This is a genomic window from Subtercola boreus (assembly GCF_006716115.1).
Classification (GTDB): domain Bacteria; phylum Actinomycetota; class Actinomycetes; order Actinomycetales; family Microbacteriaceae; genus Subtercola; species Subtercola boreus.
Window position 1 is genome coordinate 2456640 of record NZ_VFOO01000001.1, and the last position, 57671, is coordinate 2514310.

47 protein-coding genes, 1 tRNA gene, 1 other RNA gene and 2 pseudogenes (2 of these 51 cut by a window edge) are annotated in these 57671 nt (G+C 66.9%); 22 read left to right on the forward strand and 29 right to left on the reverse strand.

Annotated features, from left to right (window positions below; genetic code table 11):
* Together FB464_RS11415 and FB464_RS11420 are read right to left on the reverse strand one after the other, a co-directional pair.
* A protein-coding gene (locus FB464_RS11415) for a malate:quinone oxidoreductase (RefSeq protein WP_116413754.1) crosses the window boundary here: on the reverse strand, positions 1 to 793 show its 5' portion. It extends 686 nt beyond the left edge of the window; 793 of the gene's 1479 nt are visible here — the first part of the coding sequence; it begins with the start codon at positions 791 to 793; its stop codon lies beyond the left edge, outside the window.
* Between the two features lie 67 nt (positions 794 to 860).
* Positions 861 to 2174 carry a UDP-glucose dehydrogenase family protein gene (locus FB464_RS11420; RefSeq protein WP_116413753.1) on the reverse strand — a complete coding sequence of 438 codons (1314 nt, stop codon included), beginning with the start codon at positions 2172 to 2174 and terminating at the stop codon, positions 861 to 863.
* 98 nt (positions 2175 to 2272) lie between these two features.
* On the opposite strand from FB464_RS11420, the gene FB464_RS11425 reads away from it, so the two are divergent.
* Positions 2273 to 2752 (forward strand): membrane lipoprotein lipid attachment site-containing protein, encoded by a 480-nt coding sequence (locus FB464_RS11425; RefSeq protein ID WP_116413752.1) that lies wholly within the window; start codon positions 2273 to 2275, stop codon positions 2750 to 2752.
* 18 nt (positions 2753 to 2770) lie between these two features.
* Here FB464_RS11425 and FB464_RS11430 read toward each other — a convergent pair whose 3' ends face one another.
* On the reverse strand, positions 2771 to 4219 hold the full coding sequence (locus tag FB464_RS11430; protein WP_170151853.1) for a lipopolysaccharide biosynthesis protein: 1449 nt from the start codon (positions 4217 to 4219) through the stop codon (positions 2771 to 2773).
* Positions 4216 to 5019 (reverse strand): polysaccharide pyruvyl transferase family protein, encoded by an 804-nt coding sequence (locus FB464_RS11435; protein ID WP_116413750.1) that lies wholly within the window; start codon positions 5017 to 5019, stop codon positions 4216 to 4218. The genes FB464_RS11430 and FB464_RS11435 overlap by 4 nt, the downstream gene beginning before the upstream one ends.
* 135 nt (positions 5020 to 5154) lie before the next feature.
* Here FB464_RS11435 and FB464_RS11440 point away from each other — a divergent pair, with 135 nt between their 5' ends.
* Positions 5155 to 6603: a phytoene desaturase family protein gene (locus FB464_RS11440; protein ID WP_116413749.1), complete on the forward strand. Its 1449-nt coding sequence runs from the start codon at positions 5155 to 5157 to the stop codon at positions 6601 to 6603.
* 16 nt (positions 6604 to 6619) lie between these two features.
* On the opposite strand, the gene FB464_RS11445 is transcribed toward FB464_RS11440, so the two are convergent.
* Positions 6620 to 7837, reverse strand: coding sequence for a glycoside hydrolase family 5 protein (locus tag FB464_RS11445; RefSeq protein WP_170151852.1), 1218 nt, complete (start codon positions 7835 to 7837; stop codon positions 6620 to 6622).
* A gap of 263 nt (positions 7838 to 8100) precedes the next feature.
* On the opposite strand from FB464_RS11445, the gene FB464_RS11450 reads away from it, so the two are divergent.
* From FB464_RS11450 to FB464_RS11475, 6 genes are all read left to right on the forward strand, one after another.
* Positions 8101 to 10341: a hypothetical protein gene (locus FB464_RS11450; RefSeq protein ID WP_142206677.1), complete on the forward strand. Its 2241-nt coding sequence runs from the start codon at positions 8101 to 8103 to the stop codon at positions 10339 to 10341.
* Positions 10342 to 10493: 152 nt separating this feature from the next.
* Entirely contained in the window at positions 10494 to 11462 is a 969-nt protein-coding gene (locus FB464_RS11455) for a glycosyltransferase (RefSeq protein WP_116413745.1), read from the forward strand.
* The gene (locus FB464_RS11460) at positions 11459 to 12532 is read left to right on the forward strand and encodes a glycosyltransferase (protein ID WP_116413744.1); all 1074 of its coding nucleotides are present in this window, start codon (positions 11459 to 11461) and stop codon (positions 12530 to 12532) included. The genes FB464_RS11455 and FB464_RS11460 overlap by 4 nt, the downstream gene beginning before the upstream one ends.
* Positions 12529 to 13554 carry a glycosyltransferase family 2 protein gene (locus FB464_RS11465; protein WP_116413743.1) on the forward strand — a complete coding sequence of 342 codons (1026 nt, stop codon included), beginning with the start codon at positions 12529 to 12531 and terminating at the stop codon, positions 13552 to 13554. The genes FB464_RS11460 and FB464_RS11465 overlap by 4 nt, the downstream gene beginning before the upstream one ends.
* Positions 13551 to 14621, forward strand: coding sequence for a polysaccharide pyruvyl transferase family protein (locus tag FB464_RS11470; protein WP_116413742.1), 1071 nt, complete (start codon positions 13551 to 13553; stop codon positions 14619 to 14621). The genes FB464_RS11465 and FB464_RS11470 overlap by 4 nt, the downstream gene beginning before the upstream one ends.
* Positions 14618 to 15691 (forward strand): glycosyltransferase, encoded by a 1074-nt coding sequence (locus FB464_RS11475; RefSeq protein ID WP_116413741.1) that lies wholly within the window; start codon positions 14618 to 14620, stop codon positions 15689 to 15691. Before FB464_RS11470 ends, FB464_RS11475 begins: the two co-directional genes overlap by 4 nt.
* On the opposite strand, the gene FB464_RS11480 is transcribed toward FB464_RS11475, so the two are convergent.
* The 8 genes from FB464_RS11480 to FB464_RS11515 form a co-directional block, all read right to left on the reverse strand.
* The gene (locus FB464_RS11480) at positions 15624 to 16736 is read right to left on the reverse strand and encodes an HTTM domain-containing protein (RefSeq protein ID WP_170151851.1); all 1113 of its coding nucleotides are present in this window, start codon (positions 16734 to 16736) and stop codon (positions 15624 to 15626) included. The genes FB464_RS11475 and FB464_RS11480 overlap by 68 nt on opposite strands.
* Complete coding sequence (locus FB464_RS11485) at positions 16733 to 17200, reverse strand: hypothetical protein (RefSeq protein ID WP_142206678.1); 468 nt, start codon at positions 17198 to 17200, stop codon at positions 16733 to 16735. The genes FB464_RS11480 and FB464_RS11485 overlap by 4 nt, the downstream gene beginning before the upstream one ends.
* A complete protein-coding gene (locus FB464_RS11490; protein ID WP_116413738.1) occupies positions 17197 to 18621 on the reverse strand; it encodes an O-antigen ligase family protein in 1425 nt (474 codons plus the stop codon). The genes FB464_RS11485 and FB464_RS11490 overlap by 4 nt, the downstream gene beginning before the upstream one ends.
* A gap of 19 nt (positions 18622 to 18640) precedes the next feature.
* Positions 18641 to 20092 carry a sugar transferase gene (locus tag FB464_RS11495; protein ID WP_246093032.1) on the reverse strand — a complete coding sequence of 484 codons (1452 nt, stop codon included), beginning with the start codon at positions 20090 to 20092 and terminating at the stop codon, positions 18641 to 18643.
* A 119-nt stretch (positions 20093 to 20211) separates the two neighbouring features.
* Complete coding sequence (locus FB464_RS11500; protein ID WP_116413736.1) at positions 20212 to 21690, reverse strand: tyrosine-protein kinase domain-containing protein; 1479 nt, start codon at positions 21688 to 21690, stop codon at positions 20212 to 20214.
* Between the two features lie 108 nt (positions 21691 to 21798).
* Positions 21799 to 22374, reverse strand: a complete 576-nt coding sequence (locus tag FB464_RS11505; protein WP_116413735.1) for an arsenate reductase/protein-tyrosine-phosphatase family protein — start codon at positions 22372 to 22374, stop codon at positions 21799 to 21801.
* Between the two features lie 63 nt (positions 22375 to 22437).
* On the reverse strand, positions 22438 to 23559 hold the full coding sequence (locus FB464_RS11510; RefSeq protein WP_116413734.1) for a hypothetical protein: 1122 nt from the start codon (positions 23557 to 23559) through the stop codon (positions 22438 to 22440).
* A 2-nt stretch (positions 23560 to 23561) separates the two neighbouring features.
* Complete coding sequence (locus FB464_RS11515) at positions 23562 to 24764, reverse strand: sensor histidine kinase (protein ID WP_116413733.1); 1203 nt, start codon at positions 24762 to 24764, stop codon at positions 23562 to 23564.
* A 104-nt stretch (positions 24765 to 24868) separates the two neighbouring features.
* On the opposite strand from FB464_RS11515, the gene FB464_RS20245 reads away from it, so the two are divergent.
* Complete coding sequence (locus FB464_RS20245; protein ID WP_116413732.1) at positions 24869 to 25441, forward strand: phosphatase PAP2 family protein; 573 nt, start codon at positions 24869 to 24871, stop codon at positions 25439 to 25441.
* Positions 25442 to 26125: 684 nt separating this feature from the next.
* On the opposite strand, the pseudogene FB464_RS20250 reads toward FB464_RS20245, so the two are convergent.
* Both FB464_RS20250 and FB464_RS11535 read right to left on the reverse strand, forming a co-directional pair.
* A pseudogene (locus FB464_RS20250) lies at positions 26126 to 26461 on the reverse strand (arsenate reductase/protein-tyrosine-phosphatase family protein); the annotation flags it as partial.
* A complete protein-coding gene (locus FB464_RS11535) occupies positions 26458 to 27639 on the reverse strand; it encodes a glycosyltransferase (protein WP_116413731.1) in 1182 nt (393 codons plus the stop codon). The pseudogene FB464_RS20250 and the gene FB464_RS11535, both read right to left, overlap by 4 nt.
* A 207-nt stretch (positions 27640 to 27846) precedes the next feature.
* Between FB464_RS11535 and FB464_RS11540 the strand changes: the two genes are divergently transcribed.
* Genes FB464_RS11540 through FB464_RS20255 form a run of 3 tightly spaced genes read left to right on the forward strand, consistent with a single transcriptional unit; the run spans position 27847 to position 31005 of the window.
* The gene (locus tag FB464_RS11540) at positions 27847 to 29346 is read left to right on the forward strand and encodes a tyrosine-protein kinase domain-containing protein (protein ID WP_116413730.1); all 1500 of its coding nucleotides are present in this window, start codon (positions 27847 to 27849) and stop codon (positions 29344 to 29346) included.
* The gene (locus FB464_RS11545; protein WP_211327290.1) at positions 29343 to 29879 is read left to right on the forward strand and encodes an acyltransferase; all 537 of its coding nucleotides are present in this window, start codon (positions 29343 to 29345) and stop codon (positions 29877 to 29879) included. The genes FB464_RS11540 and FB464_RS11545 overlap by 4 nt, the downstream gene beginning before the upstream one ends.
* Before the next feature lie 31 nt (positions 29880 to 29910).
* The gene (locus tag FB464_RS20255) at positions 29911 to 31005 is read left to right on the forward strand and encodes a glycosyltransferase (RefSeq protein WP_246093033.1); all 1095 of its coding nucleotides are present in this window, start codon (positions 29911 to 29913) and stop codon (positions 31003 to 31005) included.
* A gap of 76 nt (positions 31006 to 31081) precedes the next feature.
* Here FB464_RS20255 and FB464_RS11555 read toward each other — a convergent pair.
* Positions 31082 to 32302 (reverse strand): annotated as a pseudogene (locus FB464_RS11555) (acyltransferase family protein); the annotation flags it as partial.
* A 54-nt stretch (positions 32303 to 32356) separates the two neighbouring features.
* On the opposite strand from FB464_RS11555, the gene FB464_RS11560 reads away from it, so the two are divergent.
* The 4 genes from FB464_RS11560 to FB464_RS11575 are packed head-to-tail and all read left to right on the forward strand — an operon-like array spanning position 32357 to position 37414.
* A complete protein-coding gene (locus FB464_RS11560) occupies positions 32357 to 33634 on the forward strand; it encodes a lipopolysaccharide biosynthesis protein (RefSeq protein WP_142206680.1) in 1278 nt (425 codons plus the stop codon).
* Positions 33631 to 34719, forward strand: a complete 1089-nt coding sequence (locus FB464_RS11565; protein ID WP_246093034.1) for a glycosyltransferase — start codon at positions 33631 to 33633, stop codon at positions 34717 to 34719. The genes FB464_RS11560 and FB464_RS11565 overlap by 4 nt, the downstream gene beginning before the upstream one ends.
* Positions 34719 to 36149, forward strand: a complete 1431-nt coding sequence (locus tag FB464_RS11570; RefSeq protein ID WP_116413726.1) for an O-antigen ligase family protein — start codon at positions 34719 to 34721, stop codon at positions 36147 to 36149. Before FB464_RS11565 ends, FB464_RS11570 begins: the two co-directional genes overlap by 1 nt.
* Entirely contained in the window at positions 36146 to 37414 is a 1269-nt protein-coding gene (locus FB464_RS11575; RefSeq protein WP_116413725.1) for an acyltransferase family protein, read from the forward strand. The genes FB464_RS11570 and FB464_RS11575 overlap by 4 nt, the downstream gene beginning before the upstream one ends.
* Here FB464_RS11575 and FB464_RS11580 read toward each other — a convergent pair.
* The 4 genes from FB464_RS11580 to FB464_RS11595 all read right to left on the reverse strand — a co-directional run bounded on the left by FB464_RS11580 (position 37395) and on the right by FB464_RS11595 (position 41748).
* Positions 37395 to 38945 (reverse strand): cellulase family glycosylhydrolase, encoded by a 1551-nt coding sequence (locus tag FB464_RS11580; protein ID WP_116413724.1) that lies wholly within the window; start codon positions 38943 to 38945, stop codon positions 37395 to 37397. The genes FB464_RS11575 and FB464_RS11580 overlap by 20 nt on opposite strands.
* 43 nt (positions 38946 to 38988) lie before the next feature.
* The gene (locus tag FB464_RS11585; protein ID WP_116413723.1) at positions 38989 to 39228 is read right to left on the reverse strand and encodes a hypothetical protein; all 240 of its coding nucleotides are present in this window, start codon (positions 39226 to 39228) and stop codon (positions 38989 to 38991) included.
* A gap of 26 nt (positions 39229 to 39254) precedes the next feature.
* Positions 39255 to 40331: an aspartate-semialdehyde dehydrogenase gene (locus FB464_RS11590; protein ID WP_116413722.1), complete on the reverse strand. Its 1077-nt coding sequence runs from the start codon at positions 40329 to 40331 to the stop codon at positions 39255 to 39257.
* Positions 40332 to 40440: 109 nt separating this feature from the next.
* Positions 40441 to 41748 carry an aspartate kinase gene (locus FB464_RS11595; protein ID WP_116413721.1) on the reverse strand — a complete coding sequence of 436 codons (1308 nt, stop codon included), beginning with the start codon at positions 41746 to 41748 and terminating at the stop codon, positions 40441 to 40443.
* Positions 41749 to 41824: 76 nt separating this feature from the next.
* Between FB464_RS11595 and FB464_RS11600 the strand changes: the two genes are divergently transcribed.
* A complete protein-coding gene (locus tag FB464_RS11600; protein WP_116413720.1) occupies positions 41825 to 42259 on the forward strand; it encodes a cupin domain-containing protein in 435 nt (144 codons plus the stop codon).
* Between the two features lie 78 nt (positions 42260 to 42337).
* The gene (locus FB464_RS11605) at positions 42338 to 43990 is read left to right on the forward strand and encodes a putative Ig domain-containing protein (protein ID WP_116413719.1); all 1653 of its coding nucleotides are present in this window, start codon (positions 42338 to 42340) and stop codon (positions 43988 to 43990) included.
* 8 nt (positions 43991 to 43998) lie between these two features.
* Here the strand turns inward: FB464_RS11605 and FB464_RS11610 are convergent, their stop codons facing one another.
* The 3 genes from FB464_RS11610 to FB464_RS20260 form a co-directional block, all read right to left on the reverse strand.
* Positions 43999 to 45714 (reverse strand): AtzH-like domain-containing protein, encoded by a 1716-nt coding sequence (locus FB464_RS11610; protein WP_116413718.1) that lies wholly within the window; start codon positions 45712 to 45714, stop codon positions 43999 to 44001.
* Positions 45715 to 45817: 103 nt separating this feature from the next.
* A complete protein-coding gene (recR, locus tag FB464_RS11615) occupies positions 45818 to 46417 on the reverse strand; it encodes a recombination mediator RecR (RefSeq protein WP_116281876.1) in 600 nt (199 codons plus the stop codon).
* A 3-nt stretch (positions 46418 to 46420) separates the two neighbouring features.
* A complete protein-coding gene (locus FB464_RS20260; protein ID WP_246093035.1) occupies positions 46421 to 49162 on the reverse strand; it encodes a DNA polymerase III subunit gamma and tau in 2742 nt (913 codons plus the stop codon).
* Positions 49163 to 49280: 118 nt separating this feature from the next.
* Here FB464_RS20260 and FB464_RS11625 point away from each other — a divergent pair, with 118 nt between their 5' ends.
* Complete coding sequence (locus tag FB464_RS11625; protein WP_116413717.1) at positions 49281 to 49718, forward strand: GNAT family acetyltransferase; 438 nt, start codon at positions 49281 to 49283, stop codon at positions 49716 to 49718.
* A 63-nt stretch (positions 49719 to 49781) separates the two neighbouring features.
* Here FB464_RS11625 and FB464_RS11630 read toward each other — a convergent pair whose 3' ends face one another.
* The 3 genes from FB464_RS11630 to ffs form a co-directional block, all read right to left on the reverse strand.
* Positions 49782 to 51011: an acetate kinase gene (locus tag FB464_RS11630; protein WP_116413716.1), complete on the reverse strand. Its 1230-nt coding sequence runs from the start codon at positions 51009 to 51011 to the stop codon at positions 49782 to 49784.
* Entirely contained in the window at positions 51008 to 53200 is a 2193-nt protein-coding gene (pta, locus tag FB464_RS11635; protein WP_116413715.1) for a phosphate acetyltransferase, read from the reverse strand. The genes FB464_RS11630 and pta overlap by 4 nt, the downstream gene beginning before the upstream one ends.
* A 139-nt stretch (positions 53201 to 53339) precedes the next feature.
* Positions 53340 to 53436: signal recognition particle sRNA small type (gene ffs, locus FB464_RS11640), an RNA gene on the reverse strand.
* A gap of 118 nt (positions 53437 to 53554) precedes the next feature.
* Here ffs and FB464_RS11645 point away from each other — a divergent pair.
* From FB464_RS11645 to FB464_RS11655, 3 genes are all read left to right on the forward strand, one after another.
* Complete coding sequence (locus FB464_RS11645; RefSeq protein ID WP_116413714.1) at positions 53555 to 54208, forward strand: SDR family oxidoreductase; 654 nt, start codon at positions 53555 to 53557, stop codon at positions 54206 to 54208.
* A 69-nt stretch (positions 54209 to 54277) separates the two neighbouring features.
* A tRNA-Ser gene (locus tag FB464_RS11650) sits at positions 54278 to 54365 on the forward strand.
* A gap of 130 nt (positions 54366 to 54495) precedes the next feature.
* A complete protein-coding gene (locus FB464_RS11655; RefSeq protein ID WP_116413713.1) occupies positions 54496 to 54849 on the forward strand; it encodes a hypothetical protein in 354 nt (117 codons plus the stop codon).
* 9 nt (positions 54850 to 54858) lie between these two features.
* Here the strand turns inward: FB464_RS11655 and FB464_RS11660 are convergent, their stop codons facing one another.
* The 3 genes from FB464_RS11660 to FB464_RS11670 form a co-directional block, all read right to left on the reverse strand.
* A complete protein-coding gene (locus FB464_RS11660; RefSeq protein ID WP_116413712.1) occupies positions 54859 to 55068 on the reverse strand; it encodes a hypothetical protein in 210 nt (69 codons plus the stop codon).
* Positions 55069 to 55130: 62 nt separating this feature from the next.
* The gene (locus FB464_RS11665) at positions 55131 to 56231 is read right to left on the reverse strand and encodes a hypothetical protein (RefSeq protein WP_116413711.1); all 1101 of its coding nucleotides are present in this window, start codon (positions 56229 to 56231) and stop codon (positions 55131 to 55133) included.
* 397 nt (positions 56232 to 56628) lie between these two features.
* Positions 56629 to 57671, reverse strand: the 3' portion of a protein-coding gene (locus tag FB464_RS11670) for a hypothetical protein (RefSeq protein WP_116413710.1). 94 nt of this gene lie beyond the right edge of the window; only the last 1043 of its 1137 coding nucleotides appear in the window; its start codon lies off the right edge, out of view — the gene reads right to left on this strand; its stop codon occupies positions 56629 to 56631.

Here is a 57671-nt window from a genome sequence, read left to right on the forward strand (position 1 = left end):
ATCCGCCGAAACCCCGGATCTCCGGGATACGGGCCTTCTGGAGCAGATGCAGGGCACCGCCGCCTGCACCGACGAAGACGAACCGCGCGTTGACCTTCATCGGAGTGTTGCCGACACTGTGTTTGAGCGACACCTCCCAGGTGCCGTCCCTGGTCTTCTTGAGGTTGGTCACCGTGCAGTTGGTCTCCGTCGAGACGCCCTCCGCTTTGAGGTAGTCGAACAACTGGGCCGTGAGCGAACCGAAGTCGACGTCGGTGCCCGACACGACACGGGTTGCTGCGATCTTCTCATTCTTCGACCGGTCGCGAAGGAGCAGGGGCGACCAGCCGTAGATGACGCTCGGGTCGTCCGAGTACTCGATCCCTTCGAAGAGGGGCTCGGAGAGGAGTGCCTCATAGCGCTTGCGGAGATAGGCGACATTCGCCTCGCCCTTGACGAACGTCATGTGCGGGGTGGGATTGATGAACGAGTCCGGGCTCTTCAGGACGCCCTGCTCGACCAGGTACGACCAGAGCTGGCGGCTCACCTGGAACTGCTCGTTGATCGCTACGGCCTTGGATGTCTCCACGGAACCGTCAGGTGCCTCTGGCATGTAGTTGAGCTCGCACAGTGCCGCATGCCCGGTTCCCGCGTTGTTCCACGGATTCGAACTCTCGAGCGCCACGGAGCCCAGCTTCTCGAAGATCCGGATGGACCAGTCCGGCTGAAGGATCTTGATGAGGGCGCCAAGCGTGGCGCTCATGATTCCGCCGCCGATCAGAACGACGTCGGTTGGTTCGGAGGGATTAGACACTCCTCCAGTTTACGACTCACCGGCGAGGAGAGAGACCTCCGACCGGGAATCGGCGACGGTGGATCGGTCAGGGACGACCGAGACCCTGGTAGGTCCAGCCGGCGGCACGGTATGCCTTCGCGTCGAGGCAGTTGCGGCCGTCGACGACGAACGCCCGGTTGACAAGCGGGAGGATCTCCGCGGGGTCGAGCTCGCGGAACTGCTTCCACTCCGTCACGACGACCACTGCGTCCGCTCCCGTCAGGGCTTCGCGGGTGTCGGCGACGTAGGTGATCTGCGGGTGCAGGCGCGCGGCGTTCGCGATGGCTTCCGGATCCGTCGCGACGACTTCTGCGCCGAGACCCTTCAACGCTGCGGCGACATTCAGAGCGGGCGAATCGCGCACATCGTCGGAGTCGGGCTTGAAAGCGAGGCCCAGAACGGCCACCCTCTTGCCGAAGATGTTTCCGTCGAACGAGTCGACGACGAGATCGATGACGCGCTGGCGGCGCCGCAGGTTGATCGAGTCGACCTCTTTCAGAAAAGCGACGGACTCGCCCTTGCCGAGCTCTTCGGCCCGGGCCGCGAAGGCCCGGATGTCCTTCGGAAGGCAACCACCGCCGAAACCGACGCCAGCGTTCAGGAACCGGCGGCCGATGCGGGCATCGAAACCGATGGCATCCGCCAGCTGCGTGACGTCGGCGCCGGTGACTTCGGCGATCTCGGCCATGGCGTTGATGAACGAGATCTTCGTGGCGAGGAAAGCGTTGGCCGACACCTTCACGAGCTCAGCGGTGGCGTAGTCGGTGACGACGAGGGGTGTCTCACGCGAGAGGGCGACGGCGTACACCTCATCCAGGAGCGCCTTGGCGGCCACTCCCTCATCACCGTCGGGGATTCCGTAGACGAGCCGGTCGGGGCTGATCGTGTCTTCGACGGCGAAACCCTCCCGGAGGAACTCAGGGTTCCAGGCGAGAAGCGCGCCGGAGCCCGCCTCCTTCACCTTTGCCGCGAGACGTGCCGCGGTGCCCACGGGAACAGTGGACTTGCCCGCCACCAGGCTGCCCTGGGAGAGATAGGGGATCAGCGAGTCGACGGCGCCGTCGACATACGTGAGGTCGGCTGCGTGCTCGCCCTTTCGCTGGGGGGTGCCGACAGCGATGAAGTGGATCTGGGCACCCTGGACGGCCGCCATGTCGCTCGAGAAGGTCAGTCGCCCGGAGGCGATGCCCGCAGCGAGGATCTCCGGCAGCCCCGGCTCGAAGAACGGCGCGGTCCCCGCGGAGAGCGCACGGATCTTGTTCTCGTCGACGTCGATCCCCACGACCTCATGGCCGAGTTCGGCCATGGCCGCCGCGTGCACAGCTCCGAGATACCCACAACCGATGACAGAGATCTTCATACGCTTTTCCCACCTTGATGTATTTTGCGGCAGCGTCCCTGCGCTCGACGTACTATTCATACCAGTTGCTCGGTATGGATGCACATTCGGGGGGATGGATGAAGAAGGCACTCGTCGCGCTGGTGCTCGTGTTCGCACTGGCCGGCTGCACCGAGGCGGGTGTCGCCGTCCCATCGACGTCGGATGGGCCCGCCGCCACGCAGACCACAGACGTACCGACGACAGAGGGAGCGGCGCCGCCTGTCGCGTCGCCCTCTTCCGAAGCGGCCGTGCCGCCCGCCAGTACCGGGGATGCGCCCGCAGAGGTCGTACCCGGGCCGGCCGAACCGGGAGCCGGCGGATGGACACCCGAACTCGTGTTCTCGGCCTGCACCGGCGCTCTCGACAAGGCCTACGACCCCGGCAGCCTGAAGAGCAGGGCAGACCTCGACCAGAGCGACGTCACGGAAGTGACGGAGGGCATCTGGTCGGTCGTCATCCCTGTGGTGCGCTCGGACACCGGCGACGGACAGCAGGGATGCACGGTACAGGGCACCGTCGATGCACCGATGATCAACGTCACCGACTACGACGGCTGAATCAGGCGGACACCTCGATCAGCGCTTGCGGATGCGCTTGGCTGCGTCGACGATGAGCAGCAGGTCGGCGCGCACAGGCTTCACGACGAGCACGATGATCCCCCAGTAGAGAAGGATCGCGCCGACCAGCACGATCAGCTGGAGCCAGGCCGGGTCGTCTGCAAGAACGAAGATCGAGAGGGGCAGAAGTCCGCCCACCATGATCCCGTAGGTCACCACCGGCCGCACGGCCGTCAGCACCAGGGCCCGTACGTTCACGCCCGTCTTCGGGATGGCGAAGATCGTGAGCACGACCCAGTTCAGAATGAGGCCGGCCGTTCCGCCGATGGCGACGCCGATCGGACCCCAGAACACGCCGACGATCATGAAGACGACCATCAGTGAGCGGGAGATGATGGCGTACTTCAGCTGGATGCCGGTCATCGCCTTCGCGAGGAACACCCAGTAGTAGACATAGCCCAGGGCCTGGAACACCCCGCCGATGGCAAGGATGCGGAAGATGGCCTTCGACTCGTTCCACCCCGGTCCGAGAACGATCTCGATGAGCGGCTCGGCCAGCGCCGCCGCAACGAAGAACACTCCACCCATCACGTAGCTCAGGATCAGCTGCGCCCGCTGGATGTACTTGTCGAAGGCAGGGTCGTTCTGCAGCCGGGACAGGATCGGGAAGGCCACCCTGCTCATCGGTGCCGCGATCTGCATCAGCGGCAGCCGGAAGATCTGGTAGGCACGATCGTAGAAACCGAGCGCCGACGCCCCCCACACACGACCGATCAGGATGTTGTCCACATTCGCGCTGAGATAGTTGACGAGCTGCACGCCCATCGTGTTCGCGCCGAACCCGAGCAGCGAACGCATCGGAACTCTGCGGGTCGGCAGCCCGGGCAACCATTTGGCGGCGATCACCAGCACGACCAGGGTGATGAACGCAACAGTGATCTGTTGCACGACGAGTGCCCAGTAGCCTGCCCCCAGAACGGCGAGCGCGATCGCCAGCACCATCGCGATGGCCTGGGCCGCGACATCCGCCGTCGCGAGCCACTTGAAGCGGAGCTTGCGGGAGGTCTCCGCCCGGAACTGGGCCGCGAGGGCATTGAAGAGGAACACCAGCGACAGAGAGCGTGCAACGTCGACGAGTTCGGGGCGGCCGTAGAAGGCCGCAATGGGTACGGCGGCGAAGAAGATCAGCAGCCCCAGCACCACCCCGAGCGCCGTGTTGATCCAGAACAGGTTGCTGCGCTGGCCGTCTTCGAGGTTCTGGGACTGGATGGAGGCCATCGAGAGCCCGAAGTCGCCGAGCAGGGTCGCCACACCGACGATCGCCGTGACCATCGAGATGATGCCGTAGTCGCCCGGCACCAGGAGCCGCGCGAGAACGGCGAGCGAGACGATCTGGATGACGAACCGGATCCACTGGCCGCCGAGCGTGGTCGCTGCCCCGCGCGCTGCGCTGCCCGCCAGGCTCACGCGGTGGCCGCCCAGAGGTCACGGGGGAACGCCCGGAGCAAGGCGCCGACATCCCATTCGATGCCCGGTTCCCCCCCGAGGGCGACAGCCTCGTCGACACCTGACGCGGGCGTGAACGCCGTCCGGCCGGATCCGGCGTAGTAGTCGGAGTATTTGAAGAGGGGCTCCGCGCCGGAGACGATCAGCCGGGCGGGGATGCCGAGGGCCTCCGCCACGACGATGGCGTGCAGTGACGAGCCCGTCACGAAGTCACTGGCCGCAATGATGCCGAGGATCTCCGCTAAGGGAGTGCGCGGGTCCACGACCCGGGTGTCGGAGAGATCGTAGTGGGCCAGGTCGTTGAGGTTCGGGATGATCGTGACGCCCCTGTCTGCGGTCCGGCCGGCGAGCTCCGAACGACTCCAGAGTGAGCCGACGAGGAGCCCGGGGTCGCCGAAGACCTCGGGGACGGGGATTCCGAGCCCGAGCAGCAGATCCCTGGTGCGCGGGCCCCGCACCGCCCGCACGTCCAATGACGTGAAATCGAACGGATCGTCGAGGCTCTTGCCATTCGCCCCGATGCCCCAGAGCGTGTCACCGGTGTGCGCCAGGCGCAGGATGGAACCGACAGCCAGCAGGCGGTGCGGTTCTCCGCCCGGCTTCTCGATGAGACCTTCGCGGCGCACGATCTCCGAGACGATCATCGGCCCGATGAGGTCGCCGAAGTTGTTGACTGGCCGACGCACGGGGATGATGCGCCCCAGTCTGCCGGGAACCACCGGTCGACGGGGGTTCCAGTTCACAGTCTCTATGCTCGCCATGGCGTCAGGCGCTCCTCGGTCGGGAATGAACAGCACTCCGGGCGCCAGCGACCAGAGACAACGAAGTCGATTCTACGGGCAGCGGGGCCGGACGCTTCGGTGGGGTACCTTTCTAACCATGAGGGAGTCATCGGCGTGAGCCAACCGGATGCAGTCGTCGTCGGAGCCGGGCCCAACGGGCTGGCGGCGGCCGTCACCCTCGCCCGCGCCGGACTGAGCGTCGAGGTGTTCGAACGCAGTGCCACCATTGGGGGTGGCGCCCGCACGGAGGCGCTCACGGAGACAGGGTTCCTGCACGATGTCGGGTCGGCCGTGCATCCGATGGCGCTCGCTTCGGAGTTCTTCCGTCGTTTCGAGCTGGACAAGCGGGTCGACTTCGTCATTCCCGAAGCCTCGTACGGGCATCCGCTCGACGGCGGGGGTGCCGGAATCGCCTACCGGGACCTCGCACGAACGGCCGACGGGCTCGGCGTCGACGGCCGCGCCTGGCACACGCTGTTCGCGCCCCTCGTCGACAACATCGACGAGGTCATGGAGTTCATCAGCGGGAGTCTGATACGCATCCCCCGGCACCTCGTGGCACCCGTGCGGTTCGGTCTCCGTGTTCTCGAACAGGGAACACCCGCCGCACGACTGCGGTTCCGGAACCTGGTCGCCCCGGCCATGATGGCGGGCCTCAGCGCCCACTCGGTCGGGCGCATCCCCTCCCTCTCCACGGCCGGCGCGGGCCTGGTGCTCGGAGCGCACGCCCACGCTCGCGGCTGGCCGATCCCGGTCGGCGGCAGCGCCTCCATCGTCGCCGCCCTTGCGGCCGACCTGGTCGCGCACGGCGGCATCATCCACACCGATGCGGAGATCACCTCCCTCTCGGAGCTGCCCCGTGCCCGAGCCGTGCTTCTGGACGTTTCTGCACGTGCAGCCCTCGGCCTGGCCGAGGGGCGCCTCACCGGCCGCTACGCCAGAGCGCTCCGTCGGTTCAGCTACGGCAACGGTGTGTTCAAACTCGATCTGGCCACCAGTGCACCGATTCCGTGGACGAACTCCGAACTCGCTACCGTGCCCACGCTCCACCTCGGGGGCACGCGGTCGGCGATTGCCTCCGGCGAGCGGGATGTCGCGCTCGGGCGTGAAGCGCGGAAACCCTATGTGCTCCTGTCGCAGCCGTCGATCGTCGACAGCACCCGCGCCCCGGCCGGGAAACACGTCGTCTGGGCCTATACCCACGTGCCACGATTCTCGACCGTGGACCACACCGAGACGGTCGTCGGGCTCATCGAGCGCTACGCACCCGGCTTTCGCGACACCATCATTGCCTCAGCGTCGAAGAACACGTCAGATCTCTTCTCGTTCGACCCGAATCTGATCGGCGGCGACATCTCGAGCGGAGCGATCACGCTCCGCCAACTCATCGCCCGCCCGACCGTGAGCCCCGCGCCTTGGCGCACCCCCCTGAAAGGCCTCTACCTCTGCTCCTCGTCCACCCCGCCCGGCACAGGCGTGCACGGTTCGGCGGGTTGGAACGCTGCGAAGCTCGCCCTGCGCGACCGGTTCGGCATCACCCGGCCTCCGGACCTGGCGCTCTGATTCCGGCCCGGGGGCTCTACTTCGTCAGGTGCCGTTCGATGACGCTGCTCTGGGAGCGCGCGGTGTCGATGGCGGTTCCGTCACTGCTGGTGTAGGCGTTCAACCACCCTGGCTTGGTGCCACCCGTGGAGGCGAAGTACGTGACATCCATCTTGTAGGTGTCGGCGAGCTTGTAGAAGCCCTCCCCCACCGTGGACCAGTTGTCCCCGTTGTCGGAGGTGAGTTTCTGGGACTCCATGCTGGGCCAGCCCACCTCACCGACAGAGCAGTGCACGTCGTACTTCTGGCACCACCCCCCGAAGTCCTTCATCTGCTGGGTGAAGCTCACGTAGTCGGAATCCGCCCGGAAGGCGGCGTTGGTCGACCCGGTGCCCCCCGGGTAGAAATGCTGCGAGTAGACGATCTTGTCGAGAGGGTCACTGATCCACGGACCCTTCGGGGCGATCTGGACCAGTCGGCCCTCCGTCATCTCCTTCATGCCCTCGACCCAGAGAGTGTGCTGGTCGCCGTTTGCCCTGATCGCCTTGACAACGGCCACCGTGTACTTCTTGTAGACGTCCGCGGTCATCATGCTGAGGGAAGGCTCGTTGAAGATGTCGTAGGCCGCAATCGCGGTCTGGTTCTTGAACACCTGGGAGAGCATGCCCCAGATGTGCTGCGCCTGCTTGACACTGATCCCGTCGCCGAACGCGACCGTGTCAGGCACCCTGACCCCCGGCCCCGAGGGATACGTGCCTCCGTTGTGCAGGTCGAGGATCACACGCATTCCCGCCGCAGCAATCCTGTCGACCTCCGTCTGCACGACTTCGAGATACGCCTTGTCGAGGCCGGCATTCATCCCCTCCTGGTAGTCGCCACTGTCCGGCACCGGCTGCAGGCGCTCCCAGGGGACAGCAAGACGGACGATCGTGACCCCCCGGCTGGCGAGGTAGGTGTAACTCGCTTCGGGCTGGTTGAGGGCGCACGTCGTGTCGATGCGCCGGAGCGCTTCGAGGTCGTACATGTTGACCCCGCGAAGGTAGCTCGAATCGCCGAGGTACGGGATCGCCGCTCCCTTCTCACCGTCGGGCATCGGTGTCACCTGCGTCTCCTTCGGCAACGGCTGGTCCTCCTCCGTGGACGCATCACACACTTTGAGCGGATCCTGGGTGATGGTCTGTGCGAACCAGGCCGGCCCCATATTGGCGATGGCGATCGGCACGAGAGCTAGCACCAGGGCGATCGCGAGACCCATCGCCACCGAGGCCGAGATCAGGAGTCCAGCGCCCCATCTGCTCCGTCGCTGGGCTCGAACAGAATCGCTTTTGTTGATCGGGGCGATGAGAAAATCCTCTTCGTCGGAAAAAGTGGTCGGAACAGCAATATTGCACAGGGAGCCTGCGAAGAAGCAGCACGCCAGATGTTGCACACACATTTAACGAGCCCGACATCTATCGGCGATAGAGTAACCCCCGTACGGGGCACACTCGTCGAGCGAAGAGCGTCAGGGGAACAGAGATGACCGACGTCACAGAACGCGCCGCCTCAACGAGGCGTGGGTTCCTTACCGCCGGCGCGGCCGTCGCCGCAGCACTCGTCGCCGGGGAAGCCATCCAGCCTCCGGCTTCGGCCGAAGCGGCGACGACCGTCACCTCGGTGAACGGCAAGACCGGTGTAGTGGTCCTGGCCGCTGCGGATGTCGGCGCACCGCCCCAGGCCCAGGCCGACGGCACCGCCGTGGTGGCTCTGCCCGCTCGCTTCAGCGGGATAGACCCGACCGGCGCCAGAGACAGTGCTGCCGGCCTGCAGGCTGCGATCAATGCCACGTTGGAGGGCGGCACCCTCATCGTTCCACCGGGTCGCTACCTGTTGAACAGCTCGCTTTCCGTCGGGGGCGAGAAGTCGATCTCGATCTCGGCCTTCGGCGCCCGCTTCGTCCAGAACCAGGCAGGAGCAGGATTCTCGGTCGGGGGGGCGTATTCAGACCCTGTGGCCGTGACCTCCATCTCGACCGCGAATCCCGACACCGTCGGCGGCGGGAACCTTCCCGTCTCGGTCATCAAGATCAGTTCCTCCCAGGGCTGGGTGCGCGGCGATGTCCTGAAGATCGTCTCCGACGACATCATCCCCGAGGGGCGGCCGGGGAGTAGCGGCCTCGAGTCCCGGCTCGGCGAGTTCGTGGTAGTGAGAACAGCGAACGGACAGACGATCACGCTCGCCGGACTTCTGCGCGAGGACTACTCGACGAACGTCCGGGTTGCAAAGATCTCGGAGAAGACGTTCGCGCTCGAAGGCGCCGAATTCGAGACGACTGCGGCCGGACTCACCTCGAACTACGGATCGTTGATCTACTTGTACCGACTCAAGAACCCCACCGTCAGCCGCGTCAAGGTCGTCAACTCGTCCTCGGCGGTGATCCATTTCGCATCCTGCTTCGGCTATTCAGTCTACGACGCGGACATCGCCTACGCCGTGGACAATCCCCAGAACAGCCAGGTCGGCTATGGAGTCTTCGACAATGCCAGCAGCTACGGAAGGGTGATCGGCGGGCTGTTCCGTCACGTTCGGCACGCCTATACCGACGACACCGGGCGCATCGCCACGAACTCGGCACTCACCGGGTACGGCCGCACCTACGGGGCCCGTATCATCGGCGGGTCCGCGCTCAACACGACCTCGAACTCGTGGGACACCCACCACTGCTCCGAAGGTACGGAGTTCATCTCGTGCACGGCGACGGGTGGGCTCGCCGAGTCGACATTCGGCCAGGCCGGTTTCGGCATCCGCGGGAAGAACCACCGGGTGACGAACGGCACCGTTCTCAACATGGACACCGGAGTCAACGTCTTCAATGAGAGCGGCGGCGGCGAGACACACGGCACCGTCATCTCCAACCTCGTCGTACGCAACGCCGAGACGTGCGCCGTACAGGTCTTCGTCCACAGCGACGGACACCCCAAAGAGAACATCATGGACACGGAGGAGAACGTCACGATAAACGGTCTGACGGCCGTCGACTGCGGGCGCCTCATCAACGCCAAGAACGCGGTCGTCACGGTGCGGAACGCCGAATACGCGGTGCCCGCCGGGGCCGATGGGGTGAGCTATGACGGCATCACCACGAAGAACTCGATCGTGCGCGTTTACAACAGCGTGCTCGACTATTCTAAGAACACCAAGGGAACACCTCGGCCCGTCGTGGCGATCACCAGCACCGGGTACACACCGGCCCGCCAGCAGACCTTCATCGACGGGCTCGAGGTGAGGCTCTCTGCCTCGGTGGCTGCCCGTGGTCCGAAACCGTTCAACGGCGTCAACCACGAGGTGTCAGGCCGGAACATCCGCTTCGACTATCCATTCTCAGTGATGCCGGGCGACTGTTCGGCCAGCTCCACGATGCAGTGGTCGTGCACCGCCGGAGCCGGAGCGGCGAACGCCGATCTGAACTCCTCCTATGTGTACATCTCGTCCACGGCCCTCAAGACGCCCTTCGCCGGCGTGCTGCAGTCCTCCGACCTGCAGGTCATTGTCAGGGCGGTACCGGGCGCAAGTGCCTACTCCGTGGCAGCGCTTCCCGCAGGGAAGGTCCGTGGCCAGTTCGTCACTCTCTGGATGAACGACACCTCGTCAGGCAGCCTCACGATTGCGAACGGCACCGCCGCCCGCACACTGTTCATCGGTGGAACGAGCAAAGTGTTAAAGAAAGGTATGCAGTTGCGAGTCTTCTGGGACGGAACCCTGTGGAGAGAAACGACCTGAGGCCCGTGATGCGAACCACACGCATTCTGTACACTGAAACGACACCTCCGTCGCCGTAGAATCGCGCGACTGGTCCAGAGCCTGCCCTCTCTGCGGCCCGCCATCGCGGCAGACGTCCGATCGAGAACAAACCGCCGGGGGAACAGACACTCATGACCACCATCAGCCAGCCGTCACAATCCTCCGACGGACGACGCAAGTTTCTCTTCGTCGCCTCGACAGGAGGGCACCTCGCCCAGCTCGTCAGGCTCTCAGCCAATCTCGATGCGAGCGTCGACTCCCAGTGGATCACGTTCAAGACTGAACAGAGCGTCTCCCTCCTCGAGGGTCGCCGTGTGGTCTATGTGCCCTACGTGCGATCCCGCGACTACCTCGGCGTCATCCGCACTCTGCGACTGGCACGGGACGTCTTCCGCCGGGAACACTTCGACGAGGTCGTCAGCACTGGAGCGGCCCTCGCCCTCGGCGTGTTCCCGAATGCACGGCTGGCCCGCATCCCGACGACCTACGTCGAGAGCGTGTCCCGCGTGAAGGGACCGTCCATGACGGGCAGGATCGTCGCCCGCCTGCGTCTCGCCCGCACGTTCACCCAGCACCCGAGCTGGTCGAACTCCTCGTGGAAAGTGCATCCGAGTGTCCTGTCGCAGTTCGATCGCGAGGAGAAGCCCTCGCCGGTCGATTCGGATGCCCCCCTGAAGATCTTCGTCACCCTGGGCACCATCCGCCCGTACCGGTTCGACTCGTTGGTCGACGCCATGTTGGCGACCGGGCTCACCGGCGACAACACCACCTGGCAACTCGGCGAGACCGATCGTCCCACTGTTCCGGGGGCCGAAACCCAGATCACGGCACAGGAGTTCGAACGCTACTCCCGCGAAGCCGATGTCGTGGTGACGCACGCCGGTGTGGGCACCATCCTCGGCCTGCTCGAAATGGGGATCTATCCCGTTATCGTGCCGCGCAGGAAGTCGCGCGGGGAGCACGTCGACGACCATCAGGAGCAGATCGCCAACCTCGTGAAGACCCTGCACGTCGGTGAGGTCTGCGAGGTCGACGAGCTCACGTCGGAAACACTCAGGCGGGCGGCACGGTACCGCGTCGTCAGCGGAGTGCGTTCGTGAAGGTCATCCACGTCTTCAATACGATGAACAGTGGTGGGCTGCAGCGGGTGGTGCTGATGTTGAGCGCATATTCGGCGGAGCGCGACATCCAGTCCTACCTGGTCGCGGCCGACGGGCCACTCGCCGGTCGCGAAGGTCCCGGCGCAACGTTCGTCGAGAAGTGGAAGCTCGGCTTTCCGGGCGAAGTACTGCAGTTGTTCCTGCTCGCACGGCGCGTGAAGCCGGTGGTCCTCCACGCACACCAGCGACGGGATGCTCTCAGCAGCCTGATCGTCGGGCGGATGCTCGGCATCCCTGTGTTCGAGCACGCCCACAACATCCTCCCCAACCAGGGCCCCACCCGGCTGTCCTTTCTCTCCCAGAAGATCTTTGCCGTGAGCGACCAGGTGGCCGAGATGGTCGTCTCGGTTTATGGCGCACCGGCCGAGCGTGTCGTCGTCGTGGGCGGCACGCCGGCGAACGTCTCGACGACAGCACCGGCCGACCGCGAAGAGGGAAGTCCCGATCGCCCGTGGCGGGTACTCGGCATCGGCCGGGTCGCCGAGCAGAAGGATCCGGTGCGTTTTGTCAGGATCGTCGCGGCCGCAGCGAAGATCCGTCCGGTCGAGGGTCGCTGGCTCGGATCCGGTCCACTCCGGGACGATGCTCTCGCCGAAGTCGTGCGTCTCGGTGCACCCGTGGTCTTCGCTGGCGAGTCGGACGACATCGCGCGTGAACTCGACGAGGCCGATGGGCTCCTCATCACGTCGAAGTGGGAGGGTCTCGGCCTGGTCGTGCTCGAGGCCTTTGCCCGCAAGCGCCCGGTGGTGGGCGCCGCAACGGGTGGTCTGGTCGGTCTTCTCGGATCGGGCAAGGGCACCGCCGTCGACGCAGCGGCATCCGACGAGGAATTCGCGAAGAGCCTCGTCGGCGCCTTCGACTTCTCTGCTGATTCTGCGGCCACCGTCGACCGGGCATTCGAGTACGTGACCACGGAGGCCTCGCCCGACCGTGTCTTCGGACCCGTGATCGACGAATACCGCGCGGCGAGCCTGACCACGACCTCCCGACGAAAGGCCACCAAGGCATGACCCGCGACCCCTCCGTGTCGGTGATCGCTCCCCTGCACAACGCGAGCGACTACCTCGACCACTTTCTCCGCCGTATCGCCGAGACGGTGCGGGAGGGCGACCAGATCATCCTCATCGACGACGGATCGTCCGACTCGACGGGTCGGCAGATCACCGACTGGGCCGCCAGCCGGCCTTTAGTGACAGCGGTCGTCAACGAGAAGAATCTCGGAGTCGCCGGCACGCGTAACAAGGCCGTCGCCATGGCTGAGGGCGACTTCGTCTGGTTCGTGGACCACGACGACGCGTGGGAGCCCGACATCCTGTCGCGTCTCGTGCAGGCCTCCAGAGACGCGGATGTCGTCATCTGCCGTGCGGAGTACCGCACCGTCGAGACCAAGCCGGGGCGGATCGTCGACGGGATTTCCACCGCAGAGACGCTCTCGGGCGACGGGGCGCTGGAACTGATGCTGACCGGCCGCGTGCACGGCTACCTCTGGACCAAACTGATCAGGCGCGAACTCCTCGGGGTCGACCCGTTCCCCCTCCTCTCCTCTCAGTCCGACTTCGTCGGCGTGTCCCGGATGATCGGGCGGAGCAGCATCGTGCACACCGTGCCTGATGTGCTCTACCACTACCTCCAGCGGGAGGGTTCGATCACCCGGCACAAGGAGCCGAAGCTCGAGAACCACCGGGTCGCGCGCGACGCGATGATCGCGGTGCTCGAAGCGAGTGACCTGCCCGACAGAGCCGCGCTCGGCGACTACTTCACCGCCTGGTTCTACTGCCACGCCGTGGCATTCGTCCCGGTGCGCTCGCATGCGTCGTCCGGGCTCCAGCGCGAGGGTGTCCGGCTCGCCCGGGCCCAGCTGAAGTCGATCGACCTTCGGCCGATCTTCGCGCGCAACAAACGGGTGGCTGCGGAGATGGCAATCATCAGGTTCGCGCCGGCACTGTATCCGTTCGTCATCTCCGCCGCTCTGTTCGCCCACGACAGACTCCGGTCCGCACGTCTCGCTCTCCGATCCGGAGGTTCCCGATGAACCGCGTCTTCGTCTCCGGAGTCGGCCAGTACGACAACATCGGCGACACCGTTCTTCGGCGCGGCCTGATCGATGCGGTGCGACCGGGAGTCGATCTCCACGTCCTCGTCGCCGACCTCACCGCCGACTACCAGTCCGGCCTCCAGCTCGCCGAGACCGACACGGTCTACACCTCGGTGTCGGCGTGGCACCGCGCCATGATGACCAGCGCCCTCCGTCGTCGCACCTGGGTTCTGCACAGCGCGGGTGAGGCGATCGCCGACCTGCACAGCGCGCCCGAACGGGCACTGCTGTTCACGGAGGCGCTGCTGCTGCGCCCGCGGGGTGGCGGTGCGATGCAGACCGGTGTGGGCATCCGGAAGCCGGTCGGGAAGTACAAGCTTCCCCTCCTCGCCAGCCTGAGACCGGCGAAGCTCGTCACTTGGCGTGACCAGTGGAGCCAGTCTGTCGCGGGCTTCGGGTCGGTCACACCCGACTGGGGCTATGCCGAAGGCGCAGCCATCGAGACGTTCAGAGACACCCCTGACAGGCCGCTGCTGTCGATCACGCTCCGCGGGGACCGCGCCCATCCTTCCGACTCCTGGATCGCCAACGTGAAGTCGCTGGCCGAACGCGAGGGCCTCCGGCTGACCGTCGTCACCCAGGTGCAGAGCGACACAGCGCGCTCGGAGACATTGGCCGAAGAGCTCGGAGCCGACCTGCTGACCTGGGAGACCGACAACCATTTCGGCCAGGAGACGCTGGTCAGGGAGGCGTACGCCCGATCCCGCGCCGTCATCAGCGACCGGGTGCACGCCCTGATCATCGGCCTCACTGAGGGCGCCGTTCCCCTCGCCTACGCCGCCGACGTGCCGGAGAAAGCCGCACGAACGCTCGAGACGGCGGGCATCACCGGAGTCGCCTTCTCCGAGCGCAACGCGTCGACACCCACGAGCGTCGACGATCTGGTGGGCGTGCTCCATCGCGACACGGAGATGAGAGAGCACCTGCGCAGCGCGCGGGAGCGCCTCGGCGATCTGACGTCGACCCTGCGACGGATCCTGCAGGCAAAGGGTTCCGACAGATGACAGCGTCGAACCGGCCGGTCCCGTCCTCACCCGCCCGGAGGATCACCGTCCTGCATTCGATGCCGGCACCGAAGCCCGGCGAGCCCACGCGCTATGCCGATCACATGAAGGGCGGGGCTCCGGCCTCTGTCACGACGCGATTCTTCTCCTGGCGAACCGCGTTGAAAGCCGACTACGACGTCTTCCACATGCACTGGCCCGAATACCTGCTGAGGGGCTCCTCGTTTCCCACTCGGATGGCGAAGCGCGTCGCGTTCGCCGCGCTCCTGGTGCGGTTGCGCCTCAAACGGATCCCTGTCGTGCGTACGGCCCACAACCTCGAAGCCCACGAGCTGGGAAGCCGCGTCGAGCGGGCGCTGGTCCGCTGGAACTACCGCTGGACCACAACGGTCATCCGCCTCAACCCGACGACAGCCGTTCCCTCTGGCAAGAATGCCGTCACGATCCTCCACGGACACTATCGGGATCGATTCAGCGACTACACGGTGCCGGTGCCCATCAGGGGCAGGTTGTTGTACTTCGGCCTCATCCGCCCCTACAAGGGCGTGACGAACCTCGAAGAGGCGTTCCGGTCACTGCCGGCAGGCGGGGAGACCCTTCGCGTCGTCGGGAAGCCGTCGAGCAGCGCGCTCGAGACGGCAGTGGTGGACGCTGCTTCGGGTGACCCCCGCATCTCGCACTGGCTGGAGTTCGTGCCTGACGAAGACCTCGTGCGGGAGATCGGCGAAGCCCAACTCGTCGTGCTCCCCTACGACGAGATGCACAACTCCGGCTCGATCCTGGTCGCCCTGTCGGTGGGCCGTCCCGTGCTCGTTCCACGGAGTTCGGCGAACGAGGCGCTGGCAGAGGAGGTGGGGTCGGAATGGGTCGTGATGTACGACGGCGCCCTCACGACCGACACTCTCCGTACGGGGCTCGACTTCGTCGAACAGGACCGCCCCCTGGTCGCCGTCCCCGACCTCCGGAACCGCGACTGGAAGACCGTGGGCGACGCCCACTACCTCACGTACGTCGACTCTCTCGCTCTCGCGAGACGACAGGGGTCGGAGGCGCTGCGCGCCGCTCGATGAGTCGACGTGCGAGCCGTACGACCACGAAGACCAGGTACCCAGCGCCGATCACAGCTGCGATCACGACGATGCCCGGCAGGAAGAAGTCCCGCGATTCAGGGAAGAACCGCTCGAAGACGAAGACCGCCACGCCGAGAACGATGACTACGACGCCACCGACCCAGACCTGGCTCTTCTTCAACGCCCAGCGCACCTGCGGCAACGAGAGAAGACCCCACGAGACGAACGCGCCGTAGGCGATCACATTCGACGTGAAGAGAATACCGAACGACATCATCACCCCGAGGTGGAACAGGGTCGTCACGGCCATCATGATGCGGAACGACGCCCACGAGACAGCCGAGACGATGATTCCCGCCTCGAGGATCACTGTCAGCCAGTCGACGGTCTCCCAGAGCCACGTCTGGTGGTGCAGCGCTCCCGCCAGCTCCGTCAGCGGCGCGTCCCGGCCCGAGACGAGACGGCTTGCGAAATGGCCGAAGGCGGATTGCGTCGACGGTGAGAGCCATCCGCTCGCGACTTTCGGCAGGGCAGCCGTGAAGAATGCCAGCCCGATGATCATGGCGAGGTACCGGGACGGCCACTGCGGGTTGTCGGGAACCCCGGCCGGCTTCCGGATCGAGTCGAGCGAGTACCGACCACCCCATCCACTGAAGGCCATCACGAACGGAACCGCCACCATCAGGATGGTGTGATCGATCTTGCCGTAGCTGAACGTGAGCCCGTACCCGAGGAGCATCAGGACGCTGACGGCGATGGAGACGAACCGCGTGTAGAGACCAGCCGTCAGAGCAACCAGCAGCACGTAGATGGCGGCCTGCACTCCGAGCATCAACCAGAGCGGGGGTGGACCGGAGAGCAGCGCCATCGGCCCTGGTGGAGGGCTGTAGAAGGGCGCGGGGACGCCCGAGACCCACGTGAAGTCGGGAAGCGAGACGATCACCAGTACGCCGAAGACGATCCGGTAACGGGAGAGGTCGCGAACGGTGAACGGGCCCCGGTTCGCCCACGAGGCGAAACGGCTGAGAAGACCTGCAGTGCTCACGATGGGTCTCCCAGGTCGACGGTCACGGTCTTCGAGACATCCAGGACTTCTCGGGCTTTCGTGTCGACGTCGTAGCGCACGTCGAGCCATTCGACCGTGAACGTCGAGAGGGCTGTGCCAGGCAGGATCCTGCCGATCCGATCCCGCAGCCACGCTGTAGATTCAGGCGTCTGGGCCGTGCTCTGCATGAAGTACCCGCTCCGGAACACCGAGAGATCGTTGTTCGTTCCGCTGACGAGATCGCTGACGCTGAGGTCGACCTGCTCGCCGGCAGCCGTCGTCACGGTGATGTCCGGCTCCACGGCGGGCAAGTAGTTGTTCTTCACCGGCGAGCCGCTGAAACCCGGCTGGAAGAGACCGGGATACCACTCGGGGATGAACGGCGAGAGCACTGTCTGAACGCCGAAGTAGCCGAGCGTCGCGAGGAAGAGCACAGGCACTCCGATCCGGAGCCCTTTTCTCATCGCAGGCTCCCTCGGCCGGTGGTCGCGCCGCCGAGGCGAATGGCTTCTGTGCCGTTCTTCCTGTCCCGCGTGTGCTGCGCGAAGGGGATGAGGCTGCCTATCAGGGCCCAGAAGACATAGGGCGAGCCGGGGGCGGAGAACTGGGAGCTGATGCAGGAGATGATCAACAGTCCGATGAAGAGCACGATGACGGGATCGAGCGTCTTTCCGAGAACGCGGCGCGCTCGGAGGATCGTGACCAAGGCCGCGATCAGGACGAGCACGAAGACTCCCAGCGAGATGATCCCTCCCGTGATCCACAGACTGAGCCACTGGGACTCGGGCGAGAGCCAGGCCAGATAGGACGGTCTGGCGGGCCACGTCAGGGTGAAATCGTACAACTGTGTACCCCAGCCCGTGATGGGGCGCTGGAAGATGGAGGGGAACGTCTCCGACTCCCAGATGCGAAGCCTGTACGCGACGGTCGACGGCAGCCAGGCGAGCGAAGGGTCGTTGTAGGTGGAAGTGGCTGACTGGTAGTCGATCCGCTCCTGCACCTGTTGGCCGAAGACCGCCCACGCCACCGCTCCACTGATGAGGATGACGAGGACGACGAGCGGACGGACGCCCATCCGCAGGATGGTCACTGCAAGGATCGCACCGGCCAGCGCGATGGTCGCGAATGTCAGCGTGGTGACCTGGCCGACCAGCAGAAGGCCGATGAGCACGATCGACCCTGCCGTCATCGCCCGCGCCCTCGTGCGGTTCTTCTGGGACAGGATCTCGACGGCCACCATCGCGGTGACGCAGCTCAGGTAACCGCCGAGGTATGTCCAGTGGCCGATGGTCGAGGTGGCCCGGATGTCCTGCCGACCTTCAGCCACCCTCGCCTCCAGACCGTCGCCTCTGACGTTGGCGAGGATCCATTCCTGCACTCCAGGCACCCGCAGGAGCTGCGCCAGGGCGAGTATGGCCACAAAGGCAGCCGGCCAGGCGAACGCACGCAGGAAGACACCGAGGTCTTCCCTGTTCTTGATGAGCAGACGGGGAGGCCAGGTGATGAGATAGATCTGGAGCTGACCGATGAGGATCTGCGAGTACGGGGGATGGTCGAGCTGCACCGAGTTGTAGGTCTCGACGAGCACGCGCACCAGCATGTAGAAGATGAACGCGGCGTCGAGAATGGTCAGCCGCTGTTTCAGGATCGTTGCACCGGCAGGAGTCAACAGCACCGCAATGAGCGCGATCACCAGCAGGATGATGCTCGGGCCCGGGATGTCAGCTGAGAGGAACGAGCTGTTCACACCGACCAGCGCCGCCGACGTCCCCAGAAGGAAGGCGATGACCCGGATCTGGCCCTTCGAGACGACCGAAGGTGCCATGTCCTCGTCGGGTAGAGCCTTCAGGCCATCGAGGATGGCGGCGGGTTTCAGCGAACTCATAAACTCTTCGTCTCTTGGATCAGTACGCGCCTGAACTGCCGAGCACAGCCCGGGCAGTCTTCAGGAGGATCAGGAAGTCACCGACCATCGACCAGTTCTCGACGTAGTAGAGGTCGAGCCGGACGGAGTCCTCCCAGGAGAGGTCCGAACGACCGCTGACCTGCCACAGGCCGGTGATACCCGGCTTCATCAGGAAACGGCGATGTACGTGCGTCTCGTAGAGATCGACTTCGCGCTGCAGAGGCGGCCTCGGACCGATGAGGGACATCTCGCCCTTGAACACGTTGAACAGTTGCGGCAGTTCATCGAGGCTGTAGCGGCGGAGGATCTTGCCCACAGGTGTGACCCGGGGGTCATCCTTCATCTTGAAGAGAATGTTGTTGCCCTCACTCCGCTCGACGGCATGAAGATCGTTCAGCAGAGCCTCAGCATTCGGTACCATCGACCGGAACTTGAGCATGTCGAATGTCTCGCCGTCGAGTCCGACCCGCTCCTGCCGGAAGAGCACGTCACCCGGGGTACCGAGCCGCACGACAATGGCGATCGCGATCAGGACCGGTGACAGGACCAGGATGAGGGCGGCCGAGGAGATGACGTCGAAGATGCGCTTCTGGTAGCGCTTGAAGCCCTCGTATCGTGGCGTCTCGACGTGGATCAAAGGAAGTCCGGCGACCGGACGTGTGTGGATTCGCGGACCGCCGATGTCGGTCAGGCTGGGTGCCACCACAAGGTGCTGCCGGCCCGGCTCGAGCGACCAGCTCAGTTCGCGGATCTTCTCGGGGGGCAGCTCATCCGAACTGGTGATCACGATGGTGTCCGCGCCGGAGGCGGCGATCGCCGGACCGATGTGGTCGACTCGGCCGACGACCGGGATGGAGGTCTCACCGAGGTGGCTCGCGATCTTTCCGCTGGGGATGCAGGCGCCGACCACGCGGTATCCGGAATGGGGATGCCGGCCGAGCTCGCGGGCCGTGTGCAGCACGGAGACCTCCGATCCGACGAGCAGGACCCGAGCGCTGAATTCCCCCTTCTCGCGCTGGGCGTTCAGCCACTTGCGCCAGATCCATCGACTCAGGAGGATCGTGACGGTGCCGATCGGCAGGGAGATGAAGAAGTACCCGCGACTGAACTCGATCTGGAAGAGGAACGCCAGGATGGCGAAGAGTCCGAAGACCCGGAGGCTGGCATCGACGACGATCTTGTACTCGAGGGAACCCGTTCCGACGACCCGGTCCTCTCGGGAACCGTACACACTGAGGGTCAGCCACCAGATGAGCACCAGGGCGACAGAGATGGAGGTGTAGCTCACGGCCAGGAAGCCGATGTCGCCCCGTTGGGGTAGACCGCTGGCGCTGAACCCGAACCAGACGAACTGCGTCGCAGCCACGACCACCGCGATGACGACGAAGTCGGTCAACCGTAACCGGGATGCGTAGACGACCCGCCAGTCCCGGTCATTGGACGTTGACATTTTGACAGTCTCCGTTCCCAATTCACCCGTAGACATAGATCCCCCGTTCGATCCAGGCACCTGCATGACGCTCCCTCATAGTAGCGTCCCTTGCGACCGGCGACATCAGGCGTTCACCCTCAGACCGGCAGCTTCTGGTCTGCATCGACGGAGTCGGAGGGGAGCGCCTCGGTCGTCTGTCCGCCGCGGGTGCTCCGCTTCCGCTTCTGCTTCCCCTCGGTCTGCAGATCGTCTCCGTAGCCGTAGCCGTAGCCATAGCCGTATCGCCCGTACCCATAGGAGTCGGGCCCCTTGGTCGGCAGCATCGTCATGACAATCCCTGCGATACCCGATCCGACGTTCTGCAGCGCCGCAATCGATCCTTTGAGCTGACCGCGGTGCACACGACCCGAACCCACGATCAGCAGCGCCCCTCCGGTGTGCTTGGCGAGGATAGCAGCATCGGTGACGGGGAGCAGTGGCGGTGCATCGAAGATCACGAGGTCGTATTCGGCTTCGAGCGTCGCGATCAGCTTGATCATGGCGAGCGAACCGAGCAGTTCACTCGGGTTCGGCGGGATACGACCGGCGGGAAGCACCCAGAGTTCATCGGTGCCCCACTTCTGAAGTACATCGGCGAGAGTCGCCCGCCCGACGAGCACGTCGGTGAGGCCCGCGCCTCCCTCGATGCCGAGATACGTCGAGAGCCGCGGCTTCCTGAGGTCTGCGTCGATGATGACGACCTTTGTCCCTGCCGCTGCTGTCACGATCGCCAGGTTCGCCGAAGACGTGCTCTTGCCTTCACCCGGAATGGACGAGGTCAGCACGTAGCTCTTCGGGGCCTCCGCAGCCACGAGGAACTGCAGGTTGGTGCGGAGAGTCCGGAAGGATTCCGAGCGCGGGCTCCGGGGATCGTCGTGCACGACGAGTGGCCGCTCGCTCGTTCGCGGATCGAAGGCGATTCCGCCGAGGATCGGTGCGGATGTGACCGCTTCGACGTCCTGCTCGTTCCTGATCTTCGTGTCGAGCAGCTGGCGGAGCGTTGCGACGATGAGGCCTGCAATCAGACCGAGCGCCGCACCGATCACGAGATTGAGCCTGGTGTTCGGACTCGAGGGCTCAGTCGGTACCAACGCCTGCTGCAACACGGAGATCTTGACGGGCGAGGCACCCGAAGCATTCACGGGGACGAGTTTGGCGACGACCGTCTCGAACGTGCTCGAGATGGCGTTCGCGATCTCTGCGGCATGCTGGGCTGACTCGTCGGTGACGCTGATGTCCACGACGACGGTGCCGACCGCGGTGCTCGCCGTCACCTGTTTCGCAAGGTCGGCGGCGCTGATGTCGAGGCCCAGCTGGTCGATGACAGGTTGCAGCACGGCGGGCGTCGTGACCACGTCGGTGTACGACTTCACCTGGTTCTGGGTGAAGCTGCTGCCCTGCGAGAGTTCGGACACCGACCCCGCGGACTCTGCTGAGACGAAGACCTTGCTCGAGGCCAGGTACTTGGGCACCTCCGCAATCGAGATCAGAGAGGCGGCCGCCACACCAGCGAGAGTGATCGCCACAATGATGACCCAGCCTTTTCGGACGACCCGAAGATAGTCACGGAGCTCCACAGGCAAACCCTCCGAAATCTGTAACCCAGACGGGTCACACTCTTGGTCCCCATGATCGCATAGCGGAAGTAACGACAGGATTCCGTTGAGTTTCGGGAACGTTACAACTCAGGCCGATGCCCCCAGGGTCAGCACCCTGATGACGGTGTCGACCGCGGGCACCAGTTGCGACGCCGACAGACGGTAGGTCTCTCCGCTCCGCCGGTACGGGTCGACGACGTCGTCATCGGTCGGGTCGGCCGGCTGGTCGACCTGGCCGCGCATCCCGGCCACCACGCGGACGACCGCGCGCAACCTGTCGGCGAGGAACTCGTGTCCGGTCGCTGCGCGGGTGAATTCGGCATCGGGCACAGCATCGGCCAGGCGCGCGAACTCCCGGAGCGTGAACGTCGTCGAGACCTTGCGCGGCACCAGTTCGACGATGGCACGTCGATGGCTGCGGGACATCGCGAAGAGCAGGTCGGCATCCGTCACCATCGGCTCGAGAAGGTACCGAGCGCGGTGTCCGCCAAGGTCGACGCCGAACTCCCGGCCGATCTCGAGAGTCTGCTCGGTCACCGGATCCCCTTCGCCAGCGATCGTTCCGGCGCTCGAGACCGTGATTCCTTCGACACCGCTCAGGCCTTTCCGCAGCAGACCCTCCGCGAGCGGCGAGCGACAGATGTTCCCCGAGCACACCGTCATTATCGAGAAACGTGTCACAGTCCAGCCTCACAGTCGGGTTCGTCAGATGGCCTAAGCCTAGGGTCAGAAGACGAAGCGAAGCACGATCGTGTTCCGGGCGGTGTCCGCATCGACATGCGGGAATGACAGCTGCATGAGCCCGACGAACGGAGCGATCCCGGTCGCCGGGCTCGCCTCAGGCCCGAAGACGGCCGTGAGTTCCCCGGTCATCCGAACCCCTGCCTGGCCACTTCCCCGCCCGCTCTCCCGGACGAACTCCAGCGACAGGCCTCCCGCCTCGAGCCCCGGCTGGGCTGCGAAATGGACGAGCACCGTGCGGAGAGCGGTGCGCTGCTCCGCGCCCAGCCCGGCCGCAGCGGCCAGCGGATCGACGAACACGTCCACCAGTCGCTCGAGCGGCTCCTCCGCCAGGCTCACGGCGAGGGAGGACCGCAGGGACTTCGCGAGCGCAGCCGCCCGCCGGCGGTCATCGTCGGTGAGAACGTCCCGCGCCTTCACCTCACGGAGAAACGGCAGCACGTCGCGTCTCAGCGACTCGATGTCGGTGCCGAGGAAATCCTCGATCGCCCGCCGGCGGTCGCGCACATCACGGTTCCGCCGGGCTTCGTCGGCCCGGCGCCGATCCACCCGGAGGGCCGCCGTCAGGGAGGAGGCGAAGATGGCTGCTCCCCCGCCGAGGGCGACCACGAGGGTGCCGGACATCGTCACGGAACCGATCAGCTCGCCGAGGTCCGTGGTTCCGGTGTGCAGCGCCGTCGTCGCGGCGACCACCACGGCAGCGATCGCCGTGCGCAGCACGATCTCCGCGGGCCGACGGTAGGAGCCCGACACCATCAGCGCGAGTGCGACGACGATCGGACCCCAGTCGTTCCGCAGGTTGGTGTCGCGACCGAGCTGGCCGGAGGACTCGAGGATGGCCGCCACCAGCACGAGGCTGTAGGTGACACCGTACCGTGCACGCGTGACGGTCCGGCGGTACGGATCCGCAGACCAGACCAGGTAGGCAAACCCGGCGACGAGCGCCGCGAAGGCGAGCAGGATGAGCGCGGGCGAGACGATCTCGTCGGCGTTCAGCGCCGTCAACACCCCCGCGGAGAGCACCGCGACGCAGCCGACGGCCACCACGAAGATGCGCGCAGTTATCCCGCTGAGCGGATCGATCTCCTGGGCAGTCCCGCCCGACACGCTCATCCGTCGGCGCCGCAGCGCGCCCGGGGAACGCTCATCAGCACAGCCGTGCCGTGCCCGGGGGTCGACCAGACACGGACGGCGCCGTCGATGTTCTCGATCCGGCGGCGGATGGATGACGCGGGAGTCTCCGGCGCTCCGCCTCGTTCCTGCGGGGCGAAGCCGCGCCCGGCGTCGGAGACGACGACGATGATGTTCTCGCTTCCCGAAGCGACGGCCAGTTCGGCGACCGCCGTACCGGCGAATCGGCTGACATTGCCGAGCACCCGTTCGGCAGCAGTGAGGAGTTCACTCCTCACGCGCGGGTCGAGTTCGAGCAGCAGGCGCGGCTTCCCGCTGACGACGACGCGGAGGCCGCGATGTGCCGCGGTTCGGATGACCGAATCCAGTCCGGTGGCCTTCAGCGCCTCGCTGTCGCCTGCTCCCCGGTTCATCACCTCGTCGACGAGGAGGCCGGGGTGGGCCAGAGAGGCGATGTCCTTCGCGAGGAAGGCCCGGTGCTCGTCGATGAGCGGACCGACCGGGGACAGCTCCAGGGCCTGCAGGTCGTTCAGGATGGTGTCGTGCAGCACCGCCGACGCCTCCGCGGCGACCCGGCTCCGTTCGGTGAGGCGTTCCTCGACCGCGGCAGCCTCCCGCATGGTCCCGACGCCTCGCGTGGCGCGGGCCCGCCCGTACCAGAGCGTCGCGAGCAACAGCACGATGCCGACCCAGATCGAGATGGAGGGCAGATCGAACGCGAACACCAGCCCGTTCATCCGGGTCGCCACCTGCACGGCCACGGAGGCGAGCACAAATCCCATGGTCGAACGCGCCAGGCTCGACGGAAGCGAACGCCCGGCCACCCCGACGACCGTCATCCCGATCTTCGGCATCGTGAACACGATGGCGTCTGAACGCCAGTCCGGACCGACCTCGGCCGATATATAGAAGGTGAAGAGGAAGAGGCCGATCCCGGCCACCAGCATCAACCCGAAGACCGCCCAGGGGTTCGAGACGAGCAGTGCGCAGGCGACCCCGAGACCCGCGACAGCGAGACCCGCGAGCGCCAGGGGGACGCCCTCCTGGGAGATCATCACACCGAAGGCGATGACGAGCACAAGCGTGGCCACCAGGAAAACGCCGCTGACCCAGATCGCGGCCCGGCCGAGGGCACGGCTCGTCGCAGCACCTTCGACATCGGTGGGCAGAACGAGAGACATCAGTTCCCTTCGGGCGCTTCGGCCGCACCCCCGAATGGGGCTGAAGACACTCGTGCTCATCATAGGCAATCCGATCAGCCGGGGCCAGCCGCTAGTGTGAGCGGATGCCCTCCCTCCGCGCCCGCGAGATCGATGTCATCGAGACTGTGCAACACACCCGCGCGGCCAGCCTGCTGGTCGGACCGGCCAGGATCTACAGTGCCTTCGGCGAGAACTCCGTGGGCTGGGTACTGCTCGGTGGTCTCGGTGCACTGCTGGACCCCGCCCGCTGGTGGCTGTGGCTGCTGGGAGCGCTGGCCGTCGTCGTCGCCCAGTTCGCCTCGACCGGCCTGAAGTACGTCGTGCGGAGGCCCCGCCCGGGGGTCGTCCCCGAGGCCGACGGCTCGTTCGTGCTCCGCGGTGCCGGCGGCTACCGGAAGGGTGCCGACGGTCCTGTCGCGGTCCACTCATCGGCGAAGAGCCGACTCAGCTTCCCGAGCTCGCACTCCACCTCGACCACCGCGGCGGCCGTTGTCTTCTGCGCCCTTCTACCCGCGCTCTGGCCGCTGGGCGTATTCGCTGTGCTGGCGATGGGGTTCAGCCGGGTGCTGCTCGGTATGCACTTCCCCACCGATGTGCTGGCCGGCTACGCGCTCGGCCTTCTCGTCGGTCTCGCGGCCGTCATCCTGGTGTACTGACGCTCGGTGTTCGGCCTCCCGGAGTTCCTGCTCGTGGAGGGCCCGTGCCTCGCGGCGGGTCAGTGTCACCGGCGCCGTCGTGCTCTCTGACAGCGCCCGAAGCTGGCGACGGGTCAGCGCGACGGTGGATGCGACGGGCACCGGCTGCGCCTCAGACTCAACTGCAGGCGTTGGTTCCGGGTCGCGCACCGGTTCCGGCTCACGCACCCGCTCCCGCACCCGCATCCGAACTGGCTCCGGCTCGAGCACCTGCACCTGCACCTGCACTGGCTCCGGCTCAAGCACCGTCACCGTCACCGTCACCGGCTCAAGCACCTGCACCGGCACCGTCACCGGCTCCGGCTCGAGGAACGCAGGCCAAGAGGATGCAGGGGACTCCTCCAGCGCGAGGTCTTCGGCTTCGGCCACAGGAACGTTCGCCCGGGCTTCAGGAAGAGCAGCCTCGAGCCAACCGGCCAGAGTCAGCACCGCCGCCTGGATCTCCCGCGCCACCCGCACATGAGTACCGGACGAACGCCTGAACGGATCGGGGATGTCGAGATCGGCCTCGTGGCGCGGAGGGGGCACGGCGCTCCGCTGTGCAAGCAGGTTCGCGAGGCCCCCCAGGGGGGAGTCCGAACGGGCGGGGGATGCTCCGCTCTCTGAAGCGAGATGGTCGATCATCCGTTGGAGTTCGAGGAGGGTGACGGACTTCTTCGAAGCAGCCGGCAACATCCGGGCTGCGGAGGCTCGCTGGGCCAGCGTCATCGTCACCACGAGATCCGCCCCCGCGAGGTCCGCTTCAACGAGCTGGCTCGCCAGATGGGATGACGAGTCCCCGCCCAGCGCCTCGGACTGCTTCGCCGCCGGAGGATCCATCGGCTCGCCGACTCGCGCGTGGGTGCCTCGGCTGAGCACGGTCACTCTGCCACCGGCCGCAGCGCCCGTCAGCTCGTGCTCGAGAACCTGCGCGGCGAGCGGAGACCTGCAGATGTTCCCCGTGCAGATGAACAGGATGCTCAACGGCGAGAATTCGGTCATGTAGAGATTATGACGCCACGCGCCTGTGTCTCGGAGGCCGTGTAGGCGGGCAGCCTGCCTCCATACAGTTCACACGAGTCGATTCCGAGGTGGATGTCAGACCAGCGGGTCTCCCGCACCCGCAATGCCTCCTGATAGAACTGCTCGGCGAGACCTCTCTCCCCGATCAGCCGCTCGAGGCAGGCGATGGCCTCCTCGACCGTGTCGACGAGGAATCCGGTGCGACCATTCTCGACGATGTCGACATTGCCGACGATGTTCGACGCAATGACCGGAATTCCGATCGACTGCGCCTCCATCACAGCCAGAGGCATTCCCTCCCACAGGGTGAGAAAGAGGAGCACATCGGCTGTGGCCAGGGTCCTGAGAGCCTCCGGGTAGGTCAGCCAACCGGTCTTCTCGATGTTCGCCTCGGCCAGGTCGTCGTTGAATCCGTCGTTGTCGCCGTCACCGATCCAGACGAAGCGTGCCCGGCCACGGAAGTGCCGGGCGACCTCCGCGAACTTCCAGGGAGCCTTCTGGTACGCGATCCGGCCGACCATCGCGACCACGGGAAGGTGTTCCTCGGGATCGCACTCCCGAGGCGGCAGAGCATCGAGCGCCACCCCGTTGGAAATGACGAAGCACCGACTGGTCCTCAGCACCCGGGTGGCCACCTCCGCCTCGGAACGGCTCACGAGCACGAGCTGCGAGTGTCCGTATCGGCCGAGGAGCTGCTCCACGATCCTGTACGCAGAGCGAACCGTCGGCGAGTAGTCGGTGCGGAGGAAAGAGAACCCGTGGGGCGAGTAGAACGACACCGGACCGCGACGACGACCGAAGAGTGCCAGCCGGCCGAACGCTCCCCCCACAGACGAGTGGAAGTGGATGACGTCGGCCGTCCGCATGATGACTCCGCGCACCGTCGACATGATCCAGAGACCGTGAGCCACCATCGAACGGCTACCCGAGGGCGCCTCGACCAGCGCGACCCGCGGGCCGAAGATCTCTTCGAGCTCCGCCAGTGGTGGAGTGTCGTCGCGGCGGGTGAAGTAGAGAGTGACGGACATCCCCTGCTCGGCCTGGCGCATCGTCAGCCGCGCGAGAGAGGTGACGACACCTCCGCCGAGACTCTCCGTGACATGAGCAACTGCAAGCGGTGAAGCCTTCACTCCGTCGAGTTTGAGGTGCAAGGCCATGAGCTACGCTCCCTGTCAGCAGATGGACGATCGCGTTGTGACCGGCACCCCCCGAGAACGACGTTATCGGCAGCTTATGGACGGTCGTTCGGGTGCTGGCCGGGCCTAGCCCGAATGAGTTAATCAGTGCCTGTGTGCCGCTGGCGGGCTGGCGATTCTAGGACATACTGGTACAAATTCGAGGGGTTGCAAGGGAGGCGGAGACGCATGCAGCTGCAAGACATACTGAGAGTGCTTCAGCGATCATGGATCCTCATCGTCGGACTGACCGTCCTCGGCCTGCTCGCCGCCGGAGCCGCACTCGCCGTCACCGCCCCGCAGTACCAGTCGACGTCGAGGCTCTTCGTCTCCACCCAGGCCACGGACAACGCGTCGAACGCGCTTCAGGGCAGCACGTACACGCAGAACCGGATGATCTCGTACTCCCACCTCGTCGTGCAGCCCATCGTGCTCGACCCGGTGATCGCCGCCCTCGGCCTCGACCTGACGGCCGACCAGCTGGCCTCCCACGTGAGTGCCGACGTCATCACCGACAGCCTCATCCTCGAGGTGACCGTCACCGAACCCTCGGCCCAGCAGTCCGCCGACATCGCCAACGCCATCGCGACCCAGCTCGTCACCACTATCACGACCCAGATCGAAGACCCGGGAGACGGCACCAAGCCTCTCATCGCCGTCAGCATCATCGCGGATGCCTCGGTCGCCACGAGCCCGACGAGCCCTCTTCCCTGGCTGTACCTTCTTGTCGGCGGGGTCGGTGGGCTGCTGCTCTCGGTCGGCCTCGCGTTCCTGATCGCCGGCTTCGACAACCGTGTGCGGAGCATCGACGATCTCAAGCGCCTGACCGACCTGCCGGTTCTCGGGCACTTCCCGCGCCAGAACACCGCCCGCGAGAAGCCGCTCCTCCTCGCCGATGACATGATGAGCCAGCGCGCGGAATCGTTCAGAGCACTGCGGACGAACCTGCAGTACTTCGATCTGGCCACCACCAACCAGGTGCTGCTCTTCACCTCGTCCATCCCCGGCGAAGGCAAGACGACGACCTCATTGAACCTCGCCATCACGCTGGCGCAGACCGGCAAGCGGGTCATCTACATCGAATGCGACCTCCGTCGCCCGAAGTCGGCGAAGTACCTCAACATCGAGGGCGCCGTCGGCCTCTCCGACGTGCTGGTCTCGCGAGTCGCGCTCGACGACGTGCTCCAGGCTGGCGTCGTCGAGACGCTGACGATCCTTCCGGCGGGGTCGCTGCCCCCGAACCCCAGCGAACTGCTCGGTTCAGAACAGTTCGCATCCCTCCTGTCCTCGATGCGTCTTCTCTACGACTACGTGATCCTCGATGCGCCACCGCTCCTCGCGGTCACCGATGCGGCCATCCTCAGCCGGGAGAGCGACGGGGTGATCGTCGTCGTGGGAACCTCGCTGGTGAATCGCCAGCAGGTCGAGACGAGCATCGACATCCTCACCCAGGTCGACGCACACGTGCTGGGCGTCGCCGCGAACTTCCTTCCTCGGCGCGGCGTGGACGCGTACTCCTACTACACCTACGGTTACGTCGCGCTCTCCGCCGTCAGGGATGCACGGGTCCCGGGTGCCGCCGATCGGTCGGATGACCCGTCTGCCGCTCCTGCCGATGACCGGATCAGTGACGTGGCCCACGCAACCCGCCGCGCCGCCACCTCCGCCGAGAGACTGACCCGCCGGTGAGCCTGGCGCAGAAGTGGGACCAGCTGGGCGTGGCCGCCTACAACATCGTGCTCACGTTCATCCCGTCGCACACCGTGCGCCTCGGCGCCCTCCGGCTCTGGGGCGCGAAGATCGGCAGTGGAACCTCCATCTCGCGGGGGACGACGGTGTTCGACATCGACAAGCTCGTCATCGGCCGTGACTGCTCGATCGGGTTCCGCTGCCTGTTCGACGCCCGAGGTGGCATCACCCTGGGGGACAACGTCGTGCTGGCGAGCGACACCCAGCTGATCACCGGATCGCACGTCATCGACTCCGACGATTTCGCAGCGGAGTTCAAGCCGATCACCATCGACTCGTTCGCGTGGGTCGCCTCCCGGTCGACCGTGGTCTCGGGTGTCACGATCGGCCGCGGCGGCGTGGTCGGCGCCTGTTCTCTCGTGCGGGAGGACGTTCCGCCGATGGCCGTGGTGGCCGGCGTCCCCGCCAGGCAGCGCGGGGAACGCGCCTCCGCGCTGACCTACTCTGCCGCCTTCCGCCGGCTCTTCTACTGACAGTGCGCCGCCTTCTCCCGACAGGATGCTTGTGCCCGAAACTGCAGACATCTCCGGTGTGACCCTCGTCTACGTCGCTCCCCGCACCGGCACGAGCGGGGTGAGCGACTACGCCGACGACCTTCTGGCCATCGCCCGCGAACGGATGCTCCGGGTGGTCGAAGTACGCCACGGCGGCTCGGGCCAGGACGGTGTGCTCGACGTGCTGCGGGGGCGGCGAAGCATCCGGCGTGCCCTCTCGTCGGCGACCGGCCCCGTTGTGCTGCACACCGAGCAGAGCGGCGGTGTACTTCTCCCGTTCTGGGGGCTCCTCGGCATGAAGCGGGCCACCGTGCGGAGTTCCACCGTGCATGATGCGCCGCTCGGCGTCTGGCTGCCGTTCCGTACCCGGCTGGCGAGCCGGTCGAGGCTCGTCGTGCACGCCCTGCACTACCCGATCATGCCGCTCCTGGAGAGATTCGAACGCCGTGCCCTGCGACGGGTGGACCTGTTCGCCCTGACCGCCTCGGGCGCGGTGGAGACGGGCCGCATACTCGGCCACGACACGGTTCACCGCGGATTCCTCCCCGTACCTGAACGGCCGGAACTCCCCGCCCCCGTCGATCGCCCGCGGGCAGTCGGGCTCTTCGGGTACGTCTACCGCGGAAAGGGTTTCGACAGCCTCGTGCACCTGCGTTCGCGCCTCGATCCGGGCATCGCGATCCGGGTCGCCGGCCGGGGCACGGATGCCCTGCCTCCCGTCGACGGAGTGGACCTGCTCGGCGGAGTCGAGGGCGCTGACGAGGATGCGTTCTTCGCGAGCATCCAGATCATGATCGTGCCCTACGGCAAACGGAGTTCCTACGGGCCCGAGACGCACGTGGCGTCGAGCGCCATCGCGCGCGCGCTGGCCTATCAGACCCCGGTGGTCGCCCTGAAGTACCGCGGGATCGACGACGAGGCCCTGATCGTCGACGGCGACATCGACGACCTGGCCGACGCGGTCAGCGCACTGCTCGGTGACGAGTCCGCACTTCGGGAGCAGTCGACGCATGCGCGGGAACTGCGGGCGCGATTGACGACGGAGAATGCGTTCGAGCGATACGCCGAGGCGTGGCACGCGGCGATCTCCGGCGCGGCAGCCTGACGGCGCGGAGACCCCTGCGGGCGGGCTCTTCGACGATGTAGTAGGTTGCCGCACCGAGCCCGACGACACCGATGAGGAGTCCGGTGAGCACGGCGAGCCGAACGACGATCGAGCCCGCGGCGAGCGTCTCGATCGGAATCACCTTCACCGCGACCGTGAACAGCATGAAGTGCGTCATGTAGACAGAGAACGAGATCTTGCCGCCCCAGACGGGCACTCTGCCGGCCATGAACCGGCTGATCGGCCCCGTTCCCCCCGCGAGCCCGAGGAGGATGAGGAGCAGGAAGGGAAGGGCGAAGGCGGGGAACACGATGACCGTGTCCTGCGGCGCGAGGTAGGCGGCCACGACGACACCCACCACACCGACGACGACCAGGAGGTCGAACTTCGGGCTCTGCTTCAGGGCACCCAGCGAACGCCAGAGCCAGTAGGCAAGGCAGCCCGCGAGGAAACCGACGATGATGCGCAGCCAGATCAGCACGTAGCCCGCCCAGTAGACCCACGACTCCGCGCTGTTGACGACGAGCGGAATCGTGATCATGCCGACGGCGAGAACCACCACGATCAGCCCGACCGTCACCGCCCGTGACCGGATGCGCCAGATCGCCCGGGCGATCAGAGGGAATGCCAGGTAGGCCGCAGCCTCCGCGCAGATCGACCACGCCGGATTGTTCAGAGCGAAGGCGGGAGGGATCGACTGCAGCATCAGCACATTCATCACCACGTTGAGCGGGGTGTACTGCCCGTTGGTGTTGAGATTGAGGCCGACGGCCGCCGCTCCGATCACCAGTGCGACGAAGACGATCACGGTGAACAGGTGCACGGGGTAGATCCGGGCGAAACGCAGGAAGAGGAAGCTGCGGACGGCGCCCGGTGCGGGCTTCCGCAGCTTGTCCATGTACGTGTACGAGATGATGAAGCCGCTCAGCATGAAGAAGAAGTCCACACCGAGGTTACCGGCATTCAGCAGCGGGACGAACGGAGCGACATTCGGGAAGAGCGGTGTGAAGAGCTCGTACAGGTGGAACAGCACCACCCAGGCTGCGGCGAAAGCACGCACGCCAGTCAGGCTTGCTATCACTCTCACGCCGTACTCCCCACTCACCCCCCGAGGTTCGGTAGACCCGAAGGCCACGCTAACCGGCAGGGGGCCTGTCCGAACGCCCCAGTAGGGGGTTCCCCTGTTGGGGTCTCCCCCGGAGGGGGGGTCACCCTTTTGGGTCAATTCCAGACCGGGCGGGACACCCTCTCCGGCTAGGATGATCGTCACCCTGCAGGTTCTCCGCCGCACCCGCATTCCCTGTGCGGTAGCCGGTTCAGAACCCGTCGCCCGACCCCGAAACGGATTGAGATGCTCCGTCACTTCGCTGGCCTCGGCGCAGCAGGAAGCTGGATGATCGCCGGTCGCGGTGTGGGCTTCCTCTGGACCATCCTCCTGCTCAGCGCCCTCGGGCTCGGCGACTACGGCATCTACGCGACGGCCTGTGCGTTCGCGGCGATCATCTCGGCACCGCTCGAGAACGTGTTCGTCGTGCGGAGCGTTCGCGTCGACACCGCCGAGTACGAGCGCGAACGCTCCACCCGGTTGCTCCTCGGCGTGCTGCTGATCGTGGCGGGCGTCGTGCTCTACCCGTTCACCCTCACCCTCGCGTTCGCCCTGGTGTTCGCGGGCGGCGAGATGGTGTTCAACGCCTACAAGAGCCTCCCGCTCCGGAACGGCCAGCCCGCTGCGGTGATGAGACTGGATGCCCTGCGGCAGTTCAGCTCGATCGGTGCCGCGACGATCTACCTCTTTGCCGCGGGCGAGTCGGCCACGCTTCCGGTGGCCCTGGCGCTCTACCTGGCGCCGTACGCGGTCGTGCTCGTGCTGTCGGCGGTGCGCTGCTGGGGAACCCTGCCCGCTGTCCCGGGTGGGCTCCGCGAGAACGTGCTGCTGCTCGGCGATGCGTTCATCATCAGCCTCTACCTGCAGGGCGACATTGTGCTGCTGGGCATCCTGAGCTCTGACGAGACCGTCGGGGCCTACTCGGTCGCGTCGCAGATCGCCCTGGCCCTCTCCGTTCTCGGCCAGCTGTACGCCCAGAGCTTCAACGTGCGGCTCCGCGAGAGCCACGGCGATCCTGCGGCCGGGCCCAGGCCGAAGTTCCTCCTCGGCCTCGCCGCGTTCTTCGCGCTCGGTTCGTTCGTCGTCGGTGTGCTGCTCATCCTGGTCGGCTGGCACAGCGAGATCGGGGTCGTCCTCCTCGTGATGAGTCTGTTCGCCGGCCTCCGCACCATCGACAACGCGTGGACGACGGTGCTCTACATCCAGCACCGCGACGGCCCGAGGATCGCCCACGCCGGAATCGCGCTCGCGCTGAAGTTCGCCGGCATCCTGCTGTTGATCCTCGCCGCCGGCTGGCCCGCCGCCCTCGCTGCCGCCGTTGCAGCCGTGCTGGCCGAGGCGTACCTCTGCCTCCTGTACACCAGACTCGTGCACCGTCCCCTGCCTCAGCGGGACACAATTGACGAAGGGGAGGCGATGAGCGTGGAACTGACGACCACTGACGAGCTGGCGCCCGACCTGGTGACTCCCGACGCCCTCGCCCGCGAGATCGAGTCGCCCGACAGCACGAAGGAACCCCGGTGACACGCACTCTGGACTTCCTGCTCGCCAAAGACCCGGTGGTCGAACGCACCGGCGACATGACGATGGCGTCCCTCGTGATGGATCTCGCAGCCGAGGCCTACTCGGTGCGCTACATCTGCCTCGCGAAGACGTCCGGCAGCCGCGGCGCCAACACGCTGGTGGAGAAGCCGCAGGTGTCCGCACCCCGGCTCCTGCTGAAGTCGGCCCGTGAGCGCCGGAGTCTCGTGCACACCCGCTTCACCGTCCCCGGCATCACGAGCGCCATCGAGGCGAGCGACGCCGACACGTTCGTCGCCGACCACTCCTATATGGCCGAGCCGTTCGCCGCCTCATCGCGGGCCGGCGACGACCTGCGGGTGAACTCCGTCGTCTCCGAATCGTATGTCTGGAGCTCGTCGCACGGCGTCGTCGGGCGCGCCCAGAAGGCGGCGATCGAACGCGACCAGCTGCGGGTCGCACGGCTCGCCCGCTCGCTCGCGACCTACGACGCCGAGGAGGCCGTGGAGTACCGCGCCCAGGGCGTCTCGCACGCCCGCTGGCTCGAGCTGAGCCTCGAACCTGCCCCGAGCCACGACCACACCGGCAGCGCGCCCCGCCTCGCCTTCATGGGTGACCGCACGTGGGCCCCCAACCAGGAGGGCTACGAGCAGTTGCTTCAATGGTGGCCGCGCATCGCCCAGGGCATCCCGGATGCCGAACTGATCATCATCGGCAGACCGGCGAAGCTCCTGCCCCTGCCAGAGGGCGTGCGGGACCTCGGTTTCGTCGACGACCTCGACGCAGCGCTCAACTCGAGCCGCGCCATCCTCGCTCCCATCCGCACCGGAGGCGGTGTGCGGGTGAAGATCCTCGACGCGGCCAAACGGGGCATCCCGCTCGTGGCCACCCGCACCGCCATCGGATCGCTCGCTGAGATGTTCTCGCTCGAGGCGAGCGACACCGAAGACGCGTTCGTCGAGGCGGCCCGGCGCATGCTGCTCGACCCGGAGGCGTCCAGGCGCGAAGGGGCGCGTCTCTACCAGCAGAACCGCGAACGCTGGGAGTCCCGGGTACCCCACACCGCCGTCGCCGAGTGGCTCGCCTGATGCGCCGGCGCATCCTCGTCATCGCCGCCATGCTGGCCGGGGCCGTCATCCTGTTCCTCGCCCTCCGCCAGGGCACGTTCATCTCTATCGCTGTCGGGCTCGTGGTCATGGCGCTTCCGATCGTGGTGCTCCTGGGCATCCGTCGACCCACCGTGTACGGCTGGGCCTTCGGTATCGTCCTCGGCCTGGCCCCGTTCGCCACCCTCCCCGGCACCGGGACCCAACTCGTCTTCTTCCTCGCGCTGGCCTTCATCATCGTCGCGATCGTGCACGCCGGGGAGCGGGAACGCGGCCCCCGCACGTCGACCATCGGCATCTGGATGGGCCTCACCATCGCCGCCTGCCTCATCTCGATGATCGCCACCTTCACCGGGGCAGAGTCTCTGAACCAGTGGGCCCGGTGGGCGCTGGCCTCCGTGCTCGTCTGCTTCGGGGTCTGGATGTCGCCCACCCTCCGCCTCGCCCTCAGCCGCGCCTTCGTGGTCGGTGCCTGCGGCGGTGCGGTGCTGTCGATCGTCCTGAGCGTCGTCGACAAGACCGGCGCCTTCGTGCAGGGTCTCACCGTCATCGGCTACGGCGGTGCCGGCAGCCCGATCGTGCGCACCGTGGAGGTGAGCGGTTCCCTGTCGGTGCGGGCCACGGGGCTCTACACCGACCCGAACACCGCCGGCCTCTTCTTCTTCATGGCGCTCGCTGTCGCCGCATACGTCTTCGCCGGCCGGCTGCGCGTGCTGGCGATGATCGTGCTGGTCGTCGGCATCGCCGCCACCCTCAGCCGTTCGGCGATCATCTCGGTGATCTTCGCGGTCGTCATCATTCTGCTCATCCAGAACCAGTCGGCCGTGCGGCGGCTCATCATCGGTATCGTCAGCGCGGTGGCCATCGGCTTCCTCGCCCTGACCCCGAGCATCGCCGGGCGGATCACCGGTTCGTTCAGCAATTCCGACAAGGGCGCCCTCGACCGCATCGCCGCCTTCCAGAACTATCCGGGGCAGCTCGAGGGCCACTGGATCTTCGGCCGCGGCTGGGCGTTGCGGGAGTTCGTCGACTCGTCGTACGGCTACCTCGTCAACCATGTGGCGAACACGCCGCTCCTCGTGGTGTACCGGGGCGGGATCTTCGCGGGCCTCGCCTTCCTGGCGCTGCTCATCGTCGGCCTGGCGGTGGCCGTGCGGGGCCTCCGATCGACGGAGATCGGCTTCGGCATGATGGGGGCCGCGTTCTTCGGTCTCGTGCTCATCGCCTTCCAACTCGACTTCCCTGTGGTCACCGTTCCTCCGCTCACCATGGCCTTCTCGATCCTCCTGATGAACCTGGGAGTCGCCGGTCGGGAATCGCCGGGCGTGCCGCCGGGCATCCATTCGCCGTCTGCGGCACGCACACGCACCCGCACACGCACACCTCAGCGACAGGGGGCCCTCACCTCATGAGCGAACAACGACTGATGCCCGAGGGCAGCACGCTGCCCAGACGCTTCATCGGCCTCGACGGCCTGCGCGGCGTGCTCGCGATCTGCGTCGTCCTCGTGCACGCCACCGCCCAGTTCAACCCCCAGGTACTGAACACCCTGCACATCGAGATCCTCGGCCAGGCGATCGTGGTCTTCTTCGTGCTGTCGGGCGTGCTGATCTACTGGCCGTTCCTGAACGCGATCCTGGATGGCCGGCCGCTGCCCTCGATCGGCAGGTACGCACGGGCGCGGGTCTTCCGGGTCTATCCGGCCTACGTCGTCGCATTTTTCGTCGCGAACTTCGCCCTCGGAGCCGTCTTCGTACTGAACGCGATGACGACGGTGCACTCGGGCAACGACAACGGCACAGGCACCATCACAAACCCCTGGTCGGTACTCGCGCACATCACCCTGGTCCAGAACTTCATCCCGGGCGAGCTGCAGACCGGGCTGAGCGCGTCATGGACGCTGACGAGCGAGCTCACCTTCTACCTGCTGCTGCCGTTCCTCTGCATCGGAGCGGCCAGCCTCGCCCGCCGACTGAAGATCAACCGCGTGCTCGCCGTCGCCCTGCCCGGAATCGTGCTGATCGTGATCGGCGTCTCGTCGCACATCATCTCTGCGCTCTGGCTCCACCAGAGCGGCATCTCGCTGCTCGACTCGGAGTGGGGACCGACCTGGCAGGCGGTCTTCACGCGCAGCTTCTTCAGCTGGGCCGACAACTTCGGCTGGGGAATGCTGGTCGGCGTCGCCGTGTCGGTCTGGTACCGCCGCGGAGGTTTCCGGTTCGGCCGGCTCTCCGTGCGCACGGTGGCCTGGATCCTCATCCCCGTCGGCCTCGTCACCTCGGGCGTCAGCTTCCTCCGCTTCCCCTCGTTCATCGGAATCTTCTTCGCGATCTTCAGCGCCGGGCTCGTGCTGCTGCTGATGATCCCTATGAAGAACGGCAAGATCTGGGCGCTCTCGCGCATCCTCGACAACCGGGTGCTGTTCTGGCTCGGAACCATCTCGCTCAGCCTCTATGTCTGGCACTTCCCGGTGATCATCGTGCTCTACCGGCTCGGCTGGATCGCGGGTGACGACTGGCTCGGGTGGGCCTGGAACACGGTGCTCGTCTTCGCCGTAGCCGTCGCCATCGCCTCGCTCAGCTACCGGTTCGTCGAACTGCCGGCCATCCGCTCGCTCCGCACGAAGAAGAAGCCTGCCAGCAGCGATCGGGCGGCTGTCAATACCTCGTCACGGTGACGACTCCGGTCGTGGCCGACCAGACGATTCGACCGTGCACGAAGTCGTTCGCCCGGCTCCCGTCGGAGGCGAAAGTGTACTCGTCGGTCTTCGCCGCCCCGAGAGCCGACGTCCATTTGGCAAGGATGACGCCTGCGACGGCGTGCGCCCCCGTGGCAGCCGTGTAGAAGATGCGGAACCCACCTGCCCTGTCGTAGTCCTGGTAGGTGTTGGCGAAGGCGCTCTTCGGCACGAAGTGGTAGAGCCGGGCCAGCGTCGCAACAGCCGGTGGCGAGCTGAACCAGCCGTTCGGAGTCTGGTAGCGACTGCCGTTCTCGCATTCCTGTACAGCTCCGGTTCCCATCGCGTAACTGACCGACACGACGGCACCGAGTGCAGGATCGGCATTGTTCTTGAAGGCCGTTCCGCGGGTGCTGAGCGGAAGGCCAGACGCCTGGAGCCGTTTCACGGTCGCCAACGACTTCTTCGCGACGAACGTCGACGAGACCACACCGTAGGTCTCGTTCGAGTTGTCGGTGACCGTGAAGATGTGGAACGGCCCGGCGTACGAGACCTCGCCCCACTGCACGAGAGAGTTGTTGATCAGGGCGGCCTGCATCGTCTCCGAGACTCCGCCCGAGCCGGTCGGGGCGCCGTACTCGGTGATCCAGATCTTCTTCGACCCGTCACCGTTGGCCTTCATGACGGCGTGCAGTTCGATCATCCGTCGGGCCGGGGTGTTGTCCCAGAGAGTCGCGGCCGACAGCGAGTGCGTGTAGTCGTAGGGGTGGAAGGAGAAGGCGTCGAACGATCCCGCGACGCCTTCCGCATACATGGCGGTGATGAACCGGATCGGGTTCATCTGGCCGTCGACGTCGGCGGCCGGGCCGAGCGCTCCAGCGATGACCGTCGCAGCCGGATCCGCGGCCTTGATCGCGGGGTAGGCCGCCTTCACCATCGTGGCGTAGAAGGTGGGATCGGGGTCGGGTGCGAAATAGTCCCGGGCGTTCGGTTCGTTCCAGATCTCGTAGGCCGGGATCCTGCCCTTGTAACGCTTCGCCACTGCGCCGGCGAAGGTGGCGTAGAGCGCCGCCGTCTTCGGTCGCATCGTGCCGCCCGCGTTGCCGCCGTTCAGTGACGCCCAGGGCGGGCAGGTGGTGATGATGGCAAGGATCTTGAGGCTCCGCGCCCTCGCCTCCGTGACCGCATAGTCGAAGATGCCCCAGCTGAACGTCGTCGCGGTGGGCTGGGCGAGCACCCACATGATGTCGAAGCGAACGAGGGTTCCGCCGGACGAGACGATCGTGTCGAGGGTCTTCGCGATGTTCGCGCGGGTCTCGAAGAGGAGGGAGGAACCGGTCGAGTAGCCCACAGGGAAGGGCGCAGAGCGCGCGACGGCCGCATGCACTCCGGCAGCTGCGGGCGCCGCACCGGACCGGGCGGGGAGCGTGGCAGCGACCGCCGTGCCGCCGACAGCGGCCTGTGCCGCCACGACGGCCGTGCCCGCCGCCGCGCCCGCAAGGAGTTGCCTGCGTGACAGGTGGGGTGACATCCCGGTACCCCCCGTCGATCGACGACCGGTCGCTCTGACCGTCTCAGCGGAGGGTAACCCATTTGGGGGAACTGCCCTGGCCGGCGACCCCCGAATGAGTGAACCGGGCGCGACTCGCGCATCCCTTCGACAGGACCCCGGGCATCCGGTCACGGTGCGTACGGCCCTCCTCGAGGTCGGCGCGGTGAATCATCCGACCGAGGCAGAGAGCGACCGCGATCGACACCGCAGGCCAGAGCAGGAAGCCGGCGACAATGACGGCGGGGAGAAGGGAAGGAGGCATGACAGAAGATCATACCTGAGAAAACCTCAGCCGGCGATGGCCTCGACGGCGCGCTTCGCAAAGATCTCCGCGATCTGCACCGCGTTCAGCGCCGCACCCTTCCGGAGGTTGTCGTTGCTGATGAACAGGGCTATACCGCGGCCGTCCGGCACGCCCTCATCCTGGCGGATGCGACCGACGTAACTGGGGTCGTTGCCCGCAGCCTGCAGCGGCGTCGGAACCTCGGAGAGTTCAACTCCCGGGGCCTCACCCAGAAGCTCGGTGACGCGCTGCGGGCTGATCGGCCGGGAGAATTCGGCGTTGATCGAGAGGGAGTGGCCTGTGAAGACCGGAACGCGCACGCAGGTGCCGCTCACCAGCAGTCCCGGCAGTTCGAGGATCTTGCGGCTCTCGTTGCGGAGCTTCTTCTCCTCGTCGGTCTCGTTCGAGCCGTCGTCGACCAGCGACCCGGCGAGGGGCACGACATCGAAGGCGATCGGGCGCACGTACTTGACGGGCTCGGGGAAGTCGACGGACGCCCCGTCGTGCACGAGGTCGAGCAGCCGGCCGGACGAGACCGCGGCGATGGCCTGCGTGGCGAGTTCCTCGGCCCCTGCCAGGCCGCTGCCCGAGACGGCCTGGTAGGTGCTGACGATGAGCCGTTCCAGCCCAGCTTCGGCGTGCAACACCTTCAGCACGGGCATGGCGGCCATCGTGGTGCAGTTCGGGTTCGCGATGATGCCCTTCCGGGCCTCGTCGATCGCGTGCGGGTTGACCTCGCTCACGACGAGGGGCACGTCGGGATCCATCCGCCAGGCGCTGGAGTTGTCGATCACCGTGACACCGGCAGCGGCGAAGACGGGCGCGAGGGCCTTCGAGCCCGTCGCACCGGCCGAGAACAGGGCGATGTCGAGACCCGTCGGGTCTGCGGTCGCGGCATCCTCCACCACGACCTGCTCGCCGCGGAACTCGAGCGTGGTGCCGGCGGACCGCGCCGACGAGAAGAACCGGATGCTCCGGATCGGGAAGTCGCGCTCCTCGAGCAGCTGGCGCATGACCTTGCCGACCTGCCCGGTCGCTCCCACAACACCGACGTTCAACCCTGAATTACCCACGTGGTCCATCCCTCTTGATCCGAACGTCCAGTGTACCGATCGGCGGGAGGCGGATGCCCGGTGTGACGGTGCGCGCCCGGGCGGCGGTCACACCGGGCCGGGCGTCAGCGGGTGGGCGTCAGCGGCCGGTGCCGCCGTGCACGATCGCGTCGCTCTCGGCGTCGAGGCCGAAGGCGGCGTGCACCACCCGGAGGGCATCGTTCACCGTGTCGGCTCGGGTCACGACCGAGATGCGGATCTCGCTGGTGGAGATCATCTCGATGTTGATGCCCGCCTCGTACAGCGCGGTGAACAGCTTCGCAGAGACACCCGCGTTCGTGCGCATGCCCGCACCGACGAGCGCGAGCTTGCCGATCTGGTCGTCGTACTGCAGCGCCTTGAAGCCCACGTCGCCCTGCTCGGCGGTCAGGGCGGTCAGCACGCTCTGCCCGTCGGACTTCGGGAGCGTGAACGAGATGTCGGTGAGCCCGGTCGACGCCGCGGAGACGTTCTGCACGATCATGTCGATGTTCGCGCCGGTCTTCGCCACGATGTTGAAGATCTGGGCGGCCTTGCCGGGGATGTCGGGGACACCGACGACGGTGATCTTCGCTTCGCTGAGGTCGGTTGCGACCCCCGCGATCAGTGGCTCTTCCACAGGTGACTCGCTGTTCTCTCGGGCGTTCTCGGGGTCTCGGGCTGGGTCGACATCGGGGGCGTTGTAGACGATGGTGCCCTCGTTGTTGTTGAACGAGGATCGCACGTGCAGGGTGACGCCGTGACGCCTGGCGTACTCGACGGCGCGGATGTAGAGCACCTTGGCGCCGTTCGCAGCGAGCTCCAGCATCTCCTCGCTCGAGATGCGGTCGATCTTCTTCGCCCGCGGCACGAGCCGGGGATCTGCGGTGAAGATGCCGTCGACGTCGGTGTAGATCTCGCAGACGTCGGCATTCAGCGCCGCCGCGAGCGCCACCGCGGTCGTGTCGGATCCGCCCCGGCCGAGCGTCGTGATGTCGCCGGTGCCGCGGTTGAACCCCTGGAAGCCGGCCACGATCGCGATCGCGCCCTCGTCGAGAGCGTCGCGGACGCGCCCCGGCGTCACATCGACGATGCGGGCCTGGCCGTGCCGGGCATCCGTGATCATGCCGGCCTGGCTGCCCGTGAACGAGCGGGCGTCGTGCCCCATGCTGCGGATCGACATCGCCAGCAGGGCCATCGAGATGCGTTCGCCGGCCGTCAGCAGCATGTCGAGCTCACGCGGGGCCGGGATCGGCGTGACCTGGTGCGCGAGGTCGAGCAGTTCGTCGGTCGAATCGCCCATCGCGCTGACGGCGACCACGACCTCGTTGCCGGCCTTGCGGGTTTCGACGATGCGCTTGGCCACGCGCTTGATGCTCTCAGCATCGGCGACGGAGGATCCGCCGTACTTCTGTACGATCAAACTCACAGGGGGGCTCCCGACATCACGGTGAAAGGCGACTCCCCATTCTAGTTGTTCGAGCCGAGCCCCCGAGGAGGCCTCCGTGTCCGGAGCCGCACCCATCGTCCGCAACATCGCAGACCTGCCCGGGTACCTGATCAGCACAGGAGACACCGTCGTACTCGCCGAGCTGGCCGGGCCTGCGCAGGGCAGCTCGGCCAGTGTGTTCCTCGAGATCTGGGAGCCGGGCGGGGCGCAGCCGCTGAACTCGCACGCCGACTCCGCCGAAACCTTCATCGTGCTCGCCGGAACCGGGGCAGCCCACTCGGACGACGCGGTCCTCCCCCTCGGCCCCGGCGACGTGCTGACGCTGCAGCCCGGCTCGGAACACCGGATCGTGAACACCTCGGCGACGGAGAAGCTCTACACCATCACCATCATGGCTTCGGATGGCGGATTCGCCTCGCTCGTCACCGGGGGCACCCGGGTTCCGCTCACCGCGGCCGACCTCGGAGCGCTGGTCTCCGCTCTGGCGTGATCGGGGCTCCGGCGTGATCGGGGCTCTGGGTTGATCGGGGCACTGGCTTAATCGAGGATTGCTCAGTAGCATGGCGGCATGTCTGAATCGCGTCATGTCTCGCCCCGCCCGGCTCTTGCAGTCGCGGCCCTCGCCTGCTCCGCCCTCCTGGTGGCTGGTGGTGTCTCGCCGCTCAGCGCATCGGCGTTCTCGAGCTCGTTCACGGTGGTGGGCGGGGTTCCCGGCGCCCTGGCGGTCGATTCCACGACCCACAGGGTGTTCGCCGCAGACCAGTCGTCGAACGTCATCTCCATCTTCGACGGCAGCCTCGACGAGCAGCCCGTCACCCGGGTGGAGGTCGGCCTGCACCCTGTCGCGATAGCGATCGACGAATCCCAGCGCCAGATCTTCGTCGCCGACTCGGACTCGGGAACGGTGTCGAGATTCGACGCAGACGATCCGGATCCTGCGGCCGCCGTGGCCGTCACGGTCGATCATCCGTCGGCCCTCGCCGTCGACCCGGTGAATCACATCGTCTACGTGACCAGCTCCACGACGAACCGCGTCTACTCCTTCCTGGCTTCCCCCGATGCCGTGTCGCCGGCGCTCCGCAGCGTTCCGGTGGGCCAGGAGCCGTCAGGAGTCGCCGTGGATGCCGCAGCCCAGGTCGTCGCGGTGACGAACTCGCGCGACAACACCGTCTCCGTCTTCGCGGCGCGCACGGCGGCCGACGACACCGGCACTCCCGATCCGGTGCCGACCACCGTTCCCGTCGGTGCGTCTCCGTCGGGAGTGGCGATCGACTCCTCCAGCCACACCGCCGTCGTCGCGAACCTCCGCGACAACACCGCCTCACGTTTCGACGTCACCGCGTCATCCCCCGCTGTCGACACCGTGGGCGTCGGCCGGGCACCGCTGTCGGTCGCGATCGACTCGGGAACCCACTACGCGTTCGTCGGCAATTCGCTCGGCATGACGGTCTCCCAGTTCGCCGTGTCCGCCGCCGTGCCCCCGGTGATGGACGTGCCGCTTGGCAAGGCTCCACGGGGCGTGGCGATCGACGAGAGTCTCGGCAAGGTGTACGCCTCGAATCCCCTGAACGAAACGGTCTCGGGCCGCGCTCCGGTGACACCGGAGGCTCCCTGGATCTTTGCCGACTCCCTGCATGCCGCAACGGTCGGCGTCTGGTACACCCACGTCTTCGAAGCACGGGGAACGCCGGCCCCGACTCTCAGCCTCCGCGGTTCCCTGCCCGCCGGGCTGTCGTTCGACGCCGCGACAGGGCAACTCTCCGGCACGCCCACCGTCGAGGATTCTCAGTCGGTGACGCTGGTCGCGCACAACCTCGCAGGCCCCGATGCAACCAGCACGTTCCGGTTGGTCGTCACTCTGCCTGCGCCGACGCTTGCTCCGGCAGGGCCGCTCAGGTCGGCGAAAGTCGGTACCGCGTACAGCTACCGGCTCACCCCGACGGGGAGCGCTCCGTCGACCTGCGCGGTCAGCTCCGGAACACTTCCGGCCGGAATCACCCTCAGCGCCTCCACCTGTGCGCTGTCCGGCAAACCGTCTGCCGCAGGCTCCTTCGACTTCGGTGTCACCGCGCGCAATTCCGGGGGAACGGCGGCGGCGAGCTACCAGATCATCGTCGCACCGGCCGGCGGAGGCACGGGTTGCACAGACGGGCTTGGCGGCGCTGGCGGGTCTGGCAGGTCTGGCGATGTTGGCGGCAGCGAGATCAGGCCGGGCTGCTGAACCGGGCGTCAGGCTCGGGGGGTCGCAAGCCCGATCAGGGCCTGGTCGGCCCCACGGGCGCCGATCAGGCAGAGGCCCACGGGGAGAGTGCCGACACGGCCGAAGGGCAGCGTCAGGGCGGGTAGCCCTGACAGCGAGGCGAGGCAGGTCAGTCGAAGCGTCGCGCCGCGCACCCGGTCGATCTCGGCAGGTGAGGCGTCACGTTCCGGTGCCGGACCCGATGTCGACGGGAGCGCCAGGGCCGAGCCGGGTGGCACGAGCTGCTCCAGGCGGACGGTTGCGCGCGCAAGCACCAGCCTGGCATCCAGAGCCTGGTTGTCGGTGAGGCCGCTGGCGACCCGGAAACGCTCGGAGATCGCAGGGTCGAGCGCACCCGGGTTCGCTTCGACGAAGGAGCGGTCGGAAACCCAGGCTTCGAACTGCTGCACCAGACGGAACGCATCGAACCACACCTCGAGTTCGGCCGGGTCTATCGCCGAGGAAGTCTGCACGACCGGGGTGCCCGACGCCAGGGAGAGAGCACGCAGGCCGGCCTCGAAGCTCGCCTGCGTGTCGGCGTCTGCGAGTGCGACGAGCGAAGGATCGACGATCAGGGTCGAGATCGCGGCCGGCGGTGCTGCCGAGTCTGAACGTGCCGCGTCTGCACTGTTGCCGGGCGCGGTGCTTCCGGTCGAGAGGATCGCCCGGGCACCGGCGGCCAGCGTCGGAAGGTCCCTCGCCAGCAGACCGACGGTGTCGAAGCTCGGCGCGAGTGGCACGAGTCCTTCTCGGGAGACCGCGTCGTGGGTCGTGCGCAGCCCGAAGAGTCCCGTGTACGAGCCCGGCACCCGGATCGAGCCGGCCGTGTCGGTGCCGAGCCCGAGGTCTGCCAGGCCGAGCGCCACTGCCGAAGCCGGGCCGCTCGTCGAACCCCCCGGAATGCGGCCGGGGGCGGCCGGGTTCGGCGGGGTGCCGTAGTGCACGTTCGTGCCCGCGATCGAGAAGGCGAGTTCGTCGGTCTGGGCGAGACCGGTGATCTCCGCACCCTCAGCGAGCAGCGCTGCAACCGCCGGCGATGTCGTGGTCTCCGCGCTTTTCCCCGCGAGGAACGTCGGGTTGCCGGCGCCGATCCTCTCCCCCGCAATGGCGAAGAGGTCTTTGACGGCGACGCGAACCCCGGCAAGGGAGCCGACACGGCCGGTGCCGTCGGGGTGGGCCTGAGCATCAGGGTGGGCCACAGCGTCCGGGTGTGCCACAGCATCCGGGTGTGCCACAGACTCGACCAGGGGGCGGCGGGCCTCGGGCGTGGCCCAGATCGCACGTTCCTCGGCGGCAGTCAGTTTCGGCGCGCTGAACTGGAGGCCCGGCACTGTCGAGACGTGTGCGACGGTGACCTCCCAGAGCCCCTCGACACGCTGCCAGAGCTGCGTCTGGACTCCGGTGCCCCGGTCACCACGGATCGTCTCCGCGATGATCACCGCCGCGTCGGCGGAGATCGGGCGGAGGTGCACCCGGCGGAGGTGCCGGAGGGGAACCGGGGGGCGGGCGGCCCGGAAGGAGGCGATGGCGTCGTGCCCGACAAGAGCCGACCCGGCTTCGCTCCGAACGGTTGTGCCGCCGCGGGCGAACAGCTCGTCGAGTTCGGCGACGTCGTTCGTCATCAGCGCGCGTTCGTACCGCCAGAACGCGGCGAGCAGGTTCGGGTCACCGAGCCAGGCGGGGGCTGCCGAGTGTGCGTCATCCATTGTGTGTCCCGTCTCGTCTGGGCGGTCATCGCGGTCTGGGCGATCATCCCCGTGCGGGCGACCGCCGGCGGTCTGCCCGGGAACCGGCGGACGCCACCGCACGCTACTGCTCGACCAACCGGCGGCCCTCGAACGCGCGGCCGAGGGTGACCTCGTCGGCGTATTCGAGGTCGCCACCGACCGGCAGCCCGGAGGCGAGCCGCGTTACACGGATCTCCAGAGTGGTCAGCAGCCGTGACAGGTAGGTCGCCGTCGCCTCGCCTTCGAGGTTGGGGTCGGTCGCGATGATGACCTCCTCGACCGTGGCGTCGGCGAGGCGCCGCATCAACTCGCGGATGCGCAGGTTGTCGGGCCCGATCCCGTCAATCGGACTGATGGCACCGCCCAGCACGTGGTAGAGCCCCCTGAACTCCCGGGTGCGTTCGATCGCGACAACATCTTTGGCTTCCTCGACCACGCAGATGACGTTCTGCGAACGTCTCGGGTCCCGGCAGATCGCACAGGTGTCCTGCTCGGAGACGTTGCCGCAGATCGAGCAGAAGTGCACCTTGTCGCGCACCTCGATGAGCACCTCAGCCAGCCGGGTCACGTCGAACGACTCGGTCTGCAGAATGTGGAAGGCGATGCGCTGCGCCGACTTCGGCCCGATCCCGGGCAGCCGGCCGAGCTCATCGATCAGTTCCTGGATGATTCCCTCGTACACGGGCTACCCCTCCCGCTCGGGTGACCGGCGCGGCGCGACCGGTCGTTCCTCGATGAAGCTCGCGCCGAGGATCTCTCGCACGACCGCCTCGCCGTAACGCTGCTTCTCACCGAACTGCGGCACAGGGCGATCGGATGTCGCAGCCCTGGCCGCCCGGGGCGAAGCGGTCTGCGGCTCGGTCCTCTGCGGCGACGTCGCAGACGGGACTCCCGCCCGGGAGGACGACGGGATCGTGTTCTGGCGCGGGGGCCCTGACGGCGACCCGAAGCTGTCGTCGGAGGGCCCGGCGGGCAATGGGATGTCGTCGTCGGCCCCGGCCCACGAAACGGTCGGGTCGAAGTCGGGGACGGCTCCTTCGGGAATGTCCTCCGGGATCTCGGACATCGGGATGTCGACGACCACCGTCGCCGCCCGCACCGGCTCCCTCGACTCCGGCTCTGAACGTCCCTGCCCCGTGCGTACCGGTTCGTCGCTCTCCGGGCTCGAGACAGGGATGGCGACGACGGGCCAGGACGTCGCCGACACTGCGGGCGTCGGCACTGCGGGCGTCGATGAGGCCTGTGCCCGTGAAGCGCCTTGGGCTGGTGGAGCGGCTTGCGCCGCTGATGGGGCCTGCGCTGTCGGAGAGGTCTGCGCAGGAGAGGCGGTCTGCGCAGGTGAGGGGGTCTGTGCAGGTAAGGCGGTCTGCGCAGGCGTCTGGCGCGGTCTGTCCGCGAGTGCCGGTGCCGGTGCGCCGGTGGCCGGGGTCGGCGCGGCCGCGCGCGCCGGGGGCGCCGCGACTGTGCCGCGTTGCGCGGCCTGCGCTTCGGGCGAGGCGGGATTCGTCGCATCCACACGGGCGATGAACTTCACGCGGAGACCCAGCACGTCGACGATGGCCTGCCGCAGCACCTCACTCACGCCCTGGCCCGGCACCTGCTGCTGGCGGAAGTTGTCGACGTCGTTCTGGCTGGGGAAGGTGAGGGTCAGAACGTCGCCCTCCAGTGCACGGATCGAACCGGTGTAGACGATCATCCACGCCGACCGCTTCGCCTTCTCGACGGTTTCGAGGATCTGCGGCCACGAGTCCCGGAGTTGCGCGAAGGTGACCGGCGTCGCTTCAGACGATGGCCTGGAAGCATCCGCCGGTCCGGTCGGCTCGGTCGGCTCGGGCATCGATGGTGCGACCGTGCTCGACGCCCGGTCCGGCTCGGAGGACTCCTGGGCACGTGTCGGCACCACGGAAGCCGCCGCGCCGGAAGCAGGTGCGCCGGAATTCGCCGCACCGTCACCCGTCTGCGCGAACGAGCCCGACGGCCGGTCGATGCTGTACGCGCGCTCGGGCGGCGACGTGGATGACCGGGTCTCGCTCGAGGCGCCGGACAGCGACCCCGCAGCAGCGGGCGATCCCGCACCGGACGGCGATCCCCCACCGGATGGGGCTCCCGTGCCAGACGGACTCTCCAGAGCGCCTGCCTGGGCGGCCGAGGTGCCCCCGGCGACGGCTCCGCGCGCGGACCCACCGGCAGCCGCCGGCCTCACGCCCTCGATCGCACCGCCGCCGACGCCGCTGCCAACACCGCCAGCGACACCGCTGTCAACACCGACGCGACGTTCAAGACGCTCGACCCGCGCCAGTGCCCCGCGCGCCGTATCGTCGCTCGCGGGCACGAGAACCCGCGCGATCATCAGTTCGAGGTGCAGGCGCGGTGAGGTGGCTCCGGTCATCTCGGTGAGCGCGGCGTTCACGATGTCTGCCGTGCGGGAGAGCTCCGCCGAGCCGAAGAGGGCCGCCTGCTGCTGCATCTGCAGGATGTCGTCGCTCGGCATTCCGCGGAGAACCGCGGCGGCACCTTCGGCCGACCGGGTCGCCGAGACGATGATCACGTCGCGCAGGCGCTCGAGCAGGTCTTCGACGAACCGGCGCGGATCCTGCCCCGTCTGGATGACGCGGTCCACGGCGCCGAACGCACCCTCGGAATCGTGGGCTCCGAGGGCGTCGATCACCTCGCCGAGCAGGGAGGCGTGGGTGTAGCCGAGCAGCGCCACCGCTCGCTCGTACTCGATGTGGTTGCTCTCGGAACCGGCGATCAGCTGGTCGAGCAGCGACAGCGTGTCGCGGGCCGAACCGCCGCCGGCCCGCACCACGAGCGGCAGAACGCCCGGGGCAGCCGTGATGCCCTCGATCTCGCAGAGAGCCTGCACGTATTCCAGCAGTTGCGCCGGCGGGATCAGCCGGAAGGGGTAGTGGTGCGTGCGCGACCGGATGGTGCCGATGACCTTGTCGGGCTCGGTCGTCGCGAAGATGAACTTGATGTGCTCCGGCGGCTCCTCCACGATCTTGAGCAGCGCGTTGAACCCCTGCGGCGTCACCATGTGCGCCTCGTCGAGGATGAAGATCTTGTAGCGGTCGCGTGCGGGAGCGAAGACGGCTCGCTCACGGAGGTCTCTCGCGTCGTCGACGCCGTTGTGGCTCGCCGCGTCGATCTCGACGACATCGAGCGAACCCGATCCGTCGCGTGAGAGCTCGACGCAGCTCGGGCAGACACCGCACGGAGTGTCGGTGGGGCCCTCTGCGCAGTTCAGGCAGCGGGCGAGGATGCGCGCCGACGTGGTCTTGCCGCACCCCCGGGGGCCGCTGAAGAGGTATGCATGGTTCACCCTGTTCGTGCGCAGCGCCGTCATCAACGGCTCCGTGACCTGCGACTGGCCGATCATCTCGCCGAACGTCTCAGGCCTGTAGCGGCGGTAAAGGGCTGTGACCATGGCACCAATCGTATCCGCCAGCACCGACACTCAGGCCCCCGTCGCCGAACCTGTGGAGAGCTCGCACCAGGGCTCTGCCTGTGGATGAGCGGACAGGCCGATCTCCTACACTCGAACGATGCAGCTCCGCCCTTTCGACACGTCCGACACCGACTCCGTGATCGCCCTGTGGCAGTCTTCGGGTCTGGTTCGCCCGTGGAACGACCCGCACAAGGACATCGCCCGGAAGCTGACCGTGCAACCCGACCTGTTCATCGTCGGCGTCGACGACAGAACTGGCGAGGCCACGGCCGGAGCCATCGTCGCCGCCATGATGGTCGGCTTCGACGGGCACCGCGGCTGGGTCAACTACCTCGCTGTCGCACCCGAGCACCGCGGCCACGGACACGGCCGCACCCTCATGGCCGAGGCCGAACGCCTGCTCATCGCGCTGGGTTGCCCGAAACTGAACCTGCAGGTGCGGGCGGGCAACGAGAACGTGCTCGCCTTCTACGAGGCTCTCGGCTACGAACCCGACCACACGGTCAGCCTCGGCAAACGGCTCATCGCCGACTGACGCCAGCCGAGGCATCCGGATGACCGGCTGACCCCGCGCCGGCCGCCGGGATGCCCGGACAGGTCAGATCACGGACAGGCACTGCCGAGCGATCTCCAGCTCCTCGTTCGTCGGCACCACCAGCACCGCGACGGCGGAGTCGTCGCTCGAGATGAGGCGGGCACCGCGCTCCGGGGACGCATTCCGCTCGGGGTCGATGCGGATTCCGAGGCGTTCGAGCCCGGCGAGCGCCCGACCGCGCACAGCGACGCTGTTCTCCCCCACTCCGGCGGTGAAGACGATCGCGTCCGCTCCCCCCAGAACGGCGAGGTAGGAGCCCACGTAGTGCTTCAGCCGGTGGAGGTACACGTCGAGGGCGAGGGCGGCCGCCGCGTCGCCGGCGTCCGCGGCCTCCACGACATCGCGCATGTCGCCCCGGCCGCTCAGCCCGACCAGGCCGCTCCGACGGTTCAGCAGCGCGTCGAGTTCATCGAACCCGAGACCTGCCTTCCGGTGCAGGTGGATGAGCACCGCGGGGTCGAGGTCTCCCGACCGGGTGCCCATCACCAGCCCTTCCAGCGGAGTGAGCCCCATCGATGTGTCGACCGAACGGCCACCGTCGACGGCGCAGGCCGACGCTCCGTTGCCGAGGTGCAGCACGATCGTCTTCAGCTCATCGAGCGGCCGACCGAGGAACTCGGCCGTGCGGCCGGAGACGTACTTGTGCGATGTGCCGTGGAAGCCGTACCGGCGTACCCGGTTCTTCTCTGCGAGCTGCGCGTCGATGGCATAGGTGAAGGCCGCCGGCGGCAGGGTCGCGTGGAACGCCGTGTCGAACACCGCGACGTGCGGCACGGCGGGGAACGCCTGCTGCGCCGCCGTGATGCCGTCGAGGTTCGCCGGATTGTGGAGCGGGGCCAGCTCGGCGAGGTCTTCGATGTTGATCTTCACGAGGTCGGTGACCACGGTGGGCTCGAAGAATCGTTTGCCGCCGTGCACGACCCGGTGGCCGACAACGACCGGCGGATTCTCGGCCAGCGACGGGCCGTGTGCTTCGAAGGCGTCGATCATCACGCGGAAGGCTGCGGCGTGGTCGGCGACCGGCTCCGTTCCGCGGAAGGTCTCGTCATCGCCCCGAACCTCCGCCGCGCCGGGCACACTGACCACGCCGGCCGCCACCGTGTGCTTCACCGAGCCCGTGGCCTCGCCGATCCGCTCGATCAGCCCTGTGGCCAGTACCGTCTCGCCGGTCATCTCGATGAGTTGGTACTTCAGCGACGACGACCCGCTGTTGACGACCAGGACGGCGCTCACTGCTGCACCTGCGCCGACACGACCACAGGCTCGGAGACTGTCGCCGCCTGGATGGCAGTGATGGCGATCGTGTTGACGATGTCCTGCACGAGGGCTCCCCGGGAGAGGTCGTTGATCGGTTTGTTGAGGCCCTGGAGAACAGGACCGACGGCTATCGCGCCAGCACTCCGCTGCACGGCCTTGTAAGTGTTGTTCCCCGTGTTGAGGTCGGGGAAGATGAAGACCGTCGCGCGGCCCGCGACGTCGGAGTCGGGCATCTTCGCAGCCGCCACCGCCGCGTCAGCCGCAGCGTCGTACTGGATCGGGCCCTCGACGAGCAGGTCGGGTCGCCGCGCCCGCACGAATTCTGTCGCCTCCCGCACCTTCTCGACGTCGGCTCCCGAGCCCGAGACGCCCGTCGAATAGGAGAGCATGGCCACCCGGGGTTCGATACCGAACTGAACGGCCGTCTCCGACGACGAGATGGCGATGTCGGCCAGCTGGGTCGATGTGGGGTCGGGAATCACCGCGCAGTCCCCGTAGACGAGCACCCTGTCGGCCAGTGCCATCAAAAAGACGCTCGACACCACCGACACCTCGGGCCGGGTCTTGATGATCTCGAAGGCCGGCCGGATGGTGTGGGCTGTCGTGTGCGCGGCACCCGACACCATCCCGTCGGCCAAGCCGAGATGCACCATCATCGTGCCGAAGTACGACACGTCGGTCACCGTGTCCCTGGCCATGTCGAGCGTGATTCCACGGTGCGCCCGGATGATCGCGTACTTCTCGGCGAACAGCTCCCGCAGCTCCGGGTCGAAGGGGCTCACGATGGCCGCCTCGTCGAGGCTGAAGCCGAGGGAGGTGGCACGGGAGCGGATCTCCTCCTCCTCCCCCAGGATCGTGAGCCGGGCGATGCCCCGCGTCAACACCGTCGCAGCGGCACGGAGCACCCGGTCATCCGTTCCCTCGGGCAGCACGATGTGCTTCTGAGCCGAGCGGGCACGGTCGATGAGCCCGTACTCGAACATCAGCGGGGTGATGGCCGTCGAGGTACTCACGTCGAGCAGTTCGAGCAGCTTCTCGCCGTCGACGTACTGCTCGAAGAGGGCGAGCGCGCTGTCGTACTTGCGCTGTGAATCGGCGGCGAGCCGCCCCCGGGTCGACGTGATGCGCACAGCGGTGTCGTAGGTGCCGAGCGGTGTGCTGATGATCGGCAGCGACGCTTCGAGGCCGTCGATCAACCGCTCGATCGGCTCCGGGAGGTCGAAGCCACCGTTCAGGATGATCCCGGACAGGCTCGGGAACGTGGCAGACGCATTGGCCATCAGGGCGGCCAGCAGCACCTCGGTACGGTCGCCGGGAATCACCACGACGGCGCCCTCCATGAGGCGGGGCAGCACGTTCACCATCGACATGCCGGCCACCACGACGCCGAGCGCCTCGCGACCGAGCAGCCGGGGATCGCCCTTGATCATCACCCCGCCGGTCGACTCGACGAGGTTCGCCATGCTCGGCGCCACGAGGAGACGGTCTTCGGGGATCGACCAGATCGGCACGCGCGACCGACGCACGTCGACCGAGGTGGGAATTGCCAGCGCCGAGAGCGCGGCCGAGGCGGCGCGCCCAATCGAGTCGCGGATCTTCTCGAGGTTCTCGGGGTCGCTGCGGTTCGCCACGATGCCGAGAAGTGTTGCGTGGGCGGCCTTCAGCTCCACCAGTGCGAGCTCGGTGATCTGGCGCATGTCGTCGGGCGTACGGGCGTCGGAGTGCCCGAGCAGCTCGGTGGCACCCTGGCCCGCCCGGCCACCGAGAACCAGCAGCACCGGTGCCCCGAGGTTCGCGGCGATACGGGCGTTGAACGACAGCTCCGAGGGACTGCCGACATCGGTGTAGTCGGAACCGAGGATCACGACGGAGTCGCACAGCCTCTCGACGGACTTGTACCGTTCGACGATGCGGGACAGCGCGGCATCCGCATCACTGTGCACCTCCTCGTAGGAGACGCCGATCGCGTCGTCGTAGTCGAGATCGACCCCGTTGCGGGCCAGGAGCATCTCGAGCACGTAGTCGCGTTCGCTCACCGACCGAGCGATCGGGCGGAACACACCCACCCGGCCGACGGTGCGCCCCAGAATGTCGAGGACACCGAGCGCAATCGTCGATTTGCCCGAATGACCTTCGGCGGAAGTGATGTAGATACTGCGGGCCACGGTTCTCCTTGCGGTTCCGGCGAACCCGCGGTGCAGGTCTGCCGGATCCAGCCTAGGGAGCCCGGCCTGAGCGCGCACCCCCTGTGTACTGATCGTCAGCAGTCTGTCGGCTGTGAGCGAGAGGAGCGTGAGTGCACAAAAAAAGGACCCCCCGCGCACCCGCCAGAGCCTGGTTACCCTTGCTGCATTTCTGCCCTGGGGGAGTTGGCCTGGATGGCGCCACGCGGGGAGCCGGGCATCAGTTTAGCCGACGGGAGGCGAACCGCGAAGCCGAGCGGGACGCCGGCTGCGAAGCCGCCGGGATCAGGGCCCGGTGAGTTGGCAGATCGGGCTTGGGGGGCGTTGGATGGAAGCATGAGAATCGCAATCGCCGGCGGCCACGGAGCTATCGCACTCCACCTCGAGAAAATCCTCTCCGACCAGGGACACGACGCCGTCGCGATCATCCGGAACGCGGAGCACGCCAGCGACGTGCTCGCGGCCGGCGGCATCCCGGTACTCATCGACCTCGAGAAGGTGGATGCCCGCACCCTCGCCCTCGACCTCACGGGTGTCGATGCGGTGGTCTTCGCAGCGGGCGCGGGGCCGGGGTCGACGGCAGAGCGCAAGAACACCGTCGACCGTGACGGCGCGATCCTCCTGGCTGACGCTGCGGAAGCGGCGGGCATCCACCGCTACGTCCTGGTCTCCTCGATGGGAGCAGACGACTTCGACCCCGCGTCGGACGACATCTTCCAGATCTACCTTGCCGCGAAGTCGGCCGCCGACGCGAACGTGCGGGAACGCGCCCTCGACTGGACAATCATCCGCCCCGGAGGCCTGACCGACGAACCGGGCACGGGCCAGGTCACGCTCGCCGAGAGCACAGGCCGTGGAACGATCCCTCGCCAGGATGTCGCGGCCCTCGTCGCGGCTGCGCTGCTCGACGGCATCGCGATCGGCGCACAGTTCGAGGCCATCAGCGGAGACACTTCCATCCCGGAGGCGCTGGCGGCGGTTCGCTACTGATGCGAGCGTCCGGCAGGAATGCCGTAAGATGCTCTTTGGCCGTTTCTGCACGAGGGAGACGGTTCGCCAGGAGAATTCGCCTAGTGGCCTATGGCGCACGCTTGGAAAGCGTGTTGAGTGAAAGCTCTCGGGGGTTCGAATCCCCCATTCTCCGCCAGATTGAGCCGCGTGGTCCCTCCCGGGACACGCTCGGCGGTACACACGGTGACTGAGCAGGGGTCACCCGACGAGACAGCGCATGCGATGCGGCGCTGGAAACGTTTTGCGATCGCCGAAGTGGCTTTCGGATGTCTCGGATTTGCGCTCGCGATCGTGCTGGTCTCGGTCGCCTTCGCCGCGCCGGGTCGGGCGTCGAAGGCGTACCGTCCGCAGCCGGACCTTCCGTCGACGCCAATCTCGACGACCTCGTCTACCAGTCCGCCCTCGACGACTTCCTCACGTTCGGCGAGAACGTCGGAGCCTTCGTCTCGGTCAGGATCCTCTCAGGCACCGATCCGGACGGCAACACTCACCTCACCGCTGCCCGGGCTCTCACGCAGACAGGTACCGGAGTCTCCTTCGACCTGCGCTGTGCGCCGCAGGTCGACAGCGGCGAGTACCAATACACGGTGGTGGCCGGAGTGAATGTCGTCCTCAGTTGACGCCGACGACTACCCGAGTTCGTTCTCGGTGATCGTGTCGGAGTGCAGCGCGATCCAGAGTTCGGCGGCATGCTTGTCGGCCGCCGTGTGAAGTTCCGTGCCGGTGAGGCTCTCGACGATGAATGGTCGGTCTCCGTGACCGTTCTCCTGACGGATGTTGGCGACGTGTACGTCGCCGATCCAGATTTCTTCTGCGTCTTTGCCCGTGTTGTCAGCCATGTCTTCACGCTACAGGTTCCGGCCGGCGATGTCTGGTCGGCGACCGGAACCGTCAGCGATCCCTACAGGTTGTTCGCGCGGCGTCGACGTGTCACAGCCAGGCCGGCCAGGGCGCCGAATCCGAGCAGCCCGACGATCGCACCCAGACCGACGATTCCGGCGACGGGCGCTCCCGTCTCAGCCAGCGATCCCGTTCCGGTCCCGGGCCGCGGTGCGACGACCGCCGCAGTCGACGTCGTGGTGCCGGTCACCGTGGGAAGAGGTGTGACCGTGGCTCCAGGCGTTGCCGGCGGGGTGGCGGGCGGCGAGGTCGGAGTGACTGCGGCAGCGGAGCCGGACAGAGGCACCACCACCGTGATGGCGCTCGTCTCGACTGAGCCCGAAAGCGCGAACCCGGAAACTCTCGCGCTGCCCGTGACGGAGCCCGCGGCGAGCGGAGTGTAGGTGAGTTCGAACGCAGCGGTCACTCCCGGATTGGTGACCGCGCCGGCGGTCCCGAAGGAGGAGGCCGTGACCTTCACGCCCGGCAGCGGATTGCCGGCCGAGTCGACGATGGTGATGTTGTCTGTCGAGAAACGGATCGGCAGCACCCCGTCGACAGTCAGGGTGACGTCTTTCGTGGCGAAGCTGCCGACGCTGACGGTCCCGAAGTCGGCCGAGGTGCCACCACCCGAGGTCGTCGCCGTGAAATGGGCGGGGTCGGTCGCGATCGATGTTCCCTTGAAAGTGATCGACAGGTTCTTCGTGGTGTTGTCGGCCTGATCGGTCACCACCAGCGTCACCGGAACAGTGGAAACCGTTCCGACCGCGGGCACGGTGTAGTTCACCTTGAACGTGCCATGTCCGTTCTTCGGTATGACCGTCAGCGCGGAGAAGCTCCCGGCGGTCACGGTGAACGGGCCGGTCAGGGCAGTCAGGGGCGCGGGGTCGATCGCAATCGAATCGTCACCGCCGTTCTGGATGTCGAACTCCTTGATCTGCACCGTACCCGCTTTCGCGAAACCGAAATCCGGGTTACCCGACGCGAAGAACACGTCGAACGCGGCAGCGTTGGCGGGGGCAGCAGTCACACCGCCGACGAAGGCGAAAGACCCGAGCACCGCGAGAGTGGCGAGGGCCCGTCGGCCGAGACCGGACAGAGGTGTGGGGGCGCGTAGGGTCATCGTTTCTCAGCTCTCGTGAAAGTAGTGATTTACCCTCAGGATAGTCATAAAGCGAAGAAAACTCAAACCACATGGTCAGACCGCGCGGTCCTCCAGCCCCCAGGGCTGGCCATAGCCGCCCTCCTCGACCGGCAGCGCACGCCCAACCCACCGTTGCCCGGGCCCACACGCTGACAAATGCCGGAATCTCCTTCGACCCGCGCCGTGCGCCGCAGGTCGAAGGAGGCGAGTGTTACCACACGGTGGTGGCCGGAGTGAACGTCGTCCTCAGCTGACACCGCATCCCGGTTGGGCTTCGGTCTCCGTGACCGTTTTTCTGGCGGATGTTGGCGACGTGAACATCGCCGATCCAGATCTCTTCTGCGTCTTTGCCCGTGTTGTCAACCTTGTCTGCACCCTACGCGTTGTTCGCTCGGCGTCGACGTGTCACGGTCAGGCCGGCCAGGGCCCCGAACCCGAGCAGCCCGACCATCGCGCCCAGACCGACGATTCCGGCGACGGGCGCTCCCGTCTCAGCCAGCGATCCCGTTCCGGTCCCGGGTCGCGGCGCGACGACCGCCGCGGTCGACGCCGTGGTGCCGGTCACCGTGGGAAGAGGTGTGACGGTCGCACCGGGGCTAGCGGGCGCGGTCGTGGGTGGCGTGGTCGGGGTGATTGCGGCCGCGGAGCCGGACAGAGGCACGACGACCGTGATGGCGCTCGTCTCGACCGAGCCCGAAACCGCGGACTCGGAAACTCTGGCGCTGCCCGTCGAAACCGCGAACCCGGAAACTCTCGCACTGCCCGTGAAGGAGCCCGCGGCGAGCGGACTGTAGGTGAGTTCGAACGCAGCCGTTACTCCCGGATTGGTGACCGCACCGGCGGTCCCGAAGGAGGAGGCCGTGACCTTCACGCTCGGCAGCGGATTGCCGGCCGAGTCGACGATGGTGATGTTGTCTGTCGAGAAACGGATCGGCAGCACCCCGTCGACTGTCAGGGTGACATCTTTCGCGGCGAAGCTCCCGACGCTGACAGTCCCGAAGTCAGCCGAGGTTCCGCCACCCGAGGTCGTCGCCGTGAAATGGGCGGGGTCAGTCGCAGTGGGGGTTCCCTTGAACCGGAGGGTGAGCAGCCGCATATCTCCGGTCACCTGGTCCGTCGCGAAGAGAACGACAGGGACATCTGACGGCATTCCGACGGCCGGCACCGTGTAAGTCACCGTGAAGGTCGCATGACCGGTGGGTGCAATGACGGTGGTGTTGGTGAACGAAATGGCTGATGCGGCGAAAGGGGCCGACAGGGTCCGCAGAGTGGGCGCCTCGATCGTGATGTCATCGTCTCCGGAATTGAGCAGTGCAAAAGTCCTTGTCTGCACAGTTCCTGTTTTTTGGAATCCGAAATCGGGGTCGCCTGACGAAACTACGAAGTCTAACGGAACAGCGTTGGCGGGGGCAGCAGTCA

Excerpts from the sequence above, each read along its gene's own strand:
- FB464_RS11420 (WP_116413753.1), bottom strand. The coding sequence starts at position 2,174 with ATGAAGATCTCTGTCATCGGTTGTGGGTATCTCGGAGCTGTGCACGCG.
- FB464_RS11425 (WP_116413752.1), top strand. The coding sequence starts at position 2,273 with ATGAAGAAGGCACTCGTCGCGCTGGTGCTCGTGTTCGCACTGGCCGGC.
- FB464_RS11435 (WP_116413750.1), bottom strand. The coding sequence starts at position 5,019 with ATGGCGAGCATAGAGACTGTGAACTGGAACCCCCGTCGACCGGTGGTT.
- FB464_RS11445 (WP_170151852.1), bottom strand. The coding sequence starts at position 7,837 with ATGGGTCTCGCGATCGCCCTGGTGCTAGCTCTCGTGCCGATCGCCATC.
- FB464_RS11450 (WP_142206677.1), top strand. The coding sequence starts at position 8,101 with ATGACCGACGTCACAGAACGCGCCGCCTCAACGAGGCGTGGGTTCCTT.
- FB464_RS11455 (WP_116413745.1), top strand. The coding sequence starts at position 10,494 with ATGACCACCATCAGCCAGCCGTCACAATCCTCCGACGGACGACGCAAG.
- FB464_RS11465 (WP_116413743.1), top strand. The coding sequence starts at position 12,529 with ATGACCCGCGACCCCTCCGTGTCGGTGATCGCTCCCCTGCACAACGCG.
- FB464_RS11470 (WP_116413742.1), top strand. The coding sequence starts at position 13,551 with ATGAACCGCGTCTTCGTCTCCGGAGTCGGCCAGTACGACAACATCGGC.
- FB464_RS11475 (WP_116413741.1), top strand. The coding sequence starts at position 14,618 with ATGACAGCGTCGAACCGGCCGGTCCCGTCCTCACCCGCCCGGAGGATC.
- FB464_RS11485 (WP_142206678.1), bottom strand. The coding sequence starts at position 17,200 with ATGAGAAAAGGGCTCCGGATCGGAGTGCCTGTGCTCTTCCTCGCGACG.
- FB464_RS11490 (WP_116413738.1), bottom strand. The coding sequence starts at position 18,621 with ATGAGTTCGCTGAAACCCGCCGCCATCCTCGATGGCCTGAAGGCTCTA.
- FB464_RS11495 (WP_246093032.1), bottom strand. The coding sequence starts at position 20,092 with ATGTCAACGTCCAATGACCGGGACTGGCGGGTCGTCTACGCATCCCGG.
- FB464_RS11505 (WP_116413735.1), bottom strand. The coding sequence starts at position 22,374 with ATGACGGTGTGCTCGGGGAACATCTGTCGCTCGCCGCTCGCGGAGGGT.
- FB464_RS11515 (WP_116413733.1), bottom strand. The coding sequence starts at position 24,764 with ATGTCTCTCGTTCTGCCCACCGATGTCGAAGGTGCTGCGACGAGCCGT.
- FB464_RS20245 (WP_116413732.1), top strand. The coding sequence starts at position 24,869 with ATGCCCTCCCTCCGCGCCCGCGAGATCGATGTCATCGAGACTGTGCAA.
- FB464_RS11535 (WP_116413731.1), bottom strand. The coding sequence starts at position 27,639 with ATGGCCTTGCACCTCAAACTCGACGGAGTGAAGGCTTCACCGCTTGCA.
- FB464_RS11540 (WP_116413730.1), top strand. The coding sequence starts at position 27,847 with ATGCAGCTGCAAGACATACTGAGAGTGCTTCAGCGATCATGGATCCTC.
- FB464_RS11560 (WP_142206680.1), top strand. The coding sequence starts at position 32,357 with ATGCTCCGTCACTTCGCTGGCCTCGGCGCAGCAGGAAGCTGGATGATC.
- FB464_RS11570 (WP_116413726.1), top strand. The coding sequence starts at position 34,719 with ATGCGCCGGCGCATCCTCGTCATCGCCGCCATGCTGGCCGGGGCCGTC.
- FB464_RS11575 (WP_116413725.1), top strand. The coding sequence starts at position 36,146 with ATGAGCGAACAACGACTGATGCCCGAGGGCAGCACGCTGCCCAGACGC.
- FB464_RS11580 (WP_116413724.1), bottom strand. The coding sequence starts at position 38,945 with ATGTCACCCCACCTGTCACGCAGGCAACTCCTTGCGGGCGCGGCGGCG.
- FB464_RS11585 (WP_116413723.1), bottom strand. The coding sequence starts at position 39,228 with ATGCCTCCTTCCCTTCTCCCCGCCGTCATTGTCGCCGGCTTCCTGCTC.
- FB464_RS11590 (WP_116413722.1), bottom strand. The coding sequence starts at position 40,331 with ATGGACCACGTGGGTAATTCAGGGTTGAACGTCGGTGTTGTGGGAGCG.
- FB464_RS11605 (WP_116413719.1), top strand. The coding sequence starts at position 42,338 with ATGTCTGAATCGCGTCATGTCTCGCCCCGCCCGGCTCTTGCAGTCGCG.
- FB464_RS11610 (WP_116413718.1), bottom strand. The coding sequence starts at position 45,714 with ATGGATGACGCACACTCGGCAGCCCCCGCCTGGCTCGGTGACCCGAAC.
- FB464_RS20260 (WP_246093035.1), bottom strand. The coding sequence starts at position 49,162 with ATGGTCACAGCCCTTTACCGCCGCTACAGGCCTGAGACGTTCGGCGAG.
- FB464_RS11625 (WP_116413717.1), top strand. The coding sequence starts at position 49,281 with ATGCAGCTCCGCCCTTTCGACACGTCCGACACCGACTCCGTGATCGCC.
- FB464_RS11645 (WP_116413714.1), top strand. The coding sequence starts at position 53,555 with ATGAGAATCGCAATCGCCGGCGGCCACGGAGCTATCGCACTCCACCTC.
- FB464_RS11655 (WP_116413713.1), top strand. The coding sequence starts at position 54,496 with ATGTCTCGGATTTGCGCTCGCGATCGTGCTGGTCTCGGTCGCCTTCGC.
- FB464_RS11660 (WP_116413712.1), bottom strand. The coding sequence starts at position 55,068 with ATGGCTGACAACACGGGCAAAGACGCAGAAGAAATCTGGATCGGCGAC.
- FB464_RS11665 (WP_116413711.1), bottom strand. The coding sequence starts at position 56,231 with ATGACCCTACGCGCCCCCACACCTCTGTCCGGTCTCGGCCGACGGGCC.